Raw genomic sequence first — 56,074 nt, 5'->3', positions numbered from 1 at the left:
CCGTTATGGGATCCAAAGAACGAGAGGCTCAGAGCATGAAGACTGTCACCCTTACCGATGGCGGCATGGGCCAGGAGCTGGTCCGCCGTAGCAGTTCCGAGCCGACGCCGCTGTGGTCGGCCAGGGTGCTGATCGACGAACCGGATCTGGTGCGCGACCTGCATGCGGAATTCATCCGCGCCGGCGCCCGCGTCATCACCATCAACACCTATTCAGCCACGCCGGAGCGGCTGGCACGCGAAGGCGCGGAAGAGCTGTTCAAGCCGCTGCAGAAGCGCGGCATCGAACTGGCAAGGCAAGCCCGCGACCAGGCCGGCGACGCGGCGATCGCCGGCTGCCTGTCGCCGCTGTTCGGCAGCTATGCGCCGGCGCTGACGATATCCTTCCAGGATACGCTCGACATCTATCGCCGTATCGTTGCCGAGCAGGCGGACGGCGTCGATCTGTTTCTGTGCGAAACCATGGCGTCGGCCGAAGAGGCGCGCGCCGCCGTCACCGCGGCGTCGGAAAGCGGCAAGCCCGTATGGGTGTCGTGGACGCTTGCCGACCACGGCACGCCGCGCCTGCGCAGCGGCGAAGCCATTGCGGCGGCGTCGGGCGCTCTTGCCGGCCTCCCCGTCGCGGCCCGGCTGATCAATTGCTGCCGGCCCGAAGCGATCGCTGCAGCGCTGCCCGAACTGATCGCTCTCGGCGGTCCGGTCGGCGCTTATGCCAACGGCTTCACCTCGATTGAGGCGCTCAAGCATGGCGGTACCGTGGAAGTGCTGCACGCCCGCCACGACCTTGATCCGGATGCCTATGCCGGCCAGGCGATCGGCTGGGTCGAGGCTGGCGCCGGCATCGTCGGCGGCTGCTGCGAAGTCGGACCTGCCCACATCGCCGCGCTGCGCGACCGGCTCGAACAGGCCGGCTACGAAATTTCGGGAGTAGCATAATGCCCAGACCATCATCGCGCATTTCCGGCATCGTGCCTTCGGGCAAGGATGGCTGGGAGGTTCATTCCGCTGCCTGGGCGCGCAAGCAGGCTGGCGAGGACATCATCATGCTGTCGGTCGGCGACCATGATTTCGACACGCCGGGCGAGACGATCGAAGCCTGTGTGACGGCCGTCCGCGCCAGCAATCACCACTACACGCCGCTTGCCGGCGTTCCACGCCTGCGCAAGGCGATGGCGGCGGCCTCGACGCAGTGCACCGGGGTTGCGACCAGCCCCGACCAGGTCATCGCCACGCCGGGCGGGCAGGCCGCGCTTTACGCGGCCATTCAAGCGGTTCTCGACCAGGGCGACCATGCCATCGTCGTAGCGCCCTATTACGCCACCTATCCGAATACCTTCAGTGCGGCGGGCGCCGAGTTCAGCGTCGTCGAGACCCCCGCCGAAGACAGCTTTCAGCCGCGCGCCGCCGACATCCGCGCCGCCCTTCGGCCGAACACCCGCGCCATCCTGATCAACACGCCGAACAATCCCACGGGCGCCGTCTATTCGCGCGAGCGCCTGGAAGAGCTGGCGCAGATCTGCCGCGAGCATGACCTTTGGCTCCTGTCGGACGAGGTCTACTGGACGCTGGGCCGCGGCGAGCACGTCTCACCACGCTCGCTGCCTGGCATGACGGAACGCACGCTAGTCATCAATTCGATGTCCAAGAGCCACGGCATGACCGGCTGGCGCATGGGCTGGCTGACCGGGCCCGAGGAGATGATCTCGCTGCTGACCGACCTCAATCTGGTGATGACCTACGGCCTGCCCGCCTTCATCAGCCTCGCCTGCGCCGAGGCGCTCGAAAACGGCTACGGCGTCGAGGAGATCGCCGAGCGCTATGCCGCGAGGCGCGCCGTCGTTCTCGATGCCATGCGCGGTATGAACAACGTCACCGTGCGCGGCTCCGAAGGCGGCATGTATGTGATGCTCGACATATCGGCGATCGAGCCGGACGACGAAAAATTCGCCTGGGCTTTCCTCGACCAGGAAAAGGTCGGCGTCATGCCCGGCTCGAGCTTCGGCGCGGCCGCAGCAGGCCACATCCGCTTCAGCCTCTGCCAGCCTGAGCCGGTGCTGATGGAGGCTGCCACACGCCTGCGCCGCTTCGCATCCAGCTATCGCCGTGAGGCCGCATGAGCGCCCCGCCCACCAAAACCATTCCGACTAAGGCCATTCCTCCCAAAGCAAGGGCGGTCATCATCGGCGGCGGCGTCTCCGGTTGTTCGGTCGCCTATCATCTGGCCAAACTCGGCTGGACCGATATCGTGCTGCTCGAGCGCAAGCAGCTGACGTCAGGCACAACATGGCACGCTGCCGGCCTGATCGGCCAATTGCGCGGCTCGCAGAACATGACGCGGCTGGCGAAATATTCGGCCGACCTCTACGTCAAGCTCGAGGCCGAGACCGATGTCGGCACCGGCATGCGCCAGGTCGGCTCGATCACCGTGGCGCTGACCGAGGAGCGCAAGCACGAGATCTATCGGCAGGCGTCTCTCGCCCGCGCCTTCGATGTCGACGTGCGCGAGATTTCGCCACGTGAAGTCAAGCAGATGTACCCGCATCTCAATGTATCCGATGTGGTCGGCGCCGTGCATCTGCCGCTCGACGGCCAGTGCGACCCCGCCAACATCGCCATGGCCTTGGCCAAGGGCGCGCGCCAGCGTGGTGCGACGATCGTCGAGAATGTGAAGGTGACCAAGGTCCATACCAGGGCCGGCCGCGTCACCGGAGTGTCTTGGGCGCAGGGCGACGAGCAAGGCACGATCGATACCGACATCGTCGTCAACTGCGCCGGCATGTGGGCACGCGAGCTTGGCGCCCAGAATGGCGTCACCATCCCGTTGCACGCCTGCGAACATTTCTATCTCGTCACCGAACCGATCGCCGGGCTTTCCCGCCTGCCGGTGCTGCGCGTCCCGGACGAGTGCGCCTACTACAAGGAAGATGCCGGCAAGATGATGCTCGGCGCTTTCGAACCGGTAGCCAAGCCGTGGGGCATGAACGGCATAAGCGAGGATTTCTGCTTCGACCAGTTGCCCGCGGACATGGATCACTTCGAGCCGATCCTCGAAATGGGCGTCAACCGCATGCCGATGCTGGCCACCGCCGGCATCCACACCTTCTTCAACGGCCCCGAAAGCTTCACGCCCGACGATCGCTACTATCTCGGCGAGGCGCCGGAGCTTTCCGGCTACTGGATGGCGACCGGCTACAATTCGATCGGCATCGTCTCCTCCGGTGGCGCCGGCATGGCACTGGCGCAATGGATCAATGACGGCGAGGCGCCTTTCGATCTCTGGGAGGTCGACATCCGCCGCGCCCAGCCGTTCCAGAAGAACCGCCGTTATCTCAAGGAGCGCGTCTCCGAAACGCTCGGCCTGCTCTACGCCGATCATTTCCCCTACCGGCAGATGGCGACTTCGCGGAACATAAGGCGCTCGCCGCTGCATGAGCATCTGAAGGCGCGCTGTGCGGTGTTCGGCGAGGTCGCCGGCTGGGAGCGCGCCAACTGGTTCGCCAGGCCCGGCCAGGAGCGCGAATACCGCTATTCCTGGAAACGGCAGAATTGGTTCGACAACCAGCGCGAGGAGCATCTGGCGGTCAGGAACGGCGTCGGCCTGTTCGACATGACCTCGTTCGGCAAGATCCGCGTCGAAGGCCGCCACGCCTGCGCCTTCCTGCAAAGGCTCTGCGCCAACGACATGGATGTGGCGCCGGGCAAGATCGTCTATACCCAGATGCTCAACCAGCGCGGTGGCATCGAGAGCGACCTCACCGTCTCGCGGCTGTCTGAAACAGCCTTCTTCCTCGTCGTGCCCGGTGCGACGCTGCAGCGCGATCTGGCCTGGCTGCGAAAACACCTTGCCGACGAGTTCGTCGTCATCACCGATGTGACCGCTGCCGAAGCCGTGCTCTGCCTGATGGGCCCGGATGCGAGAAAGCTGATTCAAAGGGTGAGCCCCAACGATTTTTCAAACGAAAACAATCCGTTCGGGACGTTTCAGGAGATCGAAGTCGGCATGGGGCTGGCCCGCGCCCACCGCGTCACCTATGTCGGCGAGCTCGGCTGGGAGCTTTATGTCTCGACCGATCAGGCCGCCCACGTCTTCGAGGCTATAGAAGAAGCCGGCACCGACGTCGGCCTGAAGCTATGCGGCCTGCACACACTGGATTCCTGCCGCATCGAAAAGGCCTTCAGGCATTTCGGCCACGACATCACCGACGAAGACAATGTGCTGGAGGCCGGCCTCGGCTTTGCCGTGAAGACGGCCAAGGGAGACTTCCTCGGCCGCGATGCGGTGCTGAAGAAGAAAGAAACCGGCCTGTCGCGCCGGCTGGTGCAGTTTCGCCTGAACGACACCGAGCCGCTGCTCTTCCACAACGAGGCGATCCTGCGCGACGGCAAGATCGTCGGTCCGATCACCTCGGGCAATTACGGCCATCATCTCGGCGGCGCTATCGGGCTTGGTTACGTGCCTTGCAAGGGCGAGAGCGAGGCGGATGTCCTGTCGTCGTCCTACGAGATCGAGATCGCCGGCGAGCGCTTTGCCGCGGAGGCGTCGCTTAAGCCGATGTACGATCCGAAGGCGGAACGGGTGCGGATGTAGCGCACCTCATAACGCGTCCATCCTGGCCGCGACTTTCGCCACGAACCTGGTCCGACTGCCCTCGGTCGAGAGGTTCATCGAGTAATGCGCAAGGTAGGAAACCGACCCGCCGGGCTTGATCGTCGCACGTAGCACCCGATTGACCAGCTTGCGCGGCGGGTCACCCATCAGCATGGCTCGGAACCGGCTGCCGCCATAGGTTGTGACGGCGACCACCTTGCGAATATTGTGCAGTGACGGCTGCACCTTGCCGGCGACCAGCTTGAACGACACACCGGGCAGGAAGACGCGATCGAAAAAGCCTTTCAGAATGGCCGGATAGCCGAAGTTCCACACCGGAAACGACAGCACCAGCGCCTCGGCCCGCAGCAAGCGCTCGACATAAGGCGACGCCGGATCGCCGTCGCTGCGTTCGTCGTGATAGGACATCCGTTCGGCGCGCGTCAGCCTGGGATCGAAATTCTCGGCATAGAGGTCACAGTCGTCTACCACATGGCCGGCCGCCTTCAGGCGCTCGACGATGGTCCGGTGCAGGCCGGCATTGAAGCTGGTCTCCACCGGATGAGCGTAGAGGACGAGGATGTTCAACCCGCGTTCTCCAGCCCCTTGAACAGAAACGACTTGCCCGAGCGATAATCATAGTCCGGATTTTCCCAGGCGATCATCTTGCCCGGATTGAGCAGCCCTTGCGGGTCGGTTTCGCGCTTGAAGGCGAGCTGCACCTCGTCGGTGCGCTTCATGCCGCCTTCTTCCAGCGTGTAGCGGTGCGGGTTGAAGATCCAGCAGCCATTGTCCTCGTGGATGCGGATGATCTCGTCGAGCCGCTCCGCCGTGGTGAAACGCACCAGCGGCAGCCCTGCGATGCCGATGGCGCCGTCGAAGCGAATGAATTCGAGATGCGCCGGCACCTCGTCGCCGAAGCGATCGACCATCGCCTTGACGTGGCCGAGGTGGTCCGGCGAAGGGTAGCGGGTCTGCAGGTAGGTGATCGTCGGATCGACCCGGATGGCACGCAGCGTCGTGTGGTTCCAGGTCAGCTCATAGGCCGGCGGCAACCCTTTGAGATCGGCCTCCTTGTCGGCCCGGAAGACAATCTCGCCCTTGCTGCGCGCCGTGAAGGCAAGGAAGGCATCCATCGCATGCGGTGCGATCATCAGGACGACGATGCTTTGGCCGCGCCGGAAAAACCGCTGGTGGCGCTTGAAATAATCGTAGGGGATCGGTGCTGCGATCGGCGTGATCAGTTTCGCCAGTATGCCGTCCTGGATGGCGAGGTCGTTGCCGAACCCGGCCGCATCCATGAAATCGTCGAAGCCGACGATGACGTCGATCCAGTCATAGCTGGCGGTCAGCGGCATCTCGACTTCGGTGATGATGCCGTTGGTGCCGTAGGCATGCATCACCTTCAGCACGTCCTCGCCGGTGAGCTCCATGACACGCGGCTCAGCTTCCATCGTCACGGTCCTCAGTCGGATGACATTGCCGAGATCGCGCAGTCCGCCCCAGCGGATCGAGCCGATACCGCCGGAGCCGCCGGCTACGAAGCCGCCGATCGATGCCGTGTTGTAGGTCGACGGCGACATGCGGAGCTCCTGGCCGGAATGCGCCCGCGTCGCTCTGTCGATATCGGCGAGCACGGCGCCGGGACCAGTGACGACACGGCCGGGGGCGATCGTCTTGACCGCGTTCATCTCGGCGAGATTGAGCACGACGCCGCCGGACAAGGGCATCGCTTGGCCGTAGTTCCCGGTGCCGCTGCCGCGCGGCGTCACCGGCACGCCATGCCGGTGACAGGCGGCGAGAATGCGGACGACCTCGTCTTCGGTTTTCGGCGTCACGATCAGGTCGCCGGTGACGTGATCGAGCTGCTGCTTCAGCACCGGGCTGTACCAGTAGAAGTCGCGGCTCTTCTGCTGGACGATCGCCGGATGGTCGTCGATCTTCAAACCGTGCAGGTCGCGCTTGAGCGCCGCAATATCCATCATTCCACCATCAGATCATCGAGTTCGGCATAATCGGGCAACTGGCGCTCGATCGCCAGGCCGTCGCGTACAACGATGCGATCCGATTCGGGCCGTGACAGCAATTCCGTCCAGCTCCGCCCCTTGAAGACGACGAAATCGGCCGGCGCTCCGGCGGCAAGCGTGCCGAAACCGTCGAGCCGCATCACCTTGGCCGGCGTCGAAGTCACCGCTTGCGGCCAGTCGGCGACGGGATGGTCGAGATGCAGGATGCGCGTCGCCATCCGGTAAACCTCAAGCATGTCGAGATCGCCATAGGCGTAGAACGGGTCGCGCGTATTGTCGGAGGCGACGGCCACGGCAATGCCGCGCGCCTTCATCTCGTGCAGCAACGTCACCCCGCGCCAGCGCGGCGTGGTGTTGTCGCCGCGCCGGTCCTGCAGATAGAGATTGCACATCGGCAGCGACACCACCGCCAGGCCGGCCTTGGCGACCTTGTCCAGCGTGTCGAGCACGTCGAGATCGGGCTGGCGCGCCAGCGAGCAGCAATGGCCGACCAGGATGTTTCCCTCGAAACCGTTCCAAAGGGCGGCTTCGGCGATTTTCTTCAACGAGATCGCCGCGATATCGTCGGTCTCGTCGGCATGGAAATCGAGGTCGAGGCCGTGCTTGATCGCCTGCGCAAATACCTGGTCGAGCAGTTCTTCGAGATCCGGCACCATATAGGTGACGACGCCGAGCACGCCGTTGGCCGCAGCCACTCGCTTGGCCAGCCTCTCGAACCATTTCCTGTCGCGCACGCCCTCGATGCCGAGCAGGCAGGCCGCCTGCAGCTCGATGCGGCCGCGCCATTTATCCCGCATCGTCTCGAACACCGGCCAGGAGATCTCTTCTTGCGGCGCAACGCTGTCGAGATGCGTGCGCAGCGCCCTGGTACCATGCGCATAGGCCGAGCGCAGCGAAAAATCCATGCGGCGGGCAACGTCGTCGGCGCTCCAGCGCGCCGCCCGGTCGGCGCCCGTTGCGTTCAGCGCGCCCATGAAGGTGCCGTCCGGGTTGGGCGTTCGAGGCCAAATATGGCCCTTGTCGATATGGGTGTGGCAGTCGACGAAGCAGGGCAAGACGATCCGGCCGCCGAGGTCGATGGCGCCTGCCGGTGCATTGGATCGCTGATGTGCTGCAATGCTGGAGATTTTTCCGTTGGCGACGGCGATATCCGTAAGCGCAAAGCCGTCGGCATCGAATGCTGCGGCCAGTCTTGGCGTCAGCGACTGATGAACACGAACGTTTGCAAGATGATAAGGACCAGAGGCTGGTATCAAGCCGCACTCCCCTTTGTCCTGCCGGACATCTCCCCCTCAAGGGGGAAGATCGGCAGCTTCAACCGGGGCACACGCCTTGCCACGTCAGTAATTGGCGAAATCCGAAATGAGGTCCAATCTCCCCCCTTGAGGGGGAGATGTCCGGCAGGACAGAGGGGGGTAGCGGCGCCGACCATGCCTACCGCTCCTGCTTCAGCGCGCTCTCATGCCAGCGCCGCAAAATGAGATGCGATACCAGCGACAGCACCAGGAAGATCAGGATGCCGGTCAGCGAGATCAGGATCAGCGCCGCGAACAGCCTTGGCGCGTTGAGCCGGTAGCCGGCCTCGATGATGCGCGAGGCGAGGCCGGACGACTGGCCGGTGGCGCCGGCGACGAACTCGGCCACCACCGCGCCGATCAGCGACAGCCCACCGGCGATCTTCAGCCCACCGAGGAAATAAGGCATCGCCGCCGGCAGCCGCAGGTAGCGCAATTGCTGCCAGCGGGTCGCACCGTTGAGCTTGAACATGTCGCGCAGATTGCGGTCGACGGAATTGAGGCCGAGCGTGGTGTTGGAGAGGATTGGGAAGAAGGCGACGATCCAGGCGCAAAGCAAAAGCTTTGTCGTCTGGTTGTCGACATAGATGTTGATCAGCGGAAAGATCGCGACGATCGGCGTCACCTGCAGCACGATGGCGAACGGAAAGAACGACATCTCCACCCATTTCGACTGAGCGAACAGCACCGCCAGCCCGACGCCGCCGATGACGGCGAGAAGCAGGCTCAAGAAGGTGATCCTGAGTGTCACCAGCAGCGAGGAGAACAGCAGCCCGGCATCGTCATGCAACGTCTGCAGCACCACGCCGGGACGCGGCAGAATGTATTTCGGGATGTCGTTCCAGACGCAGACACGGTCCCACAGCCAGATCGCCAGGATCATGATGGCCAGCGGCAGCAGCCATCTGCCGATGCGCTCGAAGCGCTCCTGGCGGACGCGGCGCGCCTCCTCCGGGTCGAGCGCCAGGACTGGTTCTTCAATGGCCGTCATGATGCGGTCCGGCAGTTGAGTTGATGGCGCCGATCAGCACGTCCGATGCCTGGCGGCAGAGCGCGGCATAGTCGGGCGAGGTGCGAAACGCCTCGTCGCGCGGATAGGGCGCGTCGACGGCAAGCTCCGCGAACACTCGGCCCGGCCGCGCCGCCATGACGACGACACGGTTGGAGAGGAAAACGCTTTCGAAGACGCTGTGGGTGACGAAAACGACGGTGAAACGCTCATCCTGCCATAGCTCCAGAAGGTCATTGTTGAGCTTGAAGCGGGTGATCTCGTCGAGTGCCGCGAACGGCTCGTCCATCAACAGAATCCGCGGCTTGGTCACCATGGCGCGGGCGATCGAGACGCGCATCTTCATGCCGCCCGACAGTTCGCGCGGCACCGCCTTCTCGAAGCCGGTCAGGTGAACCCGCGCCAGCATCTCCATCACCGTCGGTGCCGCCTTGGCCCGCGACACGCCCTTCAGCCGCAGCGGCAGCCAGACATTGTCGAAGACGTCGGCCCAGGGCAGCAGCGTCGGCTCCTGGAAGACGAAGCCGATATTCGAGCGGTCGCCGATATTCGAACGATCGCGGGCGCCGCTGCCGCGCCAGTCGAGCAGGCCCGAGGTCGGCGTCGACAGGCCGGCAATCAGCCGCAGCGCCGTCGATTTGCCGCAGCCGGACGGGCCGAGCAGGCTGAGGAAGTCGCCTTCCCGGATCGTCAGCTCGACATTGCTGAGCGCGGTGACGCCGTTGGAAAAAACCTTGCCGACGCCACGCAGCGCCAACAGCGTCGGCCGCGGTACACTTCCTGGCTGTTGCGCCACTTTCTCCAGCTTCACGGTCTACTTCTTCAGGTCGAGCCCGACGCCCTTGTTGACGAAGGAAAGCGTGTAGGCCTTCTTGATGTCGATGCCCGCCAGCGCGACCTTCGCCTTGACCATCTTGTCGTAAAAACTCTGGATGCGCGCGTCGGTCATGGCGCCGATGCCGAGCTTTTCGCTGTCGCCGGAATCGACCACGCCGAACTTCTTCAACTGCTCGATCGAGAAGGCGATCTGCTCATCCGTCATGTCCGGATTTTCCTTCTTGATCATTTCGTTGGCGGCCTTGTTGTCGCCGTAGAGATAATTGTACCAGCCCTTGGCCGAACCATCGACGAAGCACTGGACCACCTCGGGCCGCTTGTCGATCGTCTCCTGCATGGTCTCGACCGTCGTTGCATATGTGTCCCAGCCATAGTCGGCCAGCAGGAACTGGTTCGGCGTGAAACCGCCCTGCTTCTGAACGGCGAATGGCTCCGAGGTGACGTAACCCTGCTGGATCGACTTCTTGTTGGCGATGAACGGCGCAGGGTTGAAGGTGTATGGCACGCGCTTGGCGGCATCGAAGCCAAGGTCGGTGACCATCCACTGGAAGAAGGTCTGCGCACCTTCGTCGCCGAGGATGTACTGGTCGGCGTTCTTCAGGTCTTCCCATTTGTCCAGCCCCTGGCCGGGATGGGACATGATGACCTGCGGGTCCTTCTGGAAGTCGGCGGCCACGACGCGCATCGGTATGCCTTGCTGCACGGCATCGAAGGCCGACAGCAAATTGCCGCCCATGTAGAAATCGATCTTGCCGGCCAGCAGCAGCGGCCGGCCGCTGACCTGTGGGCCGCCCTGCATGATCGTCACGTCGATGCCGCAGGCCGTATAGGTGCCATCCGCCACCGCCTGGTAGTAACCGCCATGCTCCGGCTCGGCCAGCCAGTTGGTGCCGAAGGTGACTTTTTCGTTCGCTGCCGCAGCAAGCGTGCCTGCGCCAAGCAGCACGATCGCGCCGGCCGAAATCTTCAGTTTTCCGTACATCCACACCACCCTTTGTTCGCTCCGGCGCGTCACGCGGCGGGCTCGACACCGTTGTTTCAAGAAGCAAGACACATGCCACCGGCGCGTTGCGCCGGGACCGCCCGCTTGTGCAATGCCCGCCTGTGCAATGGCGGCGCGAAGGCCGGACGGGTCATGCTGTACGAAAGGCATCGTGCCTATTTTTTGATCGCCTGTCCACAATCGCCCTCGTGACATGCACCGCCATCTTGATGCCCGTATCGATCCCGCATTAGAGCGACGTGCGTCCACTTGGACGCACAAAGTATGCTCTAAAACTTCGTATCCTGTCGCATCGTGCTTTCCGAAAATCGATCTCGATTTTCGGGCCGATGCGATAGGCTGCCGTGAACGGAGATTGCCATGTTCAAATTTCTCACGCCGAAGTCGATCAAGCCGCCCTTCGCCCGCTACAGCCACGGCGTCGAGCTGCCGCCCGGCAAGCGGCTGGTGCTGTGTTCGGGCCAGGTCGCGATCACCGCGGACGACCAGATCCCGGAAGAGGCCGGCGCACAGGCCGAGCTCTGTTTCCAGAACATATCGGCGATTCTCGGCGAGGCCGGGCTCAGCCTGTCCGACATCGTCCGCATCAACGCCTACGTCACCGACCGCGCCTTCCTGCGCCCCTATATGGAGGTTCGCGACCGGCTGTTCGCCAGCCCTGCGCCGGCCTCGACGCTGATGATCGTTTCAGGTTTTGCCCGGCCGGAATTCAAGGTCGAGATCGAGGTCATCGCGGCGGGTTGAGCAGCGCTGGCCAGCGGCTGGAATCGACAGGCCGATGATCTCAAGTTACACGACAAAGGTTGGCGCTGCCCCTCATCCACCTGCCGGCGCCTTCTCCCCGTGTAGTGACGGGGAGAAGAGCTAGCCGGAACGCTGGCGATCCCCCTCTCCCCCGTCCTTCACGGGGAGAGGCTAAGGGTGAGGGGCAGCGCCCATTCAGTCTCTTCGAGGTTCAAAATGGCCGGAACAAAAAAGCGCGTATGGTGGGGTGACTACCGGACCACCGAATACGCGACCATCGATCCTGAGGCGACCATTGCCGTTCTGCCGCTGGCAGCGATCGAGCAGCACGGGCCGCATCTGCCGGTTTCGACCGACACCTCGATCATGAACGGTATGCTGGAAACGGTGATCGCCCGCCTGCCCGGCGATCTCGACATCCGCATCCTGCCGGTGCAGGCGGTAGGCAAGTCGAACGAGCACCTGCATGCGCCCGGCACCCTCACCCTGCCGGCGACGACCTTGGTCGAGGCATGGACCGAACTCGGCCTGTCGGTCGCGCGCGCCGGCGTCCGAAAACTGATTGTCGTCAACTCGCATGGCGGCAATGAAGAGATCATGGGCATCGTCACCCGCGAATTGCGTGTGCGGGCAAAGATGCTGGCGGTAAAGACCAGCTGGCAGCGCTTTGGCCGGCCGGCCGGTATGTACACCGATCTCGAAGACCGCCACGGCATTCATGGCGGCGACGTCGAGACCTCGCTGATGCTGCATTTCCGGTCCGACCTCGTCGATATGGCCAAGGCCGACAATTTCGTGTCCAAGGTTGCCCGCGCCGAAAAGGAATTTTCGCTGCTGCGCCACACCGGAACGCACGCCTTCGCCTGGATCGCCAGCGATCTCAACCCGAATGGCGTGGTCGGCGACGCCAGCATTGCCACCGCCGAAAAAGGCCGGCTCACCGCCGAGCATCAGGCCGACGGCTTCATCGGCTTGGTTAGGGACATGCGCAAGGCCAAGCTGGCGGATTGGCTGGCGTAGGTGTTTGATCCCACCAGCTCGGGCCCCGCTCACGAGGGGCGATTCCATTCGCGCGCGAGGATCCTCACTTCCCCTCTTGAAGCGGCGACACCGTGTAGATTTCGTCCAGTATCTTCACCATCAAGGTGTTGGCGGTCGCCTGGCCGTCGAGCGCGAGAGTCAGGTTGGTCCATATGACCAGGGTGACGTCATTGGTCGGATCGTAGCCCATGAAGGACTGGTAACCGGGCATCTCGCCTTCGTGATAGAAGATTTCGTTAGGCCCGAAGGTCAGCGTTAGGATGCCATAGCCGTATTTTTGCATGGCGGGTTCGCCCGGCTCCGGCGCCACAGGGCTTGCAAGCCACTGCCGCTGGAAGTCGGCATTGAAGAGCTTGCCCCCGACCAGCGCGCGCATCCAGGTCGCGAGGTCATCGGCGGTGGAGATGACTCCGCCAGCCGCAAAGTAGGCGGACGGGTTCTGCCATGTGTCGTCGTTGGGCTTGAGCGTTCCGGCCCTGGCCGCAGCCTGGAGGTCGTCCGGATAGGGCGCATCAGCCAGGGCGTACGAAGTACTGCCGTAGAGGTAACCGTTTGAGTATGGCTCGGGGATGGCGTTCGACGTGCTCGGCGGCAACGCCGTGTTCTTCATGCCGAGCGGCCCAAAAAGGCGGTCCCGGAAGATGGTCGAGAGCGGCTTGCCGTCGATCTTCTCGGCAACAAGGCCGAGCAGGTAGTAGTTGGTGTTGTTGTACTCGAATTCGGCACCCGGCGCGAAGTCCGGCGGCCGTTTGAACGCCATGCCGAGGACTTCATCAGCGGTCCATACCCTGTAAGGATACTTGTCCAGGCTTTCGGCAAGTTCCGGCGCATTTGTGAAGTTAGGGAGGCCACTCCGCATTGTTATGAGCTGCCGAATGGTTATCTCGTCGCCGTTGGGAACGCGCTGGACGTATTTTGAGATCAGATCGGCAAAGCTCAGTTTCCCTTCCTGCACCAGTTGCACGATAACAGCGGCGGTCATCGTCTTGGTGTTCGAGGCCGCACGGAAGTGGGTATCGGCGCGCGGCGGGTTCGTGGCACCCAGTTCAGTCGTACCGTAGCCGAAGACGAGGTTGCCCCGCGGAGTCTTGAGCAAAACCATAGCACCGGGCAGCATAAGTTCCTTGGCCAAACCCTCGACAGTGGCTTGAAGCGCTGCCAGGTCGATCGACTTGAGAGCCGGCATGGAGGCGGCCACGGCGCTGCCTGTCGTGCAGACCACGCCAACAACGATGGCCAAAATTCTCCCGATCATCATTCGCCCCTTGGCCGTGTCCTAGAACTCCTGCGCACTTTCCCTGGAACTTGTTTTAAGGTTCAGATTTTCAATTCGAACGGTGTGCCTTCGAAAGCATCCGCGCCGCGCCCGATCGCCTGGATCGCTTCGATCATCCGGCCCCTGCGATCGAGCAGCGTGTCGGCGATCGCGATCAGCCGCGGATTGGGTGTCGCCGTCGGCGACAGCCTGCGCAGAGTCTCGGCCAACTCGGCCTCGTCGCGCTTCGGCGCCAGCGCTGCCGCGATGATATAGGCCGAGGCGGTCGAGCGGCTGATGCCGGCATAGCAATGCACCACCAGCGGCCGCGAGCGGTCCCATTGGCGGGCGAAATCGAGCAGGGTCACAACGTGCTCCTCGCCCGGCATGGTCATGCCCTCCTGCGCCACCGCAATATCGTGCATGACCAGATGCAGATGGTTTTCCCTGGTGATCGAGGCCGGTCGCACCACCTCCGTTCCGGCGGCGAGCAGCGAAAGCAGCCGCCCGGCGCCGGTCTTCGTTACCGTTTCCTCGACTTTGGACAGCGAGCAGACATGAATCATTGGGTCGTTTCTCCCTTGGCATCATCGTCGCGCCGCGAGGCCCAGCCGGCAAGCGCCGATTCGAGCCGCCGCCATTCTTCGTCGGCTCCCGGCAGGCCGGCGCGCAGCACATCCGGCCGGCCGGCGAAATGCCGAAGCAGGATGCCGCGCTGGCCAAGCGCCGAAAACAGGCCGGCAGCGTTCGCCAGCCTGAGATAGCGGAACAGCGTGGTGCCACCGGCGACAGGCACGCCGAAGCGGCCGAACAGCGTGTCGAGCCGTGCGGCGTCCTCGGCCAGACGGCGCCGCATCCCGACCTGCCAGCCGGTGTCGGCAAGCGCCCTTATGCCATATTCGAGCGCCGGCCCGGCAACCGCCCATGGCCCGAATTGCGCCTCCAGCCGCTCGACCATCAGCGCGTCGGCCAATGCAAACCCAAGCCGCAGGCCGGCCAGGCCGAAGAACTTGCCGAACGAGCGCAGCACGACGATGCCGCCCTGGTCGACATCGCCGGCCAGGCTCTCGCTACGCGGGCCGACATCCATGAAGGCCTCGTCGACGACCAGCAGCCCGCCTCTGGCGCGTAATGCCCCGGCAAGTCGAAGCAATCTTTCGCGCTCGACGACGCGCCCGTCCGGGTTGTTTGGATTGACGACGATCGCAAGGTTGGCCGCCGCCAGGGCTTCGAAATCATCGACTTCAGCCGCCGCGTGGCCGGCGATCGCTGCTGCCCGCCGATGCTCGGCATAAGTCGGCCCGAGCACCAGCGCCTTGCCCGGGCTGACCAGCGAAGCGACGCGCGGCAACAGGATCTGCGTGCCGGGCGCCGCCGCGACATTCGCCGCCGACGGCGCACCATAGGCGCTTGCCGCGACTTCAGCCAAGTCGCGGCTGCGCGCCGTTTCCGGCAATCGCGACAGGGCGGTGGCGGGCAAATCGAAAAGCGGGTAGGAGTGCGGATTAATCCCGGTCGAGAGGTCGACGAAAGGCAGCGGCGCGTGAGGGAAAAGCGCCCTCGCCCGGCCAAGGCTTCCGCCGTGGTCCACTGCCGCCGTCACCCCATCAAGAGACTTCATGTCGATCCTGATCACTTTCCTGTCGCTGGCCATCGAACTTGTACTCGGCTACCCGGCCCGGCTCTTCGATGCCATTGGCCATCCCGTCACCTGGTTCGGCAGGCTGATATCCTTTCTCGACCGCAGGCTCAACCGCGCCACTGATTCCGACGCCGACCGTCGCCGCTGGGGCGTCGTCGCGCTGCTGGTGATCGTGCTGGTGCCGGCCGCCCTCGCCTTCTGGATCGAAGCCATGCTTTGGAGCATTCCCCTCGGCTTGTTGATCACCGCAATCCTGGCGACGTCGCTGCTGTCGCAGAAGAGCCTGGCCGAGCATGTCGAAGCGGTGGCCGACGCACTCGACAGCGGCGGACTGGACATGGGCCGCATTGCCGTCTCCAGGATCGTCGGCCGCGATCCGGAAAAGCTCGACAGGGCCGCTGTCTGCCGCGCAGCGATCGAAAGTCTTGCCGAGAATTTCTCCGACGGCGTCGTCGCGCCGGCCTTCTGGATCGGTATCGGCGGGCTCGCCGGCGGCGTCGCCTACAAGGCCGCAAACACCGCCGATTCGATGATCGGCCACCGCACTCCGCGCCACGAAGCCTTCGGCTGGGCGGCTGCGCGCTTCGACGACTGGATCAACCTGCCGGCGTCGCGGCTGACGGCGCTGCTGATCGTGCTTGCGGCTTTCCTGGTAAAGGGCGCCGACGCCAAAGCCGCCTGGCACGCCGTGCGGCGCGATGCGAAAAGACACCGCTCGCCCAATGCCGGCTGGCCGGAAGCAGCGATGGCCGGCGCGCTCGGCCTGGCGCTCGCCGGTCCCCGTTCCTATGACGGCGTGATGGTCGAAGACGCGTTGATGGGCGAAGGCGGCCGCCGCGACGATGTCGAGAGCACCGACATCCGACGGGCTCTGAAACTCTACCGGGTCGCCGACTTGCTGCTGATCGGGCTGTTCGGGGTGGTCGCAGTGGTTGCTATCTTGGCGTGACCTGGGCTCGATATCGACGGAAACAAAAAACCCGCCAAGCGGCGGGTCGTTGGAGCCAATTGGCACCATAGCGAAATTAGTAGCATAGCTGCCGGCACAAAGCAAGAACAAAATTGCCGGCCTTCATTCCAGCTTGGGTTCCTCGCCCCCACGAGAGTGGGGAGAGGTGGCTCGGCGAAGCCGAGACGGAGAGGGGGACTGCGCCCTACGAAGGCCCCCTCTCCGGCCGCTTCGCGGCCACCTCTCCCCCGCTTCGCCGCGGGCGAGGAACCCAGGTCTTGAGAGGTCGAGGGCAACCTCGGCAAGCGTCATCCGAGTTGGATCTTCCTCTGAACGTTCTGCCCGATCTCCAAATCCCTCAGAACTCAATCCCCTGCTGCGCCTTCACGCCGGCGGAGAAGTGGTGCTTGGTCACGCCCATCTCGGTGACCAGGTCGGCCGCCTCGACCAGTGCCGGCTTGGCGTTGCGGCCGGTGACGACGATATGCAGGCCTTCGCGACGTGACTTCAGCGCCGCGACCACCTTTTCGAGGTCGAGATAGTCGTAACGCAGCGCGATGTTCAACTCGTCGAGCACCACCAGGCTGATCGACGGCTCGGCCATCAGCTCAAGCGCCTTCGCCCAGGCGGCCTCGGCCGCCGCGATGTCGCGTTTCAGGTCCTGCGTCTCCCAGGTAAAGCCCTCGCCCATGGCGTGCCAGAGGACACGGTCGCCGAAGGCGGCAAAGGCGTCCTTCTCGCCGGTGTGCCATTTGCCCTTGATGAACTGGACGACGCCGACACGCTTGCCGTAGCCGAGCATCCTGAGCGCCAGACCGAAGGCGGCCGTGGTCTTGCCCTTGCCCGGCCCGGTGTTGACGATCAACAGCCCCTTCTCCACCGTCTTGGCTGCAACCTCGGCGTCCTGCACCGCCTTGCGCTTGGCCATCTTGGCGCGGTGGCGTTCCTCGTCCCCCTGTTCAATGGTCTTGGGATCGATAGTATCAGCCATGTCATTTCACCTTGAGCGGCAGCCCCGCCACCATCAAAAGCACGGTGCCGGCGACCGCCGCGACGTCCTGGTTCAGCCGGCCGGCGGCATCGCGAAACCGTCTTGCCAGCGCATTGTCCGGCACGATGCCCTGGCCGACCTCGTTGGACACCACGAACCACGGGCCACGCGGCCGCGACAGCACATCGGCCAGCCTTTGGCATTCGGCCTCGACATCATGGTCGGCCAGCATATGGTTGGTCAGCCACAGCGTCAGGCAGTCGATCAGCACCGGCTGGCCGTCGGGCAGTGCCTCGATCGCGCCGGCAAGGTCGAGCGGCGCCTCGATGGTCGTCCAGCCATCGCCTCGCCGCGAGCGGTGCAGCGCGATGCGCTGACGCATCTCCTCGTCATAGGCTTGCGCTGTGGCGATATAGCTCCACGGCGCCGGACAGGCGCTCACCAGCCTCTCGGCATGCGCGCTCTTGCCGGAGCGCGCACCGCCGATAACCAGGGTCAGCGCCCCGGCAGCGCGGTCAGGCAAAGCTGTCGCGCAGGCTGGTTGCCGCGCCGGTGAAGCGTCCGCGCACCAGCCCGACGACCATACCGAGCACCAGCCAGAACACCAGATTGGTCAGCGTCACCGCCACCACGAACTGATGATGCAGGCCTTCCGGGATCGCCGTCTCGAAACTGTCGGGCTGCGGCGCGCCGACAATATGCGGCGCAACGATCAACGCCACGGCAAGGATCGCCAGCGGCAGCGATCTGCGGAAGGCGATAAGGCCGAGACCGGCCGCTGTCGCCACCACTGTTGCCCACCACCAGATCTGGCGTTGGACAAGGTCGGCCGCCGGCATCGCCGGCAGTTCCGGCGCCAGGCCGAGGCCGGGCGCCAGCGTGAACACGGCAAAGCCGGCCAGGCCCCAGAACAGGCCCTGGCGCCAATTGCCGATGCCGCCGGCGAATTCCGAAACCGCGACCAGGACCAGTGCGAAGCCAATGCCGGTGACGATATTGGCAACGACGCTGAAACCAAAGCGCTCGAAGCCGTCGGCCGGCGCCCAGCCTTCGTCTTCAGCCGGAGCCATTGCTTCAGCCGGTGCCGGCGCGGCGCTGCTCATAGCCATCGTGCCGGCGGCGTTTTCGGCCGGTGCCGCAGGTGCCGCGGCATGGTCATGGCCGCCGCCGGCCTGTTCGTAGACTTCCGCTTTCAGGATGAGCGGCACGGTGGCGTAGGCCTGCATGCAGGCGAGAACGACGCCGGCCACAAGCCCTGCGATCGCCGCGATGAAGACGACGTTGCGAAACAGTGTCATGATGTCAGCCCCTTGTCAGTGGCAGGGAAAGCCCATCGAGTGGCGATAGTCGTGCGCGGCATTGTGGACCGCATCGATATGCGAGAAGCCGACAAAGCCCATGACGAAAATGCCGAGGAATGCAGCAAGCGCCAGCTGCAGGAGACGCGACTGCGAGGAGGCGGAAGCGCCGAGCGAAACGGAAGCGGTATTCATGTCTTGTCCTTTCGCCCTCCACCCGAGGGCATAGAAGTCAGTTTCCTGTCGCCGGCAGGTCTCCTGGCTCGCGGATCAGCGCCCTTCCCCACCTTCCCGAAGGCGAACCTTCAGTGGCATATGGAGAGGACTACCGCACACAGTTGCGGGGGCAGCCACGGCATTGGGCAAACAATTTCGCCCGCACCGCATTCCCTCTTGGTTCCAAACGGAACCGACGACATCAGCGACTATAGGCAGAATCGCCGCGCCCGGCAAACCAAATTCCGCCGGATCGTGTGGCGAATGCGCCGCCTCGCCAAACCGGAGAACTGGCGCCGCAGACGTCGCGATCTGCGCGGTCAAACAGAACGGCCTGCGTTCGATGCGGCACTGCACCGCTTCCACAATTGGGTGCGCGAGCGCCATGCGGCGCTCGAACATCAAAGCGATTTGGGCAGATAGCGCCAGGTGACGAAGCCGCAGATCGCCGCCAGCAGGCCGAGGGTCGCGAAAACCGCGCCCAGGCGGAAGAACGCCAGCACCACGGAATAGACCAGCGGCGGCGTCAGTTCGGAAAAGTCGAGATAGGTGCGGTAGACCGCCGCCATCTGTGCCCGCTCATACGAGCGCACCGAGCGCATGAAGGCGGTCGAGCCCAGCGCATCCAGCGCGATGGTGAAGAAGGCACCGCAAAGCAGCAAGGCGCCGGTGATGAGCGGTGCGGCCTCGCCGACGGCGCCGGCCGCCAGCAGCGTTGCCGACATCGCGAAATAGGCGAACGTCATGGTGCGCCGGCCGCCGAAACGCTTTCCTGCCCTGCCCCAGAAGATGGCCATGAACAAAAGCGCATTGCCGGCCGAAACCAAGAGGCCGCCGGCGAGCTTGCCCTCGCCGGTGATCACCATGAACAGCGGCCCATAGACGAAGAACGTCGTCCAGAAGCAGGAGCGGCCGAAGGCGATCAGCCAGGCCAGCCTCAGCCTTGGCTGCGCGACGAAGCGGCCGATATTGGCCAGCGGATTGACCGGCCGCGTCTTGCCGGGGCGGATCGACGGGTTATCGCCAAGCCGGTAGGTCCAGAACAGCGCCAGCAAAGCCATGGCGAAGACGGCCACCGCGCCATGCGCGGCATAGATGCCGAAACGCGTGTAGAGGTAAATGCCGAGGGTCGGCCCGGCGGTCCAGGCAAGCATCGACCACGCCATGCGCAGCGACTCGGCCTGCATGAAATCGGTCTTGCGGATATGGTCCATGATGTAGAGGTTGAGCGTGATCGCCAGCGCGCCGGCGCCGACGACGCGGCAGAGCATGCCCACCACCTGGCCGGCCAGCGTATGGGTGACGAAGAACAGCGAGCCGGCGGCCAGCAGGCAGGCGCCGGCGGTATAGACCCAGCGCCGGGCAAAGCGGGCGATCAGCATCGGCATGAACAGCGTCGCCGACAGGCCGAGCATCGCCACGATCGTGTAGAGGATCGAAACAATCTGCTCGTTGTGCAGTATCTCATAGGCCTGGATCGGGATGACGCTGGACACGGTGGCGCGCGCGAAGGATTCGACCGCATAGAGCGAGGCGAAGGTGCGGGCATCCGCCGGCCGCAAGGCCGCAAGCCAGATCGGATGGCGCACATGGGTAGCCATTGTGTTCCCCGAAGCCGAATCGCCCGAAGCAGGGTTGGAGCACAAATCTGCCGCGGCGATTCCTGGCCGGGTAACAGGAAACCGACGCCTTCACGGCAAAAAGCGAAGCCGGCCAAAGGCTTTCCGGCTCTGGCCTAAAGCAGCCCTGACGCCGACCGTCACCAACGCGACGCAAGGCCCTGCTTCTTTTGACGGTGGCAACCGTGATAGTCGTCTTGCCGGGGCTGAACCAAGACAGCGAGACCAATGAGCATCGACACGCCGAGCGCAGCCGTTCAGGATCAACCGAAGTCGAAGCGCATCGCCGCTATCGACATTGCACGCGGCATCGCATTGCTTGCCATGGCGAGCTATCATTTCACCTGGGACCTCGAATTCTTCGGCTACACCGATCCCGGCCTCACCGCCTTCGGCTGGTGGAAAATCTACGCGCGCTGCATCGCCTCGAGCTTCCTGTTCCTGGTCGGCATCAGCCTCTATCTCGCCCATGGCAAAAAAATCCGCTGGACCGGCTTCTGGAAGCGCTTCGCCATGGTTGCCGGGGCAGCGCTCGCAATATCGCTGGTCACCCGCATCGCCACGCCCGACGGCTTCATCTTCTTCGGCATATTGCACGAGATCGCGCTCGCCAGCTTGCTCGGCCTGGCGTTCCTGCGGCTGCCGGCGCTGCTGACGCTTGCCGTGGCGGCCCTCGTTATCGCCGCGCCTTTCTACTTGCGATCCGAGCTTTTCGATCATCCGGCTTTGTGGTGGGTCGGCCTGTCGGCGACCAACCCGCGCTCCAATGACTACGTTCCGCTGCTGCCCTGGTTCGGCGCCGTACTTGCCGGCATCGCGGTTACCAAGCTCGCCGCCACCTCCGGCGCACTGACGCGGCTGTCGGCCTTGGCGCCCGGCCGCTGGGCAAACCCGCTGGTCTTCATCGGCCGGCACAGCCTTGCCTTCTATTTGATCCATCAGCCGGTGCTGATCGGCTCGGTCTGGCTGTTTTCGCAATTCATGCCGGCGCAGGCCGAAACCAGGGAGGTGAGTTTTCTGAAATCCTGCCAGATATCCTGCGAGCAGGCACGCGACACCGGGTTCTGCTCCAGCTATTGTGCCTGCATGCTGGACACTCTCCAGGGCGAAGCCTCGCTTAACCGGCTCTACAGCAACGATCAGTCCCCGGAGTGGAAGGCGCATATTGGCGAGCTCGCCGGCACCTGCACCGCCCAAACCGAGGCGGCGGAACCAGGAACGCGCTAATCGAGGGAGGACAATAATGAGCGACAGTCACCCGAAACCCGTGCAGCAAAATCCTGGGCAGCCGAAGCTGGGGCACATCCCATGGCCACCGCTGATCTATATCGCCGCCATCATCGTCAGCGTCGCACTAGGGCTGTTCTATCCGCTGCCGTGGATCGGCGATCTTCTCGGCGACATCCTGTTCGCCGCCGGCCTTGTGGGGTTGGTGGCGGTTGCGGCGCTCTGGTTCACGGCAATCCGCACCATGATCCGCGCCAAGACGACGCTCAACCCGAACGGCGTGCCTGACCATCTGGTGACCACCGGACCCTTCGCCGTCAGCCGCAACCCGATTTACCTCGCCAACACATTGCTGCTGGTCAGCCTCGCCTTTGTCACGGGGATCGCCTGGTTCCTGCCGCTGGCGGTCATCGCGGCGTTCCTGACGCAGAAGCTGACGATCGAGAGCGAGGAGAAGGTGCTGACCGCCAAATTTGGCAAAAAGTACCGGGACTACGCCAAAAGGGTGCGGCGCTGGATTTGAGCCGAGGCTGACACCGCGCCTATGTGGTGACGCCGAGTTCCACCAGCCGCTCGACGCAGGATTCCTCGGCCTGGTCGAGTTCGGCCAGGGTCTCTTCGAGGTCGCGGCGTTTCTGGCGCAAATGCTCGCGCTTTTCCTCGATTCGCTTGATCATCAATTTGAGTTGGCCGACCTCGCCGGGCGGCTCCCTGTACATCTGGATGATTTCGCGGATCTCGTTGATCGAGAAGCCGAGCCTCTTTCCCCGCATGATCTGGCGGATCAGATGCCGGTCCGATGGGCGGAACAGCCGGGTGCGGCCGCGCCGTACCGGCTGCACCAGCCCTTCGTCCTCGTAGAAGCGCAACGTCCGCGTCGACACGTCGAATTCGCGGGTCAGCTCCGTGATCGAATAATATTCCCGCATCGTCACTCCAATGCCCCGGCCACGCCGCGAGTTCCAACTGGCCGGCGCCGCCGGCGCCCAGGCGTTTACAGAATCGGCGGACAAGGCACCTTCCAAAGCCTCGCACGGCATTTACGTAAAAGTCAATTGAGGTGCCGTTCAGCGCACGCCGAACCACCATGTGGCGAGCCCGAGAAAGGCAAAGAAACCGACGACATCGGTGACCGTGGTGACGAAAACCGCCGAAGCCACAGCCGGGTCGATCTTGAAGCGGTCGAGCAGCAGCGGGATAAGGATGCCCGCCAGAGCCGCCACGAACATGTTGATGATCATCGCAGCAGCGATGATGCCGCCGAGATTGCGATCGTGGAACCAGGCAGCAGCCACGAGGCCGATCAGGATGGCGAAAATGATGCCGTTGATGAAGCCCACCCCGATTTCGCGGCGGATGATGCGGCCGGCATTGTAGATGTCGAGGTCCCTGGTCGCCAGCGCCCGCACCGTGACGGTCATGGTCTGCGAGCCGGCATTGCCGCCCATGCCGGCGACGATCGGCATCAGCACCGCCAGCGCCACGATATGCTCGATGGTGCGGTCGAACAGGCCGATCACCGAAGCCGCCAGGAAAGCCGTCAAAAGATTGACCAGCAGCCAGGGCACGCGCGAGCGCGAGGTCGAAAAGATGCTGTCCGAGAGTTCTTCGTCACCGACGCCGCCCATGCGCAGCAGATCTTCCTCGGCCTCCTGCTGGATGACGTCGACGACGTCGTCGATGGTCAGCACGCCGACCAGCCGCTCGTTCTCGTCGACGACGGCGGCGGACAGAAGATCGTATTGTTCGAATTCGCGCGCCGCCTCCTCCTGGTCCATGGTGGCCGGGATGGCATGCCTGGTCTCATGCATGACCTCTTCCACCTTGACCGAGCGCTTGGTGCGCAGGATCTGGTCGAGGTCGATGGCCCCGAGCAGTTTGAAGCTCGGATCGATGACGAAGATCTGGCTGAAACGGTCGGGAAGATTGTTGTCCTCGCGCATGTAGTCGATGGTCTGGCCGATCGTCCAGAAGGGCGGCACCGCGACGAACTCCGTCTGCATGCGGCGGCCGGCGGTCTCTTCGGGATAATCGAGCGAGCGCCGCAGCCTGATCCGCTCGGTGAACGGCAGTTGCGACAGGATCTCGTCCTGGTCCTCCTGGTCGAGGTCTTCGAGAATGTAGACGGCATCGTCGGAATCGAGATCCTGCACCGCCTGGGCGATCTGCGCATTGGGCAGACTGTCGACGATGTCGCGGCGGATCGCCTCGTCGACCTCGGTCAGCGCGGAAAAATCGAAATCCTTGCCCAGCAATTCGACCAGCGCGCGGCGCTGTTCCGGGTGCAGGGCCTCGAGCAGGTGGCCGAGTTCCGACTGGTGCAGATCGTCGACTTCACGCTTCAGCGTCAGCGTATCGCGATCGGCGATCGCGGCACCGATCTGGGCGAGGAACGACGACAGGATGACGCCGTCCTCGTCATAGATGTCGGCGCGGCGCTCCTCGGCCGCCCTGGCGCCGGTCATCTGTTCGTCCTGGCCTTCCACCAGCGCCTCCCGCCATCGGATTTCCGGATAAGGTGCCTGTCAGGTCTAACGCATGACCCTGACAATCGGAATCGATTTTGCGAAAGGACCATGCGCAACGGCAAATTGCTACAGCGCCGTTCGCGCGTCCAAACGACGCAACGCATACCGGAGGGTAGGAGGAGAAGACGTTCTACAAACCTGCGGCGCTGCAAACCTTCGCGGCGGCAGGTAAAGGGCAGCGTATCTCCCCGCCCCGGTCAACCAGATGGGCAGATCGACACTGATTCAAAACGGCGAGGCCGACAGTGCGAGGGCCTCGCTGTATTGGAATGGAAGGCTTCCCGATCAGGCGGCGTGGCGCTTCGCCTCAGCCGCATAGCGGTCCAGGAGACCGCTCCAGCCACCCTCGGATTCGAAGGCCTCGCGCATCGCCTCTGCGGTTTCGCCCATGTTCTCCAGAAGCCTGTGCTCGAGTTCCACACGCGTCGCGTTCTCGCCGAGCGCGACAAAGCGGATCTCGACTTCGGTCAGCAGTGCCGGATCGTAGCGCCAGCCGGCTCCAATGCGCCAGGCGAGCGTCAGCCTTGACGGCGGATCCCAGGCGAGAACCTCGCCCCAATCGCATTGTGACCCATCCTCGCCAATCTCGTACCAGCGGCCGCCGGCTTTCGGTTCGATCACCGCGGTCGTCAGGGCGGATTTGCCGATCGAGTGCGAAGCCGGCCACCAGCGCCCGAATCCTGTGGTGAACACATCGAATGCCTTGTCGAGCGGCACCTCCACGGTCACCGACTTCCTGACCGGCGCGGGCTTGATCATGGTCGTCATTTCCTCTTCTCCTTGCTGTTGTCGACTTCCCGTTTGAAGGCGTCGAGCGCATCGCCCCACATGCGGTCGAGCCAGGCGCGCATCTCGCCGAGCCCATGCGGGTCGAGATGATAGATGTTGCTGGCACCTTTCGGCTCTGCGCGGACCAGCCGGGCTTCCTTCAAAACCTTGAGGTGCTGCGATACCGCCGGCTGCGAGACCGGAAGCACTCGCGTCAGATCGATGACCGAGCGTGGCCGATCGGCGATGAGCTCGAACACCTTGCGGCGTGTCGGATCGGCCAAGGCCACCATGCCTGCGTAATCATAAATCATGACTTATGATAAGCTAAAACTTATGATACGTCAACAGGAGGCGGCAGGCCGCGTTAAGCACCGACCAGTTCGGTTTCCAGCCCCCGGGGCAATCCCTTCACGCAGGGGCTTGGACAGCAAATGCGGATGCAAGATTACAGGGAAACAATCCGTCGCATGCGAGCCGGCGGCAAATGTCGACCACCGGGGAAAAGTAAACCTGGCGGCAAGGTTTTTACCTTATCGGTATATGTGTCTCTCCGGCGAAACGTTAAGAACGGGTAAATTGGTTTGGCCCTAACCACGGAAGCCTCTCGCTACAGGCCCTCCGCCATATGGCAATTGCGCCTCTCATTGTTCATGGCGACATATGTTTTAGGCGCATCCGCACTATACCCAGAAGTATTCTATACGTCTGCCTCAATCTATTCTCACAAATTTCTTGTTGGGATCCCGGTGTTGTTTATCGGTGGCGTCTGCTGTGCCGCGCTAATCCATGGCCGGCGGCAACCGGTTCGCTACGCACTGGATTTGGCTCAAGGGCGCTGGCGTGGTTGTCTGCTGGTGCTGCTGTTCTTCTTTGCCAGCTTGACCGCGTTCTCTACCTACAAGATCGCCATCCCGTCCGTCGTCCCATACTATGCCGACAACTGGTTGGCCGACGCTGACGAATGGCTGCACGGGATGCCGCCATGGGAGATCGTCCATAAGCTCGACAGCAACGATTGGTCGTCCGTCGTCTTCAACAGCTATGAAGTCATTTGGTTTTACCAGTGGTTCGGCACCATCCTTTTCGTGTCGCTCTGGTCGGACGAGATTGCCCGCATCCGCTATCTCTGCGCAGCAGCGCTGACGTTGTCCGTCCTCGGAACGGTCTTGGCCCTGGCGCTGGCATCGGTCGGACCGGTTTACTACCACCACTTTGTCGGCGTGGATCGCTTCCACGGATTGAATGCGGCCCTGGACAGGCTGGACCATAGTTACATGGTGCGGGAACCCGCGGCATATCTCCTGAAGGCTTACCAGAGCGGCCGGCCAAGTCTTGGCGGCGGCATCTCGGCCATGCCAAGCATGCATGTCGCCTTTGCCGTATTGAACGCCTATTTGCTGTCATCGATCAATCGCTGGCTTGGCGTTCTGGGTTGGACCTTTGCAGCCCTGATCCTGTACGGATCGGTGTTCACTGGCTGGCACTATGCCGTGGACGGCTACGCATCGATCGTTGTTGTATCGGTGATCTGGTGGGCGACCGGACGCCTGGTGCGCGAATAGTTATGTGCGCTTGTCGATAGATGGCCATGCCCGCCGATGGCCACTTCGCATAAGCCAAACTCGCGACCGCAATCAGGCACAAAGCACGTGCCCCCCACAAGGACGCTCCCCGCAGTGCGAGAATTCAACGAGGAAGAGATTCCGCTTTCGAATTTAATGGTGCGGTCGAGATGCAGCGCGCCGCAACGCCGCCCGCGTTGATTTTGAAGCATTTTTCTACGATTCCGCGGCGATTTGTATTGAGGGTGGTTCGACAGCGGCAAAGCACGTAGTTCCAGCCAGCCACCATCGGCAGGCAGCTGGCAGCCTTGCCATCACATCCTCCTCCTGACGAACACCTAGTGCGGTCAACCCTTAGGCGCCGCGCCGCGCCGCTCGAGCGCGGTTTTGCGAATGATTTCTGCGATCTCTGGGCTGCTGCTGCACAGCATCTGGAAATCCGCCGAGTGTAGCGACAGGAGTGAGACCACCGTTGTGGCGCTGACGGTCGCCGAGCGCGGTTCGCCGGTGATCAGCGCCATCTCGCCGAAGAAGGCACCAGGGCCCAGCTCCACCGGGTTCGGCGTCGCGACGCTGACGCGCCCCTCCACGACGAAGAACATCTGATCACCGGTCTCGCCCTTGCGGCAGATCACAGCGCCTGCCGGCACGATGCGAGGTCGTAATGCGCGCACGATCTCGACTAGTGTGGCCGGGCCGAGCTTCTGAAACAACGGCACGGCGGCGACCAATTGCCAATTGCGGACGAAATCCTCGCGACGGACTTCTTGATAAAAGCCGGTGGCAAGAATGCCAGCCCAGAGCGCGAAGATGCCGATGCCACTCATCATGACCGCCCCGGCAAGGACGCGGCCGGCGAAGCTTTCCGGAATAGCGTCGCCATAGCCGGTGGTGGACAGCGTGACCACCGCCCACCACATTGCCTGGGGGATGCTGCCGAACTTTTGCGGTTGGACGTCGCGCTCGATCACATAGGCTGCGAGCGCAACACCGAACAGAACGATGCCGAAGACCGTGGCGACGCCGATCAGGTTGCGCGCTTCGTTGGTCAGGATTCTGCCCAGCAGCGGGAAGAAAGTTGAATCGCGCAGCGGTTTCAGCAGCCAGACAGCGCAGTAGAGGCTCCGGTCGGGCGTGCCGACGAGCAGAAATGCGGCGAGTGGAACCAAAACCGCGAGCACATCAATGGCGATTGCCGGCGTCCTGTCCCGAACGTCTCCCGCCCGGCGCCTGAGCAGTTTCTCGGCCAATTCCAGGAGATAGATGCCCCAAATGACCGCGAGCATGGCAGCCAAAGCCAGTCTGCTTCGCCCGGACATGTCCGGTGTCGTGAGCGCAGCCACCGCCACAAGCCCAGTCGCAGCCAGCACCGCGTTGAGCGGCGCGTAAATTCTTAAGGACGGCAGTACCGACATTCTATGCCCACGAGCGGATGCTATCCTCCAGAATAGGATGCCTTCAAGGCAAGCGCAAAGGTGCTTGCTTCGCTGCGATGCCCATCACCAACCGTGAACTCAGATGTCCGGGAAAGTGAACAGACGGCATAGAACGCGAATTAACAAATTACGGTGACAGTGCACTTTTTGCCGTATTTGCACGGCTGTGCGACAAGCCTGAAAAATCGCAATAACTTCCACAGCCAAAAGACTGATTGGTGCGGTCGAGAAGACTCGAACTTCCACGGGTTGCCCCACAGCGACCTCAACGCTGCGCGTCTACCAATTCCGCCACGACCGCACGTGGTAGGAGCCGGAACCAACCGGCCCGCGGCGTGTAGCAAATCGTTTCCGGTGAAACAAGTAGCGCGGCCAGCAATAATCGGCCGGACATCGGCATAACTCTTCAAGGGCCGAACGCGCCGGAACTGGACGTTTGTACCGATTGCCGCCATATGAGTGGCGAGACGAGATATCATGACGGACCGCAGCCAGATCGCCACGTCGTTCCTGCCCTTGCCCGGCTCGGCGCCGGTCGAATGGCGCATCGAGCCCGGGCTCACCGCCTATCCCGATGCGCTCGCCGTGATGGAGGCGCGCGCCGAGGCAATCCGCAGCGGCGCCGCCGGCGAGATGGTCTGGCTGGTCGAGCACCCGCCCCTCTACACCGCCGGCACCAGCGCCCGCGTCGAGGACCTGATCGAGCCGGACCGCTTCCCGGTCTTTGCCGCCGGGCGTGGCGGCGAATACACCTATCATGGGCCAGGCCAGCGGGTCGCCTACGTCATGCTCGACCTGAAGCGGCGGCGCGAGGATGTCCGCGCCTTCGTCGCCGCTCTCGAACAATGGATCATCGGCTCGCTGGCCGCCTTCAACGTACGCGGCGAACGCCGCGAGGACCGCGTCGGCGTCTGGGTGGTGCGGCCGGACCGCCCCGCTTTGCCCGACGGCTCGGCGGCCGAGGACAAGATCGCCGCCATCGGCATAAGGCTGAGGCGCTGGGTGAGCTTTCACGGCATCGCCATCAATGTCGAGCCGGACCTTAGCCATTTTAGCGGCATCGTGCCGTGCGGCGTCCAGGATCACGGCGTCACCAGCCTTGTCGACCTCGGCCTTCCCGTGACCATGGCCGACCTCGACCTGGCGCTGAAATCCGCTTTCGAGGACGTGTTCGGGCCCGCCGCCGTGTCGCCTGTCGAAGTGTCCCGCAAGGCCGGCTGAAACACTCGCCCAATGCCTGCGCCAATATGCGAAGGCGGCCTTCGCTCATCAGCATCGAGCCCGCCCTTGAGCTCAAGCCTCACATCGCGCCGATCCAGATTGCCATGGAAATGAGGAACGTGCTCATGCACACCAGCGAAACGACATCCTGAACAAGATCGGTCATAACTCTCTCCTGTTGTTAGTATGTTCGTATTTTGTTCTAATTTTGTTCGAATGTCAACGATCGCAGTCCGGGTGTCACCGGAATTGCGCTCGGTCATTTCGACAGGGTTAAGAAAGGGTTGAGAGGGAGATGCCAAGCGTTTCGGGCCAACAGGCGCGCGAAAGCGGCGGGACGGCGCACGGCAGCCCGCAGGCCGTCATCGCCTCAATTGCAGCGCACCCTAAAGCGGCACAACCTTGCCGTCGGCCAGCGTCACGCGGCGGTCCATGCGCGAGGCGAGCTCATGATTATGAGTGGCGATGAGCGCCGCCAGGCCCGATTGCCGGACCAGTGCTGCCAGCGCCTCGAACACATAGGAAGCGGTCACCGGGTCGAGATTGCCGGTCGGCTCGTCGGCCAAAAGCACCAGCGGCGCATTGGCGACGGCACGCGCAATGGCGACCCGCTGCTGCTCGCCGCCGGAGAGCTCGGAGGGGCGATGCTGTGCCCGCTTGCCGATCTGCATATAGTCGAGCAATTGCGCCGCCCGCTCGGCCGCCTCCTTGCGCGGCAGCCCTTTTATCAGCTGCGGCATCATGATGTTTTCCAGCGCCGAGAATTCAGGCAGCAAATGATGGAACTGATAGACGAAGCCGACGTCGTTGCGGCGGATCGCCGTGCGCTCGTCGTCGGAAAGCCGGCCGCAGGCGCGCCCCGCCAGGATCACGTCGCCGGCGTCCGGTCGCTCCAGCAGCCCGGCGGTGTGTAGCAGCGTCGACTTGCCGGTGCCCGACGGCGCCACAAGCGCCACCATCTCGCCACGCTTCAGCGAAAAATCGGCGCCGTTCAGGATGGTCAGCTTGCGCGGTCCCTGCACATAGTGCCGTTCGACGCTCTTCAGCTCGATAATGGCTTCGGCCATCACTCGTACCTCAGCGCTTCGACTGGATCGAGCCTGGCCGCGCGCCACGCCGGAAACAGCGTCGCCAGGAACGACAGCGCCAGCGCCATGAGAACGACGGAGATCGTCTCGCTGGCATCCATGCGGGCCGGCAATTGGCTCAGGAAATAAAGCTCGGGATTGAACAGCCGCTCGTTGGCCAGCCAGGAGAAGAACTGGCGGATGCGCTCGACGTTGAGGCAGATCACGATGCCGAGCAGCACGCCGGCAATGGTGCCGACAACGCCGATCGCCGCCCCGGTCATCAGGAAGATGCGCAGGATCGCACTGCGCGTCGCGCCCATGGTGCGCAGGATGGCGATGTCGTGGCCCTTGTCCTTCACCAGCATGATCAGGCCCGAAATGATGTTGAGCGCCGCCACCAGCACGATCAGGGTCAGGATCATGAACATGACGTTGCGCTCGACCTGCAGCGCGTCGAAGAACGTCTTGTTGCGTTGCCGCCAATCGACAAGGCTGATCGGCCGCTGCGCCGCCTCTTCGACCTTCGGCTTCAGCGCGTCGATATTGTCGGGATTGTCGGCGTAGATCTCGATCGTCTGCGCCCGGCCGTCCATGTTGAAGTAAAGCTGCGCTTCGGAGAACGGCATGTAGACGATGGAACTGTCATATTCCGACATGCCGACCTCGAAAATCGCGGTGACCGGATAGCCTTTCATGCGCGGCGTCGTGCCAAGCGGTGTGATGTCGCCCTCGGGCGAAATCAGCGTGATCGTATCGCCAAGCACCAGCCCGAGATTCTCGGCCATGCGGCTGCCGATGGCGACGCCTTCGCCGGTGTCGAAGCCGACGATCGAGCCCTCCTTGATATTGTTGGCGACGATGGTGATCTTGCCGAGATCCTCGCCGCGTATGCCGCGCACCAGCGCGCCGGTGCCGCCGCCGACATTGCCTTGCGCCAGCACCTGCCCGTCGATCAGCGGGATGGCGTATTTGACGCCGGGCACGCCGTTGATGCGGCCGGCGACCTGGGCATAGTCCTCCAACGGCATGTCGAGCGGCTGCACGATCAGATGCCCGTTGACGCCTAGGATGCGCGTCAGCAGTTCGGCGCGAAAGCCGTTCATCACCGCCATGACGACGATCAGCGTGGCGACGCCCAGCATGATGCCGAGGAAGGAGATTGAGGCGATGACCGAGATCACCGTCTCCTTGCGACGCGAGCGCAGATAGCGCCACGCCACCATGCGCTCGAAGCCGGAAAAAGGCCCGGCGCCCGATGGTCTTGCTGCCGCCGCTTTGTTCATGCGGCGGCACCGAAACGCTGCTTCACGTCCGCGATCGGCAGCGTCTCGCGCTCGCCGGTCCTGCGGTTCTTGATTTCGACCTCGCCGGCGGCGATGCCGCGCGGCCCGACGATCACCTGCCACGGCAGCCCGATCAGATCGGCGGTGGCGAACTTGCCGCCCGGCCGCTGGTCGGTGTCGTCGTAGAGCACCTCCTTGCCGGCGGCGACAAAGGCGGCGTGCAGCTCGCCGCAGACGCGGTCGCATTCGGCATCGCCGGCCTTCATGTTGATTAGGCCGACATCGAACGGCGCCACCGCCTCCGGCCAGATGATGCCGTTATCGTCATGGCTGGCTTCGATGATCGCCGCGACCAGCCTGGACGGGCCGATGCCATAGGAACCGCCAGAAACGAAATGATCCTTGCCGTCCGGGCCGGTCACCTTGGCGCCCATCGGCTTGGAATATTTGTCGCCGAAATGGAAGATATGCCCAACCTCGATGCCGCGCGCCGAGACCCGGTCGCTCGCGGGCACCTTCTCCCATGCCGCCTCGTCATGCATCTCGTCGGTGGTGGCATAGGGCGTCGTCCATGTCTTGACGATGGCGCCGATCTCGGCGTCGTTCGAAAAATCCGTGTCTGCGCCAGGCACTGCCAGCGAGAGATAATCGCGGTGGCAAAACACCTGGCTCTCGCCGGTGTCGGCCAGGATGATGAACTCATGGCTGAGGTCGCCGCCGATCGGCCCGGTGTCGGCGCGCATCGGGATAGCCTGCAGCCCCATGCGCGTAAACGTCCTGAGGTAGGACACGAACATGCGGTTATAGGCAGCCTTGGCGCCTTCATAATCGAGATCGAAGGAATAGGCGTCCTTCATCAGGAACTCGCGCGAACGCATGACACCGAAGCGCGGGCGCACCTCGTCGCGAAACTTCCACTGGATGTGATAGAGGTTGAGCGGCAGGTCCTTGTAGGACTTGACATAGGAGCGGAAGATCTCGGTGACCATCTCCTCGTTGGTCGGCCCGTAGAGCATATCGCGGTCTTGCCGGTCCTTGATGCGCAGCATCTCCTTGCCGTAATCTTCATAGCGGCCACTTTCGCGCCAGAGTTCGGCCGATTGGATGGTCGGCATCAGGATTTCGAGCGCGCCGGCGCGATTCTGCTCCTCGCGGATAATCCGGCAGACCTTGTCCAGCACCCGCTTGCCGAGCGGCAGCCAGGAAAAGCTGCCCTGCCCCTGCTGGCGGATCATGCCGGCACGCAGCATCAGCCGATGCGAGATGATCTCGGCCTCGCGCGGGTTTTCTTTGAGGATGGGCAGGAAATAGCGCGACAAACGCATGAATTGGTCCGTGAGAGAGGATGGCGGCCCCGGAATCGGCGCGGCACAGGCTTGCTTGCCCCGGCTTCATAGCCATTTCATGGCGGAATGGAAACCCGGCCCAGGCGCTGCACAGGCGCCGCAATTGCCGCACGCGGCTTGCTGGGCGTTTCGCAAGCAACGCCTGCCGTACTATTGTGCACTGCAGCACGAGATTGCCTGTTTCCGGGCAAAATTCTTCGTGACATTTTCACCCGCCTTAGGCTAGTGTGCCCACATAACCGAGAGGGTAGAGAAAAATCTGCCCTCCTACGCGGTCAAAGTCTTGGGAGGATGCGATCTAGGCGCGGTAACTCGCTGCCGCCGGACACCGGAAACAGATCGGACGCGTTTAAATTGCAAGGCCTCGCGCCTTGCATTTTTTTTGTGCAATCATTTGGTTAGCACGACAGATTACCAAACTACATGACGTTGCGTCAGCCCAAGCCCGCCCCGGGCTTTACTTGGGTTGACCTTGCTGGCTCAGCTTGATTTCAGGGGTCGGCTAGGCTGGGATAGCCGGACACGGTAGGTAGCCGGCTAATGCGCTGGGCTCTGGTTGAAATCCGGCACGATGTGCGGGATGTCGTCGATGCCGAGGCCAAGCCCTCTCGTGATGCCGTAGAAAATACCCATGAGGACCAGCGTGGCGATTGTCGTGCGCAGCGCCGCGCGCAGCATATGCGGTCCGCGCGGTGCGCTCGGAACCGTGCCAAGCGTCACGTCCCGGTCCTCGTCCTGTGTCCGCATGCTGAACGGCAGCACGGCGAACAACACCACCCACCATGTGGCGAAGAACAGGGCGACAAACGAAACCCAACTCATGCTTGCTCCAGTTCGACCAGCGTGCCGAAGAAATCCTTGGGGTGCAGAAACAATACCGGTTTGCCATGCGCGCCGGTCTTCGGCTTGCCGTCGCCCAGCACGCGCGCGCCGCTGGCCTTGAGACGGTCGCGTGCCGCAACAATGTCGTCCACGTCGTAGCAGAGATGGTGCATGCCGCCGGACGGATTCTTCTCGAGGAATGCGGCGATCGGCGAGGCTTCGCCTAGCGGCTCGAGCAACTCGATCCTGGTGTTGCCGACGTCGACGAACACCACCGTAACGCCATGCTCCGGCAGCGCCTGCGGCGCGGTTACGTGCGCGCCAAGCGTATCACGATAGACCGCCGCAGCCGCGGCCAGATCCGGCACCGCAAGCGCGACATGGTTGAGGCGTCCGAGCATAGGGTACTCCCGGGTTAGGGGGTAGGGGAGTAAGGCAGTAGGGGAGTAGGGAAAAAGGATCTAGAAGTGCAGACTGTTTGCGCTCCTACTTCCTACTTTCCCTACTCCCCTACTGCCTTACTCCCCTATTCCCTTGTTCGTCACCGCGTGACGAACACTGTCACCAGTGGCTTCTTGCCCCAGGCTTCGTTGGCCGCGCCGCGCACCGCGCGCCGCACCGCCTCCTGGACCAGGTCGAGGTCTTTTCGGCGCTGGCGGGGGATGGAGTCCACGGCGCCGATTGCCGCATCGATCATCAGGTCTTCCAGGCTCTCGCCGCTGCCGTCGGCCTCGGCGACGCCGATGGCGACGAGATCGGGATCGCCGGCAAGCTCGTATTTGTCGTCGAGCACGACGTTGACGGCGACATGGCCGGCAAAGGATAGCTTGCGGCGGTCGCGAATGCCCATCGCCTGATCGCTGCCGATCAGCCTTCCGTCCTTGTAGATGCGGCCGAACGGAACCTGGTCGATGATGGCGGCGGCACCCGGATACAGCCTGAGCATGTCGCCGTCGCGCACCTGCGCCACCTGGCCGATGCCGGACGTCGACATCAGCGAGCCCTGCGCCACCAGATGCGCCGCCTCGCCATGAACGGGAACGCCGATCTGCGGCCGCACCCATTCATACATCTTGCGCAATTCGCTGCGGCGTGGATGGCCGGAGACATGCACCAGCGCATCGCCGTCCTCGATGATCTTGATGCCGAGATCGATCAGGCGGTTCTTGATTTCGAGGATCGCCTTCTCGTTGCCGGGGATGGTGCGCGAGGAAAACACCACCGTGTCGCCGGCCGTCAGCGCCACCGACTTCATCTCGTCGCGCGACAGCTTGGCAAGTGCGGCAAGCGGCTCGCCCTGGCTTCCGGTGCAGATGATGACGAGGTTTTCGCGCGGGATGAAGCCGTAATCCTCCTCGGCGATGAATTCCGGCAACCCGTCCATGTAACCGAGTTCATCAGCCACATCGATGACGCGCTTCATCGAGCGGCCAAGCACCAGGCATTGGCGGCCGGCATCCCGCGCTGCCTTGGCGATCGAGACGATGCGGCCGACATTGGAGGAGAAGCTGCTGACGGCGACACGGCCCTTGGCATTCTGGATGACACCCTTGAGGCCCTCGCCCACCGCCACTTCCGACGGTGACTCCCCTTCCCGCAGCGCGTTGGTGGAATCGCAGATCAACGCCAGCACGCCCTTGTCGCCATAGGCACGGAAGCGTGCCTCGTCGGTCATCGGCCCCACCGTCGGCGCCGGATCGATCTTCCAGTCGCCGGTATGGATGACGACGCCGGCCGGCGTGGTGATCGCCAGCGACATCGGTTCGGGAATGGAGTGCGCGACGGGGATGGCCTCGATCTCGAACGGACCGACGGTGAATTTCTCGCCAGCCCGATAGATCGTCACCGGGATCTTCGGCGCCCCTTGCTCGCCCTGCCGCTTGGCTTCCAGCAGGCCGGCGCCGAACGGCGTCATCCAGACCGGCGCCTTGAGCTTCGGCCAGATGTCGTGCAGCGCCCCGTAGTGGTCCTCATGTGCATGGGTGATGACGATGCCGCGCAGATTGGCGACATTCTCCTCGATGAAGCGGGTGTCGGGCAGTACCAGGTCGACGCCGGGCAGGGTTGCATCGGGAAAAGTAACGCCGACGTCGACGACGATCCATTCGCGCGCATTGGCCGGCCCATAGCCGTAGAGGGCGAAGTTCATGCCGATCTCGCCGACACCGCCGAGCGGCACGAAGACAAGTTCGGCATTTTCCGCTGTCGCCATGGTCTTTCCTTCCTTGCCGGTCAAATTGTGGGCCGGTCAAATTGTGGGCCGGTCAAAATTGTCGGCCAATCAAAATTGTCGGCCGGTCAAATTCAAGCTGGTCAAATACCTGGCCAGTCAAACGTATTGGCCAGTCAACCGACGGCCGATGCGACCGCGCCGAAATGCACGTCGCCGGCGGCGATCGTCAGAACCGAGCCTTGATCGTCGCGGATCACGAAACGGCAGTCTTCGTCAATGGTCTCGAAGGTGCCGCGCACCACATTACCGTCAATTCTGACAGCAACCTGCCCGCCAAGCCCCGCCGCACGCGCCAGCCAGCGCCGCCTGACGGCGGCAAGCCCACGCCCTTCGTTCCACAGCCGGGCATTCTCGCTCCATGCATCCGACAGCGCCAGAAACAGCGTCTCGGCATCGCAAGCAGACCCCAGCGCGTTGAGCGACGTCGCTGGATAGGGCAAATCATTGGGATAAGCCACCACATTGACGCCGATGCCAACAGCCACCGTCGAACGGTCGCCATCCAGCATCGCCGATTCCAGCAGGATGCCGGCGAGCTTGGCGCCCGAGGCAAGCACGTCGTTCGGCCATTTCAACTCGAAGCGGTTCTTGCCCTGGCTCGCACCATCGAGGCCGATCGCAATCCTGCCTTTCGGCACGACGGCGTCGAGCGCGTCGGCCAGCGCCAGTCCGGCAACGAAGCCGAGCGTCGCGGCAAGTCGAAGCTCGGTGTTGGTGATCACCAGCAGCGTCGCCGCCAGGTTGCCTTCGGGCGTCGCCCAGGCGCGGCCGCGGCGGCCATGTCCCGCTTCCTGCTTTTTTGAGACGACCCAGAGTTTGCCCGGATCGCCGGCCCGCGCGTGCTCCAGCGCCAACGCATTGGTGGAGCCGACCGTATCGTGCGCCTCGAGCCGGAACCCTTCCGAAGCCGCGGTTGGAGCCAGCCTGAACGTCATTCCGTTAGAAGAAGGTCTTGGCCGCGGCGGCTGCGTAGGTTCCGATCGGGCCGCCGATCAGCACGTAGAACAGCACGAAAGCGCCGCAGGCGCCGAGCACGACGCGCAGTTCGGTCGCCATCGGCACGAAGCCGCCGACCGGTTCGTCGAACCACATGATCTTGATGATGCGCAAATAATAATAGGCGCCCACCACAGAGGCCAGCACGCCGATGATCGCCAGCGCGTAGAGGTCGGCATTGATGGCGGCGAGGAACACGTACCATTTCCCCCAGAAGCCGGCGAGCGGCGGGATACCGGCCAGCGAGAACATCATGATGGTGAGGATCGTCGCCATGATCGGGTTGGTCGCCGACAGGCCGGCGAGATCGCTGATCTGCTCGACATTGCCCTCCTTGCGCCGCATGGCCAGGATGAAGGCGAAGGTGCCGAGCGTCATCACCAGATAGATCAGCATGTAGATGGCGACGCCGCGCACGCCGTCCTGGCTGTTGGCGGCAAGGCCGACCAGAGCATAACCCATATGGCCGATGGAGGAATAGGCCATCAGCCGCTTGATGTTGGTCTGGCCGATGGCCGCGAATGCGCCGAGCGCCATCGAGGCGATCGAGATGAAGACGATGATCTGCTGCCAGTCGGCGGCGATCGGCTTGAAGGCGCCCATGGTGACGCGCACCATCAGCGCCATCGCCGCCATTTTGGGTGCCGCCGCCAGAAAGGCCGTCACCGGCGTCGGCGCGCCCTCATAGACGTCGGGCGTCCACATATGGAACGGCACCGCCGAGATCTTGAAGGCAAGGCCGGCCAGCACAAAGACCAGGCCGAAGACGAGGCCGAGCTGGCGCCCGCCGCCGCTCAGCGCCGCGGCGATCTCCTGGAAGCCGGTGTTGCCCGTGTAGCCGTAGACCAGCGAGATGCCGTAAAGCAGCATGCCCGACGACAGCGCGCCAAGGACGAAATACTTCAGCCCGGCCTCGGTCGAGCGCAGATTATCGCGGTTGATCGCCGCCAGCACGTAGATCGCCAGCGACTGCAGCTCGAGGCCGAGATAGAGCCCGATCATGCCGTTGGCCGAGATCATCAGCATCATGCCGAGCGTGCAGAGCAGGATCAGCACCGGATATTCGAACTTGTCGAAATGCTCCGCCTGGGCAAAGCGGACCGACATGACCAGCGTCACCGCCGAGCCGATCAGCGCCAACATCTTCATGAAGCGGGCGAATGGGTCCTGGATGAAGGCTTCGCCATAGGCGTTGCCCTGTCCCGGGGAAAAGATCAGCCAGGCGCCGGCGATCACCAGCACGGCAACAGCAAGGCCGCTCACCGTGACGGCGGTGTTGGCGCGCGAATAGGCGCCGAGCATCAACAGCGCCAAGGCGCCGATGGCGAGGATCAGCTCTGGCGTCGAGAGCGACAGGCTGGAGAGAAGGTCCGGCGTCATGGTTCGCAAACCCCCAGTCAGTTCGCCGCCGCGGTCTGCGCGGCGCCGATGGATGCGGTGACATTGGTAACGAGCGCCTTGACCGATTCGGCCGTCGCGTCGAAGATCGGCGCCGGATAGACGCCGAAGAAGATGACCAGCGCGACCAGCGGATAGATGATCACCTTTTCGCGCGTCGACAGGTCGAGCAAACCTTTCAGGCTTTCCTTGGTCAGTGCGCCGAAGATCACCTTGCGGTAGAGCCAGAGCGCATAGGCCGCCGACAGTATGACGCCGGTGGCGGCGAAGAACGCCACCCAGGTGTTGACCCGGAACACGCCGAGCATGGTCAGGAACTCGCCGACGAAGCCGCTGGTGCCGGGCAGGCCGACATTGGCCATGGTGAAGATCATGAACACGGTTGCATATTTCGGCATGTTGTTGACCAACCCGCCATAGGCGTCGATGTCACGCGTGTGCATGCGGTCGTAGACGACGCCGACGCAGAGGAACAGCGCGCCGGAGACCAGGCCGTGCGACAGCATCTGGAAGATCGAGCCCTGGACGCCTTCCTGGTTCATCGCGAAGATGCCCATGGTAACGAAGCCCATGTGAGCGACCGACGAATAGGCGATCAGCTTCTTCATGTCCTCCTGCATCAGCGCCACCAGCGAGGTGTAGATGATGGCGACAACGGAAAGCGTGAAGATCAGCGGCGCGAACATTTCGGATGCGATCGGAAACATCGGCAGCGAAAAACGCAGGAAGCCATACCCGCCCATCTTGAGCAGGATGGCGGCCAGAATCACCGAGCCGGCCGTCGGTGCTTCGACATGCGCGTCCGGCAGCCAGGTATGCACCGGCCACATCGGCATCTTCACCGCAAAGGACGCGAAGAAGGCAAGCCATAGCCAGGTTTGCATATTGGCCGGGAAATTATGCGTCAGCAGCGTCGGGATATCGGTGGTGCCGGACTGGAAGAACATCGCCATGATGGCGAGCAGCATCAGCACCGAGCCGGCCAGGGTGTAGAGGAAGAACTTGAACGAGGCATAGACGCGCCGCTTGCCGCCCCACACGCCGATGATGATGAACATCGGGATAAGGCCGGCTTCGAAGAAGACGTAGAACAAGACGATGTCGAGCGCACAGAACACGCCGATCATCAGCGTCTCGAGCAGCAGGAAGGCGATCATATAGGCTTTGACGCGCTTCTCGATCGATTCCCACGAGGCGAGAATGCAGAGCGGCATTAGGAAGGTGGTCAGGATGACGAACAGCATGGAGATGCCGTCTACGCCCATATGGTAGGAGATGCCGGAATCCAGCCAGGCAAACTTCTCGACAAACTGGAAGCCGGGTTGCGAATTATCGAAGCCGGTCCAGATAAACAGCGAAATCACAAACGTGAACGCAGTCGTGAACAGCGCGATGGCGCGGATGTTGCGGCGCGCGTTCTCGCTGTCATCACGCACGAAGAGGATGAGCAGCACACCAACCAGCGGCAGGAAGGTGACCAGCGATAGGATCGGCCAGGCGGTCATCAGAGCATCATCCAGGTGACGAGTGCGGCAACGCCGATCAGCATGGCGAAGGCATAGTGATAGAGATAGCCGGTCTGCAGCTTGACGACCCGGTTGGTGACGTCGACGACGCGCGCCGAAATGCCGTCCGGCCCGAGCCCGTCAATGACGGTGCCGTCGCCGGTCTTCCACAGGAAGCTGCCGAGGCGCTTTGCCGGCCGCACGAACAGGAAGTCGTAGAGCTCGTCAAAATACCATTTGTTGAGCAGGAAGGCGTAGAGCAGGCGATGGTTGGCGGCGACGCTCCGAGGCATTTCCGGCGCGCGAATATAGAACTGCCAGGCTATCGCAAAGCCGATCAGCATGGCGATGAACGGCGACAGCTCGACCCACAACGGCACTTCGTGGATTTCGTGCAGGATGTGGTTGTCCGGCAGCGTGAACAGCGACGCCTTCCAGAATTCGGCATAGCCCTCGCCGATGAAGGCGCCGTGGAAGATCACACCGGCGAGCAGCGCGCCAGCCGCCAGGATGAACAGCGGCACCAGCATGACCGGCGGCGATTCATGGACATGGTGCATGACCTCGTGGCTGGCCCGCGGCTCGCCGTGGAAGGTCATGAAGATCAGCCGCCAGGAGTAGAAGGAGGTGAAGCAGGCAGCAATGACCAGCAATATGAAGGCAAATGCGGCGACCGCATTGTGGCCGGCGAAGGCCGCTTCGATGATGGCGTCCTTGGAAAAGAAGCCGGCCGTGCCGATGATCGTTACCGGAATGCCGACACCGGTCAGCGCCAGCGTGCCGATCACCATCATCCAGTAAGTCGTCGGGATCAGCGTCCTTAGGCCACCCATTTTGCGCATGTCCTGCTCGTCGGAGACGGCGTGGATGACCGAGCCCGAGCCGAGGAACAGCAGCGCCTTGAAGAAGGCGTGGGTGAACAGATGGAAAATCGCCGCGCCATATGCGCCGACGCCGAGCGCCACGAACATGTAGCCGAGCTGCGAACAGGTCGAATAGGCGATGACGCGCTTGATGTCGTTCTGGACAAGACCGACTGTCGCCGCGAAGAAGGCGGTGAAGGCGCCGATGAAGGTGACCACCGTCAGTGCCGAATGCGACAGCTCGAACAGCGGCGACAGCCGCGCCAGCATGAACACGCCTGCCGTCACCATGGTGGCGGCATGGATCAGTGCCGAGACCGGCGTCGGGCCTTCCATGGCATCCGGCAGCCAGGTGTGCAGCGGCACCTGCGCCGACTTGCCCATCGCGCCCATGAACAGGAGCAGGCAGACGACCGTCATCGCGGCCTGCTTATCAAGCGCATAGCCGAGGAAGGTCAGTACGGCCGCGCCTTGCGGCGCGCCTTCCGCCGGAATGAACGTCGCCGCATTGGCGAAGATGGTGCCGAGATTGACCGAGCCGAACAGCACGAACACGCCGAATATGCCGAGCGCAAAGCCGAAATCGCCGACGCGGTTGACGACGAAGGCCTTGATCGCAGCCGCATTGGCCGACGGCTTCTTGTACCAGAAGCCGATCAGCAGATACGAGGCAAGGCCGACGCCTTCCCAGCCGAAGAACATCTGCACGAGGTTGTCGGCCGTCACCAGCATCAGCATGGCGAAGGTGAACAGCGACAGATAGGCGAAGAAGCGCGGCCGGTCCGGGTCGTGATGCATGTAGCCGATCGAGTAGACATGGACCAGCGCCGACACCGTATTGACGACGACCAGCATCACCACGGTCAGCGTATCGATCCGCAGCGCCCACGACGCTTCGAGGCCGCCTGACTGGATCCAGCGCAGCACCGGCACGGTGAACACCTCCCCGCCGCCGAAGCCGACCGAGAAGAAGGCAACCCACGACAGCACAGCCGCGATCACCAGGAAGCCGGAGGTGATGTATTCAGAAGCCTTGGCGCCGAGCGAAGTGCCGAACAGGCCGACGATCAGGAAGCCGAGCAGCGGAAGGAAGACGATGGCCTGATACATGGTGGTTCCGTCAACCCTTCATCATGTTCACGTCTTCGACCGCGATCGAGCCGCGGTTGCGGAAGAAGACGACGAGAATGGCAAGGCCGATCGCCGCTTCGGCCGCCGCGACCGTCAGCACGAACAGTGCGAAAACCTGGCCGACCAAATCGCCGAGCGCCGCCGAAAAGGCGACGAAATTGATGTTGACCGCAAGCAGGATCAGCTCGATCGACATCAAGATGACGATGACGTTCCTGCGGTTCAGGAAGATGCCGAACACGCCGAGCGTGAACAGGATCGCCGATACGGTCAGGTAGTGCGCGATGCCGACGACCATCTCAGACTCCTTCGCCCGTCTTGACCTTGCGGATTTCCACTCCGGTTGCCGCCGTGCGGCCGACCTGGGCGGCGATCGACTGCCGCTTGACGCCCGGCTTGTGGCGCAGCGTCAGCACGATGGCGCCGATCATGGCGACCAGCAGCACCAGGCCAGCTACCTGGAAGTAATAGAGGTAATCCGTATAGAGGATGTCGCCGAGCGCTGCCGTATTGGAGCGCGCGGCCAGGTCCGGAATGGGCTTGGCGACCGTCGCCGCCAGTTTCGGCGCGAATGTATAGCCGCCGAGCACCACGATCAGCTCCGCCGCCAGGATCAGCCCGACCAGCGCGCCGATCGGTGCATATTGCAGGGCGCCTTCCTTCATTTCGGCGAAGTCGACGTCGAGCATCATGACCACGAACAGGAACAGCACCAGCACCGCGCCGACATAGACGACGAGCAGGATCATCGCCAGGAACTCGGCGCCGGTCAGCATGAACAGGCCGGCGGCGTTGAAGAAGGTCAGGATCAGGAACAGCACCGAATGCACGGGATTGCGCGCCGAAATGACCATGAACGCCGATGCCACCGCGACAAAGGCGAAGAGGTAGAAAAAGGCCGCCTCTAGTCCACTCAGCATGGGCTCTCCCGGGTTTCCTGTCAGAACAGGACGTTCGTCCTGTTTTTTGCCACCGCCTCCGGTCGGCAAGTTGCGTGTTCCTATCGCATGTTCCGATCGGGTTGAAAGACCCGATCGAAAAGAAAACATGCGACACTCTTTCATTCCGGAGGATGATCTTGTCCGAAAAGTCTGCAGCTTTTCGGGATCATCCTCTGAACGAGGCCCTCGCCCCGTTCATGCATCAAATATCAGCGGTAAGGCGCATCCAGCGAGATGTTGCGCGCCAGCTCACGCTCCCAGCGGTCGCCATTGGCCAGAAGCCTGTCCTTGTCGTAATAAAGTTCCTCGCGCGTCTCCGTCGCGAACTCGAAATTCGGCCCCTCGACGATGGCGTCGACCGGGCAGGCTTCCTGGCAGAAGCCGCAATAAATGCATTTCACCATGTCGATGTCGTAGCGCACGGTGCGCCGCGTGCCGTCGTTGCGGCGCGGGCCGGCTTCGATGGTGATGGCCTGCGCCGGGCAGATCGCCTCGCACAATTTGCAGGCGATGCAGCGTTCCTCGCCGTTCGGGTAGCGGCGCAGCGCATGCTCGCCGCGGAAGCGCGGGCTGACCGGTCCCTTCTCATGCGGATAGTTGATCGTCTCCTTCGGCGCGAAGAACTGGCGCATCGACAGGAAGAAAGCGCTGACGAAATCCTGCAAAAGCAGTGACTTGGCGGCCTGGGATAGCGTACTCATTCAGCACCCCCGAAGATCTGTGTTGCAGCGATTGCGCCGATAAATCCGAAAAAGACAGGCATCAGGAAACGATATGCAAGTCTCGTCATCGACGCCATTATCTGCTTGTCCCAGCCAAACACCGGCACTCGGTAGTTTGCTGCCAACCTTTGGTCCTGTTGCCGCAAAACGTAGGGCAGCACAACGACGTTGCCAAAGAGCGCAACAAGCACGCCGACAGCTGCGCCTAGAAAACCAACGATCAGACTGCCCATCAGGCAAACCCCGTGATCTTTAGGAAAGCGGCGGTGGCGACCACCATGAACAGCGAGATCGGCAGGAAGACCTTCCAGCCGAGCCGCATCAGCTGGTCGTAGCGATAGCGCGGCACGAACGCCTTCACCATCGAGAACATGAAGAACACCAGGCAGACCTTGAGCACGAACCAGATCAGCCCCGGCACCCAGGTGAACGGCGCGAAATTGAAGGGCGGCAGCCAGCCGCCAAGGAACAGGATGGTGGCCAGCGCGCACATCAGGACGACGGCGACATATTCGCCGAGGAAGAACAGCAGGAACGGCGTCGAGGAATATTCGACCATATGGCCGGCGACGAGTTCCGATTCGGCTTCCACAAGGTCGAAGGGCGGCCGGTTGGTCTCGGCCAACGCCGAGATGAAGAAGACGATGAACATCGGGAACAGCGACAGCCAATGCCAGTCGAGGAAGGTGTTGGGCAGGCCGAGCCGCGTGCCCAGCCCGTCCTGCTGCGACAAGACGATGTCGGACAGGTTGAGCGAGCCGACGCAAAGCAGCACGGTGACGATGACGAAACCGATCGAGACTTCGTAGGACACCATCTGCGCCGCCGAGCGCAGCGCGCCAAGGAACGGGTATTTTGAGTTCGACGCCCAGCCGCCCATGATCACGCCATAGACCTCGAGCGAGGAGATGGCGAAGACATAGAGGATGCCGACATTGACGTTGGCGATCGCCCAGCCTTCATTGACCGGTATCACCGCCCATGCAGAGATCGCCAGCACCGCCGACACCAAGGGCGCCAGCAGGAAAACGCCCTTGTTGGCGCCGGACGGGATCACCGGCTCCTTGAACACGAATTTCAGCAGATCGGCGAAGGCCTGCAGCGTACCCCACGGGCCGACGACGTTCGGGCCGCGACGCAATTGCACCGCCGCCCAGATCTTGCGGTCGGCGTAAAGCACATAGGCGACGAAGATCAACAGAACGACGATCAGCACGACCGACTTCAAAAGGATCAGCAGCGCCGGCAGCACGTAGAAGGAGAAGAAGGTGTCCATGTCTACTCCGCCGCCTGCCTGAAGCCGTTTTTCGCCAAAGCCGAGCACTCGGCCATCACCGCGGAAGCCCGCGCGATCGGATTGGTCAGGTAGAAATCCTTGACCGGCGAGGTGAAGGTGCCCTTGTTCAGCCGACCGCCGAGCTTGGCCACCCTGGCGATGTCGGCCGGGTCGCCGGCCGCGACATGGTCGATGCGGGCAAGATGCGGGTATTGCGCATAGAGCTTTGCGCGCAATTGCTGCAGCGAATCGAACGGCAGCTTCTTGCCGAGCACATCCGACAGGGCCCGAAGAATCGCCCAGTCCTCGCGCGCTTCGCCGGGCGCGAAGCCGGCCCGGTTGGTCTGCTGCACGCGGCCCTCGGTGTTGACGAAGGTGCCCGACTTCTCGGTATAGGCGGCACCCGGCAGGATGACGTTGGCGCGATGCGCGCCCTTGTCGCCATGCGTGCCGATATAGACGACGAAAGCGCCGCCGATCTTTGCCATGTCGATCTCGTCGGCGCCGAGCAGGAACAGCACGTCGGTCTCGCCCAGCATGCCGGCGACATTCCTGCCGCCCTCGCCCGGCACGAAGCCGACATCGAGGCCGCCGACGCGTGCCGCGGCGGTGTGCAGCACGGCAAAGCCGTTCCAGTCGGCCCTAGCGGCGTTGACGGCGACGGCGAGCTTCGCCGCCTGGCCGAGCACGGCCGTCCCGTCCGGAAGCGCCAGCGCACCCTGTCCGACGATGATCAGCGGATGCGTCGCCTTCTTCAGCAGCTGGAAGAACTTGCCGTTGCCGTCGGCCAGATCCTTCAGCGATTCCGGCCCGGCGCCGAGCTGCTCGTAATCATAGCGCGTATCGCCGATATCGCCGATGACGCCGACCGGCAGATTGCCGGCCCGCCAGCGCTTGCGGATGCGGGCGTTGAGCAGGGATGCCTCGAAGCGCGGATTGGCGCCGATGATCAGCACTGCATCGACCTGTTCGATGCCTTCGATGGTCGGGTTGAAGACATAGCTCGCCCGGCCGAGCGACGGATCGAGTGCGGCACCGTCCTGGCGGCAGTCGGTGTTCCTCGAGCCGAGCGAAGCCATCAGAAGCTTCAGCGCGTAGATCTCCTCGACGGCTGCGAGATCGCCGGCAATGGCGCCGATCTTTTCGGGTGCGGCATTCGACACCGCTTCCTTGATCGCGGCAAAAGCCTCCGCCCAGCTTGCGGGGGCCAGTCTGCCGTCCTTGCGCACATAGGGCCGGTCGAGGCGCTGCGTGCGCAGGCCGTCCCAGATAAAGCGGGTCTTGTCGGAAATCCACTCCTCGTTCACCGCCTCGTTGGTACGCGGCAGGATGCGCATCACTTCGCGGCCCCGGCTATCGACGCGGATGGCCGAGCCGACGGCGTCCATCACGTCGATCGACTCTGTCTTGGTCAGTTCCCAAGGGCGTGCCTGGAAGGCGTAGGGTTTGGAGGTCAGCGCGCCGACGGGGCAAAGGTCGATGACATTGCCCTGCAGTTCCGAAGTCATCGCGCTTTCGAGATAGGTGGTGATCTCGGCATCCTCGCCGCGGCCGATCAGACCAAGCTCCGATATGCCGGCAATCTCGGTGGTAAAGCGGACGCAGCGCGTGCAATGGATGCAGCGGTTCATGATCGTCTTGACCAGCGGCCCGATATACTTGTCTTCGACCGCCCGCTTGTTCTCGTGGTAGCGCGAGGAATCGACGCCGAACGCCATCGCCTGGTCCTGCAGATCGCACTCGCCGCCCTGATCGCAGATCGGGCAGTCCAGCGGATGGTTGATCAGCAGGAATTCCATCACGCCTTCGCGGGCCTTCTTGACCATCGGCGTGTTGGTGAAGATTTCCGGCGGCTCGCCATTTGGACCGGGGCGCAGGTCGCGCACGCCCATGGCGCAGGACGCCTGCGGCTTGGGCGGGCCGCCCTTCACCTCGATCAGGCACATGCGGCAATTGCCGGCGATCGACAGCCGCTCATGGAAGCAGAAGCGCGGCACTTCAGCACCTGCGTCCTCGGCCGCCTGCAGCAGCGTGTAGTGGTCGGGTACAGTGATCTCTTTCCCGTCGACCTTGAGCTTTGCCATTTCGCCTCAAACCCCTGCGGACGTTCCGCAATCTTTCCTTCCGGGCGCAGCCGACGCCGCGCACGGTATTGAATTCAATTTTTGGCCTCGGCCAATGCGGCCGCCTGACCGATCCAGCCGTCACGGCCGATACGGCCCTTCAACGACAGGTAATCTTCGACCCAGGCGATCTCTTGTGGCGTCCACGCGGCAATCTGGTCGTATGTCCAGATGCCAAGGCCATTAAGCACCTTTTCCAGTTTCGGTCCGATGCCCGATATCGCCTTGAGGTCGACGGGCACGGCTGGCCGGTCCATCGGCTTGGGCTGCTTGAAATCCTCCGGCATCAGTCCGGCCGACGCGTCCGCTGCAACGGTGCTGGCATTCGCCACGCTCCGCGCCGCAGAGCTTGTTGCAATGTCGGTCACGTCATTAGCGAAGGACTGCGCCTCCGCAATCAGGATTTTGGTGGCTGCGCGCGCCTTGGTCGAGGAGCTTTTGCCGGTCGCGGAAACGCGTTCGGTCCGGGCCTCGAAATCCTCGGTGACCGGCTGCCAAAGCCGCTGCGAGGTCTCGGCCACGCCTGAAAGCACGCCCATCCAGACGCCAAAGGCGTGGTTGGCAAGCCCGATGCCGAGTGCCGTCATCGCCGCCGCGCCGGCGACAGGATGCGCCAGGAGATTGACGGCGCTGGCCATCTCCTTCGGCATTGTCCTGGTCAGGTCCTGGTTCATCTTCAAGAACGGGTCCCCATCGGGCGTCAAATCGTCGGGTATCGAAAACAGCGACATAGGTGGTCTCCTGGTCGTTTCCGTCTGCCCCGCGCTCGTTTCCTCGTTTCGGGCATTCGCCCGCATTTTTTGAATTCTTCTATTCCGCCGCCGCCAGCACCGGTTCGGCGCGGTGTGCGTTGCGCGAAAACTCGTCGATGCGCCGCTCCACCTCGCCGCGGAAATGCCGCATCAGGCCCTGGATCGGCCATGCCGCCGCATCGCCCAGAGCGCAGATCGTGTGGCCCTCGACCTGCTTGGTCACGTCGAGCAGCATGTCGATCTCGCGCTTCTGCGCCTCGCCGCGCACCAGCCGTTCCATCACCCGCCACATCCAGCCCGTGCCCTCTCGGCAGGGCGTGCACTGGCCGCAGCTCTCATGCTTGTAAAAGTAGGAAAGCCGCGCGATCGCCTTCACGACATCGGTCGATTTGTCCATGACGATGACAGCCGCGGTGCCTAGGCCCGATTTCAGGTCACGCAGCGCATCGAAATCCATCGGCGCGTCGATGATCTGCTCGGCCGGCACCAACGGCACCGAGGCGCCGCCCGGAATGACCGCCAGCAGATTGTCCCAGCCGCCGCGGATACCGCCGCAATGCGTCTCGATCAGTTCGCGGAACGGGATCGACATCGCCTCTTCAACGGTGCACGGATTGTTGACGTGGCCGGAGATGCAGAACAGCTTGGTGCCGGCATTGTTGGGCCGGCCGAAGGACGAGAACCAGGCCGCACCGCGGCGCAGAATGGTTGGCGCCACGGCGATGGACTCGACATTGTTGACCGTCGTCGGGCAGCCATAGAGGCCGACATTGGCCGGAAACGGTGGCTTCAGCCGCGGCTGGCCTTTCTTGCCTTCGAGGCTTTCGAGCAGCGCCGTTTCCTCGCCACAGATATAGGCGCCGGCGCCATGGTGCATGTAGATGTCGAAATCGTAGCCGGAGGTATTGTTCTTGCCGATCAGCTTGGCCGCATAGGCCTCATCGATGGCGCGTTGCAGCGCCTCGCGCTCGCGGATGAACTCACCGCGCACATAGATGTAGGCGGCGACCGCGCCCATGGCGAAGCCGGCGATCAGGCAGCCCTCGACCAGCGTATGCGGATCGTGGCGCAATATATCGCGGTCCTTGCAGGTGCCGGGTTCGGACTCGTCGGCATTGACGACGAGATAGCTCGGCCGACCGTCGCTTTGCTTGGGCATGAACGACCATTTCAGCCCGGTCGGGAAGCCGGCGCCGCCGCGGCCGCGCAGGCCCGATGCCTTCATCTCGTTGACGATCCACTCGCGCCCCTTGGCGATGATGCCGGGCGTGTTGTCCCAGGCGCCGCGCGCCATGGCGCCGGCCAGCGACTTGTCGAAGCGGCCGTAGATGTTGTTGAAGATGCGGTCTCTGTCCTGAAGCATTGCTCGTTCCTTCAGACCGGCTTCTTGCCGGTCGGCCGGCTCCCGTTTCCGGGCGACGGCTTGGCCGCTTCGGCGGCAGCCTTCGCCGGTTTAACCTTGGCCTCCGGCGCTTTGAAAGCAGACGCCGGCTCGGCCTTGTTCTTGGAGCCTTTGCGCTGTTTCGAGACGTCCTCGACCTGCGGCTCGGCCTTGTTGGCATTGGCGGCCGAATGCAGAGGCGCTGCAACGCTCGCCGCCTTCTCCGCCGCGGGCGCGACTTTTGTCGCCGACGGCGATTTCAGCGCGGGGCTGGTCTCGACCGCATCGGTCTTCGGCTTGCTGGCATTCGAGGGCGCAACTGGTGCCGGTGCAGGCGCGGCAGCAGGCGGAACCGGCGCTGCGGCGTCAGCTGCCGGCGCCGCTTCCTTGGCGGCCTTGGTCGCAGCCCTGGTTTCCCGGTCGCGGGTCGCCTTGAGGATCGCCTTTTCACTCTTAAGGGTCGTCAGGCCACTGGCCGGCTCGGAGGTGATGCGGCCGTTTTGCGGTCCCGGTTTCACCGCGGCGCCCTTGCCTGCGTCATAAAGGTCGATGATCTCGGCAAGCCGCTCCGGCGTCAAATCCTCATAGGTGTCCTTGAATATCATCACCATCGGCGCGTTGACGCAGGCGCCGAGGCACTCGACCTCCTCCCACGACAGCGTGCCTTTGTCGTTGGTATGGAACTGGTCGTGATGGATCTTCGAACGACACACATCCATCAGCGCTTCCGAGCCGCGCAGCATGCAGGGCGTGGTGCCGCAGACCTGGATATGCGCCCGGGTGCCGACCGGATTGAGCTGGTATTGCGTGTAGAAGGTAGCGACTTCCAGCCCGCGAATATAGGGCATGCCGAGCATGTCGGAGATCGCCTCGATCGCCGCCTTGGTCACCCAGCCTTCCTGCTCCTGCGCCAGCATCAGCAAGGGAATGATCGCGGATTGCTCGCGCCCCTTCGGATATTTCTTGATCCACTGCTTCGCCGCTGCCGCATTCGCCCGGTTGAAGGCGAAGGAGGCTGGCTGGAGGCTGGCTTCTGCGAGACGGCGGACTGACATTTAGCGATCGACCTCACCAAACACGATGTCGAGGGAGCCGAGAACGGCGGTGACGTCGGCCAACATGTGGCCGCGGCACAAAAAGTCCATGGCTTGCAGATGCGCAAAGCCCGGCGCGCGCAGCTTGCAGCGGTAGGGCTTGTTGGTGCCGTCGGAGACGAGATAGACGCCGAACTCGCCCTTCGGAGCCTCGACCGCGGCATAGACCTCGCCGGCCGGAACGCGGTAGCCTTCGGTGTAGAGCTTGAAGTGATGGATCAGCGCTTCCATCGAGCGCTTCATCGCCGCGCGCTTCGGCGGCACCACCTTGCCGTCGAGGTTCGACACCGGCCCGCCGCCCTCCTTGCCGAGCAACAGGTCGACGCACTGGCGCATGATTTTCGCCGACTGCCGCATCTCTTCCATGCGCACCAGATAACGGTCGAAACAGTCGCCGTTCTTGCCGACCGGAATGTCGAAATCCAGCTCGGCATAGCATTCGTAGGGTTGCGATTTGCGCAGGTCCCACGGCGCACCCGAGCCGCGCACCATGACGCCTGAAAAACCCCAGGCCCAGGCGTCCGCCAGGGAGACGGTGGCAATGTCGACATTTCGCTGCTTGAAGATGCGATTGCCGGTCAAAAGCGCGTCAAGGTCGTCGATCGACTTCAGGAACGGGTCGATCCACTTGCCGATGTCCTCGATCAGCTTCTTCGGCAGGTCCTGATGCACACCGCCCGGCCGGAAATAGGCCGCATGCATGCGCGAGCCACTGGCACGCTCATAGAACACCATCAGCTTTTCGCGCTCGACGAAGCCCCACAGCGGCGGCGTCAGCGCGCCGACATCCATCGCCTGCGTCGTCACATTGAGGATGTGCGACATGATGCGGCCGATCTCAGAGTAGAGAACTCGAATAAGCTGCCCGCGCTTCGGCACCTCGATGCCGAGCAGCCGCTCGGCTGCGAGCGCAAAGGCATGCTCCTGGTTCATCGGCGCGCAATAGTCGAGCCGGTCGAGATAAGGCACCGCCTGCAGATAAGTCTTGTGCTCGATCAGCTTTTCCGTGCCGCGATGCAACAGTCCGATATGCGGATCGACCCGGTCGACGACCTCGCCGTCGAGCTCCAGCACGAGGCGCAAAACGCCGTGCGCAGCCGGATGCTGCGGGCCGAAATTGATATTGAAGTTGCGGACGGAGGTTTCAGCCATGGAGGCGTCTCAATTCGTCTTGGCTTTTTCGTCGCCTGGAAGAACGTAATCCGTCCCCTCCCAAGGGCTGAGAAAATCGAAATTGCGGAATTCCTGCTTGAGCTCCACCGGCTCGTAGATGACGCGCTTGGCTTCGTCGTCGTAGCGCACCTCGACGAAGCCGGTCAGCGGAAAGTCCTTGCGCAGCGGATGGCCTTCGAAGCCGTAGTCGGTCAGAATCCGCCGCAGATCGGGATGACCCGAAAACAGCACGCCATAGAGATCGTAGGTTTCGCGTTCGAACCAGTCGGCGCCGGGATATATGCCCGTGATTGACGGCACCAGCGTCTCTTCGTCGGCCTGGACCTTGATGCGGATGCGGATATTCTGCATCGGCGACAGCAAATGATAGACGACGTCGAAGCGCTTTGCCCGCGACGGATAATCGGCGCCGCAGACATCGATGATCGAGATGAACTGGCATTTCGGGTCGTCGCGCAGGAAGGTCACCACCTCGATCAGGTCGCGCGGTTCGACCGAGATGGTGAGTTCGCCATAGGCAAACACCACCTCGCCGATCCGGCCGGTCAGCTTCTCGCCGAGATAGGTCGAGAGGTCATTCAACGCCTGGGTCATGCCGCTCACCGTTCGATCGTGCCGGTGCGGCGGATCTTCTTCTGCAGGAGAAGGATGCCGTAGAGCAGCGCTTCGGCGCTCGGCGGGCAGCCGGGCACGTAGATGTCGACCGGCACGATGCGGTCGCAGCCGCGCACCACCGAATAGGAATAATGATAATAGCCGCCGCCATTGGCGCAGGAGCCCATCGAGATGACGTAGCGCGGCTCCGGCATCTGATCGTAGACCTTGCGCAGCGCCGGCGCCATCTTGTTGGTCAGCGTGCCGGCAACGATCATGATGTCGGACTGACGCGGAGACGCGCGCGGCGCGACACCGAACCTCTCGGAGTCATAGCGCGGCATCGAGGTATGGATCATCTCGACCGCGCAGCAGGCGAGACCGAAGGTCATGAACATCAGCGAGCCGCTGCGCGCCCAGGTGATCAGCGCCTCGGTCGAGGTGACGAGAAAGCCCTTGTCGGCGAGCTCGTTGTTGATCTCCAGGAAGAACGGATCATCCTCCCCCACCGGCCTGCCGGTGTTGGGGTCGATGAGGCCCTTGGGCTTCGGCGCGACGAGCGTGCCGGAACTGTCGTTCAATCCCATTCCAGCGCTCCTTTTTTCCATTCATAGGCAAAGCCGATGGTCAGCACCGCCAAAAACACCATCATCGACCAAAAACCGAGCATGCCGATCTGGCTGAACGACACCGCCCAAGGAAACAGGAAGGCTACCTCCAGATCGAAGATGATGAACAGGATCGACACCAGGTAGAAGCGGATGTCGAACTTCATGCGCGCATCGTCGAACGAGTTGAAGCCGCATTCATAGGCCGAAAGCTTTTCCGGATCGGGGTTGCGGTAGGCCACCAGGAAGGGTGCGGCAAGCAGCGCCAGCCCGACCACCAGCGCCACGCCGATGAACAGGACGATGGGCAGGTACGAACCTAAAAGTGCGTTCATGCTGCAGTTTCCGTTGGCGGCCAATCCACTCTGATTACAGCACCGGACCCACTTGCGGAAGCGTGACAGTTTAACCACTGAACCGTTTTAAGGGGGCTCTATGCTGCAACGCGGCGAGGGTTAGCGCAGCGCTTTCGGCGAAGCAAGTCAAACCTTGTTCAAATCGCGGTACTGGGCGGCATATCCGGGAAAACTGGTCAGATCCGCTCCTGTTTGATTTCTTTCACTTTTCACTCCACTTTTCTCTCCTGACATGGATGACGCCAAAACCCTGCTAGCATGGCGCGGAATCACAGATTCTCTGCTCTGTCCGGCATCATCAGGATACCGCCTTGATGAAGGAAAAAATCTCACTTCGCATGGCCCGCCGCATCGCGCTGGCGGCACAGGGATTCAATGACCCCCGCCCCGCCGGTACGCCCGACCGCCGGCATCTGGCCCGCGTGCTTGCCCGTACCGGCCTGCTGCAGATCGATTCCGTCAGCGCCGTGGTGCGCGCCCACTACATGCCGCTCTATTCGCGGCTTGGCCCCTACAAGCTGGCGCTGCTCGACGACGCCGCCATAACGCGCAAGCGCATGGTCTTTGAATATTGGGCGCACGAAGCCTCCTTCCTGCCGGTCGAGACCTATCCGCTGATGCGCTGGCGCATGCAGCGGGCCGAGCGCGGCGAGGAAATGTACAGCGGACTGGCCAAATGGGGCCGCGAGCACGCCGCCTATATCGAAGACATCTATCGCGAGGTCGCCGAACGAGGCCCGATCGCGGCGTCGGCTTTCGAAGGCCAGAAGGGTTCGGGCGGCTGGTGGGGCTGGAGCCATGCCAAGCACGCCTTCGAATGGCTGTTCTGGGCCGGCCGCATCACCACCGCGCATCGCCGCGGCTTCGAACGGTTCTACGATCTGCCGGAGCGCGTACTGCCGCCCGCGATACTCGCTCTACCGGTTCCCTGCCCCGAGGACGCCCACCGCGAATTGCTGCGCATCTCCGCCCGCGCCCATGGCGTCGCCACGGCAGGCGACCTGCGCGACTATTTCCGCCTCTCGCCCGCCGATATTAAGGGCCGCATCGAGGAGCTGGTCGAGGCTGGCGAGCTGTTGCCGGTGAGCGTCGACGGCTGGAGCAAAACAGCCTATCTCCACAAGAACGTCCGTTTGCCGCGCAGGATCGAGGCGCGCGCCTTGCTTGCGCCGTTCGATCCCGTAGTCTTCGAGCGGTCGCGCACCGAGCGATTGTTCGACTTCCACTACCGCATCGAGATCTACACGCCGGCCGAAAAGCGCCGGTATGGCTATTATGTGCTGCCGTTCCTGCTCGGCGACAGCATCGTCGGGCGCGTCGACCTCAGGGCCGACCGTCCGGCCGGCGTATTGCGCGTCCATGCCGCCTATGCGGAGCCCGGCGCCCCGCCACAAACCGCTGCCGAACTCTTCGAGGAATTGAAGCAGATGCAGGGCTGGCTCGGGCTTGAGCGCATCGAGGTGACGGCTGCCGGCGACCTTGGCCGGCCGCTCGCAGATATCGCCGCGTCATAGACGTGCGTTGACACGACTGCCTCCACAAGCCTAAATCCGTTCCAGACGGTCCCCTGCCCGCAACGGCAGGGGCCAAGAGGGAATGCGGTGCGAAATCTCGATTTCAAATCCGCGGCTGTCCCCGCAACTGTAAGCGACGAGCCAAGGCCGAAAACCACTGGGATATTCCCGGGAAGGCGGCACCAAGGCGATGACCCGCGAGCCAGGAGACCTGCCGTCTAGGACATAAGAATCCGATCGCCTGGCGGGTTTTCCGGGCAAGGAGCCTGATTTGGAACGCGACAGCAGTTTTTCGGCTGAGACAGCGGATTTATTGTCCGGCCCTGACGATTCCCCGGCCGGCGTTACCGTCATCGTCTGCTCTTCCTGCCGTGACGAGACCTGTTCGGACGCTCATCCCCGCGCCGGCGAACTGCTCGCCGAGGACACGCGCCGCGCCGCTTCCGGCGAAAACATCAAAATCCGCACCGTCGAATGCCTCGGCAATTGCAAGCGCCGGCTCAGCGCCGCCATGCTGCGCGACGGCTGCTGGAGTTACGTCTTCGGCGACCTGACCGCGACCAGCGGCGCCGATCTCGTGACCGGCGCAAAGCTGTTCGCCACCTCGACGGATGGGCTCATTCCGTGGCGCGGCCGTCCCGATTGCCTGAAGCGCGGTCTGGTTGCCCGCATCCCTCCCCTCGACCTTTTGAAGGACTTGATATGACCGCTGCCCCCCTTTCGCGCGTCCCCTGCACCGTCGTTACCGGATTTCTCGGCGCCGGCAAGACGACATTGATCCGCCATTTGCTCGAAAACGCCAAAGGCAAGCGGCTGGCCATCATCGTCAACGAGTTCGGCGACATCGGCATCGACGGCGAGATCCTGAAGGGCTGCGGCATCGACACCTGCCCCGAGGAAAACATTGTCGAGCTGGCCAATGGCTGCATCTGCTGCACTGTCGCCGACGATTTCGTCCCGGCACTCGACCAGATCCTGTCGCTGATGCCGAGGGTCGACCATATCCTGATCGAGACATCCGGGCTGGCCCTGCCCAAGCCGCTGGTCCAGGCCTTCCAGTGGCCGTCGGTCAAGAGCCGGGTGACCGTCGATGGCGTCATCGCCGTCGTCGACGGACCGGCGCTGGCGGATGGCCGCGTCGCCAACGACATGGACGCCCTGCAGGCGCAGCGCGCGCAAGACGAGACGCTCGAACACGACGATCCGGTCGAGGAAGTATTCGAGGACCAGCTCGCTTGCGCCGACCTGATCATCCTGTCGAAGCGCGACCTGATGGACGCAGCCGGCTCGGCCCGTGCCAATGCCGTCATCGGCAAGCATGTTGCGCGGGCGGTGAAGATCGTGCCGACTTCGCAAGGAAAGCTCGATCCGTCGGTGCTGCTCGGCCTCGGCCTCGCCGTCGAGAACGACATCGAGAACCGCAAGACCCATCACGACGACGAGCTCGACCACGAGCATGACGATTTTGACTCATTCGTCATCGACATCGCGTCCGTGTCCAACCCGGACGAGCTCGCACAACGCGTCGCCACGGCGGCGGCGGAGGAAAACGTGTTGCGCGTCAAGGGCTTCGTCGAGGTTGGCGGCAAGCCGATGCGGCTCCTGCTGCAGGCCGTCGGCCCGCGCGTCAACCAT

At 63.2% G+C, this 56,074-nt stretch carries 56 protein-coding genes, 1 tRNA gene and 2 riboswitches (2 of these 59 running past the window's edge); of the genes, 14 read left to right on the top strand and 43 right to left on the bottom strand.

Features of this window, described 5'->3' with window-relative positions:
* The 4 genes in view from NKH50_RS01335 to NKH50_RS01320 are tightly spaced (each overlapping or abutting the next) and all read left to right on the top strand, a layout consistent with a single transcriptional unit that may run on beyond the window.
* Window positions 1–39, top strand: partial view of a GcvT family protein gene (locus NKH50_RS01335; RefSeq protein ID WP_352876175.1) — the 3' portion only. It extends 2,415 nt beyond the left edge of the window; only the last 39 of its 2,454 coding nucleotides appear in the window; its start codon lies beyond the left edge, outside the window; its stop codon occupies window positions 37–39.
* On the top strand, window positions 36–935 hold the full coding sequence (locus NKH50_RS01330) for a homocysteine S-methyltransferase family protein (protein ID WP_352876172.1): 900 nt from the start codon (window positions 36–38) through the stop codon (window positions 933–935). The genes NKH50_RS01335 and NKH50_RS01330 overlap by 4 nt, the downstream gene beginning before the upstream one ends.
* On the top strand, window positions 935–2,116 hold the full coding sequence (locus NKH50_RS01325; RefSeq protein ID WP_352477581.1) for a pyridoxal phosphate-dependent aminotransferase: 1,182 nt from the start codon (window positions 935–937) through the stop codon (window positions 2,114–2,116). Before NKH50_RS01330 ends, NKH50_RS01325 begins: the two co-directional genes overlap by 1 nt.
* Window positions 2,113–4,587, top strand: coding sequence for a GcvT family protein (locus NKH50_RS01320; RefSeq protein WP_352876169.1), 2,475 nt, complete (start codon window positions 2,113–2,115; stop codon window positions 4,585–4,587). The genes NKH50_RS01325 and NKH50_RS01320 overlap by 4 nt, the downstream gene beginning before the upstream one ends.
* Before the next feature lie 6 nt (window positions 4,588–4,593).
* Here NKH50_RS01320 and NKH50_RS01315 read toward each other — a convergent pair whose 3' ends face one another.
* The 6 genes from NKH50_RS01315 to NKH50_RS01290 form a co-directional block, all read right to left on the bottom strand.
* On the bottom strand, window positions 4,594–5,175 hold the full coding sequence (locus NKH50_RS01315) for an NAD(P)H-dependent oxidoreductase (protein ID WP_352876166.1): 582 nt from the start codon (window positions 5,173–5,175) through the stop codon (window positions 4,594–4,596).
* Window positions 5,172–6,572: an FAD-binding oxidoreductase gene (locus NKH50_RS01310; RefSeq protein ID WP_502894201.1), complete on the bottom strand. Its 1,401-nt coding sequence runs from the start codon at window positions 6,570–6,572 to the stop codon at window positions 5,172–5,174. Before NKH50_RS01310 ends, NKH50_RS01315 begins: the two co-directional genes overlap by 4 nt.
* The gene (locus NKH50_RS01305) at window positions 6,569–7,870 is read right to left on the bottom strand and encodes a cytosine deaminase (RefSeq protein ID WP_352876163.1); all 1,302 of its coding nucleotides are present in this window, start codon (window positions 7,868–7,870) and stop codon (window positions 6,569–6,571) included. The genes NKH50_RS01310 and NKH50_RS01305 overlap by 4 nt, the downstream gene beginning before the upstream one ends.
* Window positions 7,871–8,048: 178 nt before the next feature.
* Entirely contained in the window at window positions 8,049–8,900 is an 852-nt protein-coding gene (locus NKH50_RS01300) for an ABC transporter permease (RefSeq protein ID WP_352876160.1), read from the bottom strand.
* On the bottom strand, window positions 8,887–9,729 hold the full coding sequence (locus NKH50_RS01295) for an ABC transporter ATP-binding protein (RefSeq protein WP_352876157.1): 843 nt from the start codon (window positions 9,727–9,729) through the stop codon (window positions 8,887–8,889). The genes NKH50_RS01300 and NKH50_RS01295 overlap by 14 nt, the downstream gene beginning before the upstream one ends.
* Before the next feature lie 3 nt (window positions 9,730–9,732).
* Entirely contained in the window at window positions 9,733–10,737 is a 1,005-nt protein-coding gene (locus tag NKH50_RS01290; protein ID WP_352876154.1) for an ABC transporter substrate-binding protein, read from the bottom strand.
* 381 nt (window positions 10,738–11,118) lie between these two features.
* Here NKH50_RS01290 and NKH50_RS01285 point away from each other — a divergent pair, with 381 nt between their 5' ends.
* Both NKH50_RS01285 and NKH50_RS01280 read left to right on the top strand, forming a co-directional pair.
* Window positions 11,119–11,502, top strand: a complete 384-nt coding sequence (locus NKH50_RS01285) for a RidA family protein (protein WP_352876151.1) — start codon at window positions 11,119–11,121, stop codon at window positions 11,500–11,502.
* 216 nt (window positions 11,503–11,718) lie between these two features.
* Window positions 11,719–12,522, top strand: coding sequence for a creatininase family protein (locus NKH50_RS01280; RefSeq protein WP_352688141.1), 804 nt, complete (start codon window positions 11,719–11,721; stop codon window positions 12,520–12,522).
* A 64-nt stretch (window positions 12,523–12,586) separates the two neighbouring features.
* Here the strand turns inward: NKH50_RS01280 and NKH50_RS01275 are convergent, their stop codons facing one another.
* From NKH50_RS01275 to cobD, 3 genes are all read right to left on the bottom strand, one after another.
* Complete coding sequence (locus NKH50_RS01275; RefSeq protein ID WP_352876148.1) at window positions 12,587–13,798, bottom strand: serine hydrolase domain-containing protein; 1,212 nt, start codon at window positions 13,796–13,798, stop codon at window positions 12,587–12,589.
* A gap of 62 nt (window positions 13,799–13,860) precedes the next feature.
* Entirely contained in the window at window positions 13,861–14,364 is a 504-nt protein-coding gene (locus NKH50_RS01270) for a tyrosine phosphatase family protein (protein ID WP_352646973.1), read from the bottom strand.
* On the bottom strand, window positions 14,361–15,419 hold the full coding sequence (gene cobD / locus NKH50_RS01265; protein WP_352876144.1) for a threonine-phosphate decarboxylase CobD: 1,059 nt from the start codon (window positions 15,417–15,419) through the stop codon (window positions 14,361–14,363). Before cobD ends, NKH50_RS01270 begins: the two co-directional genes overlap by 4 nt.
* Between cobD and cbiB the strand changes: the two genes are divergently transcribed.
* Entirely contained in the window at window positions 15,418–16,389 is a 972-nt protein-coding gene (cbiB, locus tag NKH50_RS01260) for an adenosylcobinamide-phosphate synthase CbiB (RefSeq protein WP_352876141.1), read from the top strand. The genes cobD and cbiB overlap by 2 nt on opposite strands.
* A 358-nt stretch (window positions 16,390–16,747) precedes the next feature.
* On the opposite strand, the gene cobO is transcribed toward cbiB, so the two are convergent.
* The 5 genes from cobO to NKH50_RS01235 form a co-directional block, all read right to left on the bottom strand.
* The gene (cobO, locus tag NKH50_RS01255; RefSeq protein WP_352876137.1) at window positions 16,748–17,380 is read right to left on the bottom strand and encodes a cob(I)yrinic acid a,c-diamide adenosyltransferase; all 633 of its coding nucleotides are present in this window, start codon (window positions 17,378–17,380) and stop codon (window positions 16,748–16,750) included.
* A gap of 1 nt (window position 17,381) precedes the next feature.
* On the bottom strand, window positions 17,382–17,903 hold the full coding sequence (cobU, locus tag NKH50_RS01250) for a bifunctional adenosylcobinamide kinase/adenosylcobinamide-phosphate guanylyltransferase (protein WP_352505717.1): 522 nt from the start codon (window positions 17,901–17,903) through the stop codon (window positions 17,382–17,384).
* Window positions 17,896–18,678, bottom strand: coding sequence for a CbtA family protein (locus NKH50_RS01245; protein WP_352505716.1), 783 nt, complete (start codon window positions 18,676–18,678; stop codon window positions 17,896–17,898). Before NKH50_RS01245 ends, cobU begins: the two co-directional genes overlap by 8 nt.
* A gap of 15 nt (window positions 18,679–18,693) precedes the next feature.
* Window positions 18,694–18,873 carry a CbtB domain-containing protein gene (locus tag NKH50_RS01240; protein WP_352505715.1) on the bottom strand — a complete coding sequence of 60 codons (180 nt, stop codon included), beginning with the start codon at window positions 18,871–18,873 and terminating at the stop codon, window positions 18,694–18,696.
* 36 nt (window positions 18,874–18,909) lie between these two features.
* Window positions 18,910–19,107, bottom strand: a riboswitch (cobalamin riboswitch).
* A gap of 188 nt (window positions 19,108–19,295) precedes the next feature.
* On the bottom strand, window positions 19,296–20,495 hold the full coding sequence (locus NKH50_RS01235) for an MFS transporter (RefSeq protein ID WP_352821481.1): 1,200 nt from the start codon (window positions 20,493–20,495) through the stop codon (window positions 19,296–19,298).
* 246 nt (window positions 20,496–20,741) lie between these two features.
* Here NKH50_RS01235 and NKH50_RS01230 point away from each other — a divergent pair, with 246 nt between their 5' ends.
* The gene (locus NKH50_RS01230; protein WP_352876132.1) at window positions 20,742–21,740 is read left to right on the top strand and encodes a heparan-alpha-glucosaminide N-acetyltransferase; all 999 of its coding nucleotides are present in this window, start codon (window positions 20,742–20,744) and stop codon (window positions 21,738–21,740) included.
* 16 nt (window positions 21,741–21,756) lie between these two features.
* Entirely contained in the window at window positions 21,757–22,263 is a 507-nt protein-coding gene (locus NKH50_RS01225; RefSeq protein ID WP_352454650.1) for a methyltransferase family protein, read from the top strand.
* A gap of 19 nt (window positions 22,264–22,282) precedes the next feature.
* Here NKH50_RS01225 and NKH50_RS01220 read toward each other — a convergent pair whose 3' ends face one another.
* From NKH50_RS01220 to NKH50_RS01205, 4 genes are all read right to left on the bottom strand, one after another.
* On the bottom strand, window positions 22,283–22,669 hold the full coding sequence (locus NKH50_RS01220) for a MerR family transcriptional regulator (RefSeq protein WP_254818129.1): 387 nt from the start codon (window positions 22,667–22,669) through the stop codon (window positions 22,283–22,285).
* A gap of 138 nt (window positions 22,670–22,807) precedes the next feature.
* A complete protein-coding gene (gene mgtE / locus NKH50_RS01215; RefSeq protein WP_502894205.1) occupies window positions 22,808–24,205 on the bottom strand; it encodes a magnesium transporter in 1,398 nt (465 codons plus the stop codon).
* A 348-nt stretch (window positions 24,206–24,553) separates the two neighbouring features.
* Window positions 24,554–25,036, bottom strand: coding sequence for an SRPBCC family protein (locus NKH50_RS01210; protein WP_254818127.1), 483 nt, complete (start codon window positions 25,034–25,036; stop codon window positions 24,554–24,556).
* Complete coding sequence (locus NKH50_RS01205; RefSeq protein ID WP_023676569.1) at window positions 25,033–25,350, bottom strand: ArsR/SmtB family transcription factor; 318 nt, start codon at window positions 25,348–25,350, stop codon at window positions 25,033–25,035. The genes NKH50_RS01210 and NKH50_RS01205 overlap by 4 nt, the downstream gene beginning before the upstream one ends.
* 435 nt (window positions 25,351–25,785) lie before the next feature.
* Between NKH50_RS01205 and NKH50_RS01200 the strand changes: the two genes are divergently transcribed.
* Window positions 25,786–26,601 (top strand): phosphatase PAP2 family protein, encoded by an 816-nt coding sequence (locus tag NKH50_RS01200; RefSeq protein WP_352876881.1) that lies wholly within the window; start codon window positions 25,786–25,788, stop codon window positions 26,599–26,601.
* A 347-nt stretch (window positions 26,602–26,948) separates the two neighbouring features.
* On the opposite strand, the gene NKH50_RS01195 is transcribed toward NKH50_RS01200, so the two are convergent.
* Together NKH50_RS01195 and NKH50_RS01190 are read right to left on the bottom strand one after the other, a co-directional pair.
* Complete coding sequence (locus NKH50_RS01195) at window positions 26,949–28,016, bottom strand: cyclic nucleotide-gated potassium channel (RefSeq protein WP_352876129.1); 1,068 nt, start codon at window positions 28,014–28,016, stop codon at window positions 26,949–26,951.
* A 237-nt stretch (window positions 28,017–28,253) separates the two neighbouring features.
* Window positions 28,254–28,338 (bottom strand) — tRNA-Leu (locus tag NKH50_RS01190).
* 176 nt (window positions 28,339–28,514) lie between these two features.
* Between NKH50_RS01190 and lipB the strand changes: the two genes are divergently transcribed.
* A complete protein-coding gene (gene lipB / locus NKH50_RS01185) occupies window positions 28,515–29,258 on the top strand; it encodes a lipoyl(octanoyl) transferase LipB (protein WP_352876126.1) in 744 nt (247 codons plus the stop codon).
* 386 nt (window positions 29,259–29,644) lie between these two features.
* On the opposite strand, the gene NKH50_RS01180 is transcribed toward lipB, so the two are convergent.
* From NKH50_RS01180 to NKH50_RS01070, 23 genes are all read right to left on the bottom strand, one after another.
* On the bottom strand, window positions 29,645–30,328 hold the full coding sequence (locus NKH50_RS01180) for an ABC transporter ATP-binding protein (RefSeq protein ID WP_254818120.1): 684 nt from the start codon (window positions 30,326–30,328) through the stop codon (window positions 29,645–29,647).
* On the bottom strand, window positions 30,325–31,611 hold the full coding sequence (locus NKH50_RS01175) for a lipoprotein-releasing ABC transporter permease subunit (RefSeq protein WP_352477560.1): 1,287 nt from the start codon (window positions 31,609–31,611) through the stop codon (window positions 30,325–30,327). The genes NKH50_RS01180 and NKH50_RS01175 overlap by 4 nt, the downstream gene beginning before the upstream one ends.
* Complete coding sequence (gene proS / locus NKH50_RS01170) at window positions 31,608–32,936, bottom strand: proline--tRNA ligase (RefSeq protein WP_352876122.1); 1,329 nt, start codon at window positions 32,934–32,936, stop codon at window positions 31,608–31,610. Before proS ends, NKH50_RS01175 begins: the two co-directional genes overlap by 4 nt.
* Before the next feature lie 558 nt (window positions 32,937–33,494).
* Window positions 33,495–33,779 (bottom strand): DUF1467 family protein, encoded by a 285-nt coding sequence (locus tag NKH50_RS01165; protein WP_254818117.1) that lies wholly within the window; start codon window positions 33,777–33,779, stop codon window positions 33,495–33,497.
* Entirely contained in the window at window positions 33,776–34,180 is a 405-nt protein-coding gene (gene mce, locus NKH50_RS01160) for a methylmalonyl-CoA epimerase (protein ID WP_352876120.1), read from the bottom strand. Before mce ends, NKH50_RS01165 begins: the two co-directional genes overlap by 4 nt.
* Before the next feature lie 140 nt (window positions 34,181–34,320).
* A complete protein-coding gene (locus NKH50_RS01155; protein ID WP_352703652.1) occupies window positions 34,321–35,991 on the bottom strand; it encodes a ribonuclease J in 1,671 nt (556 codons plus the stop codon).
* A 134-nt stretch (window positions 35,992–36,125) separates the two neighbouring features.
* On the bottom strand, window positions 36,126–36,947 hold the full coding sequence (locus tag NKH50_RS01150) for a biotin--[acetyl-CoA-carboxylase] ligase (protein ID WP_352876117.1): 822 nt from the start codon (window positions 36,945–36,947) through the stop codon (window positions 36,126–36,128).
* A 4-nt stretch (window positions 36,948–36,951) separates the two neighbouring features.
* Window positions 36,952–38,388, bottom strand: coding sequence for an NADH-quinone oxidoreductase subunit NuoN (nuoN, locus tag NKH50_RS01145; protein WP_352876115.1), 1,437 nt, complete (start codon window positions 38,386–38,388; stop codon window positions 36,952–36,954).
* Between the two features lie 17 nt (window positions 38,389–38,405).
* On the bottom strand, window positions 38,406–39,911 hold the full coding sequence (locus NKH50_RS01140) for an NADH-quinone oxidoreductase subunit M (protein ID WP_352450009.1): 1,506 nt from the start codon (window positions 39,909–39,911) through the stop codon (window positions 38,406–38,408).
* A complete protein-coding gene (nuoL, locus tag NKH50_RS01135; protein WP_352876113.1) occupies window positions 39,911–41,884 on the bottom strand; it encodes an NADH-quinone oxidoreductase subunit L in 1,974 nt (657 codons plus the stop codon). The genes NKH50_RS01140 and nuoL overlap by 1 nt, the downstream gene beginning before the upstream one ends.
* Window positions 41,885–41,894: 10 nt before the next feature.
* Window positions 41,895–42,203 (bottom strand): NADH-quinone oxidoreductase subunit NuoK, encoded by a 309-nt coding sequence (nuoK, locus tag NKH50_RS01130; RefSeq protein WP_023676620.1) that lies wholly within the window; start codon window positions 42,201–42,203, stop codon window positions 41,895–41,897.
* Between the two features lies 1 nt (window position 42,204).
* Window positions 42,205–42,825, bottom strand: coding sequence for an NADH-quinone oxidoreductase subunit J (locus NKH50_RS01125; protein WP_023676621.1), 621 nt, complete (start codon window positions 42,823–42,825; stop codon window positions 42,205–42,207).
* A 230-nt stretch (window positions 42,826–43,055) separates the two neighbouring features.
* Entirely contained in the window at window positions 43,056–43,547 is a 492-nt protein-coding gene (gene nuoI, locus NKH50_RS01120) for an NADH-quinone oxidoreductase subunit NuoI (protein ID WP_352745068.1), read from the bottom strand.
* Window positions 43,544–43,801: a hypothetical protein gene (locus tag NKH50_RS01115; protein WP_352876110.1), complete on the bottom strand. Its 258-nt coding sequence runs from the start codon at window positions 43,799–43,801 to the stop codon at window positions 43,544–43,546. The genes nuoI and NKH50_RS01115 overlap by 4 nt, the downstream gene beginning before the upstream one ends.
* Entirely contained in the window at window positions 43,801–44,844 is a 1,044-nt protein-coding gene (nuoH, locus tag NKH50_RS01110) for an NADH-quinone oxidoreductase subunit NuoH (protein WP_292663045.1), read from the bottom strand. The genes NKH50_RS01115 and nuoH overlap by 1 nt, the downstream gene beginning before the upstream one ends.
* A gap of 2 nt (window positions 44,845–44,846) precedes the next feature.
* Window positions 44,847–46,928, bottom strand: coding sequence for an NADH-quinone oxidoreductase subunit NuoG (gene nuoG / locus NKH50_RS01105; protein WP_352876108.1), 2,082 nt, complete (start codon window positions 46,926–46,928; stop codon window positions 44,847–44,849).
* 74 nt (window positions 46,929–47,002) lie between these two features.
* Window positions 47,003–47,698: a helix-hairpin-helix domain-containing protein gene (locus NKH50_RS01100; RefSeq protein ID WP_352876106.1), complete on the bottom strand. Its 696-nt coding sequence runs from the start codon at window positions 47,696–47,698 to the stop codon at window positions 47,003–47,005.
* Window positions 47,699–47,777: 79 nt separating this feature from the next.
* Window positions 47,778–49,082, bottom strand: coding sequence for an NADH-quinone oxidoreductase subunit NuoF (gene nuoF / locus NKH50_RS01095; RefSeq protein ID WP_254818105.1), 1,305 nt, complete (start codon window positions 49,080–49,082; stop codon window positions 47,778–47,780).
* Window positions 49,083–49,093: 11 nt separating this feature from the next.
* Window positions 49,094–50,155, bottom strand: a complete 1,062-nt coding sequence (gene nuoE / locus NKH50_RS01090; RefSeq protein WP_352876102.1) for an NADH-quinone oxidoreductase subunit NuoE — start codon at window positions 50,153–50,155, stop codon at window positions 49,094–49,096.
* Entirely contained in the window at window positions 50,156–51,346 is a 1,191-nt protein-coding gene (locus NKH50_RS01085) for an NADH-quinone oxidoreductase subunit D (protein WP_352738727.1), read from the bottom strand.
* Between the two features lie 9 nt (window positions 51,347–51,355).
* The gene (locus NKH50_RS01080; protein WP_352876100.1) at window positions 51,356–51,961 is read right to left on the bottom strand and encodes an NADH-quinone oxidoreductase subunit C; all 606 of its coding nucleotides are present in this window, start codon (window positions 51,959–51,961) and stop codon (window positions 51,356–51,358) included.
* A gap of 5 nt (window positions 51,962–51,966) precedes the next feature.
* Window positions 51,967–52,548, bottom strand: coding sequence for a NuoB/complex I 20 kDa subunit family protein (locus NKH50_RS01075; protein ID WP_023720749.1), 582 nt, complete (start codon window positions 52,546–52,548; stop codon window positions 51,967–51,969).
* On the bottom strand, window positions 52,539–52,904 hold the full coding sequence (locus NKH50_RS01070) for an NADH-quinone oxidoreductase subunit A (protein WP_023720750.1): 366 nt from the start codon (window positions 52,902–52,904) through the stop codon (window positions 52,539–52,541). The genes NKH50_RS01075 and NKH50_RS01070 overlap by 10 nt, the downstream gene beginning before the upstream one ends.
* A gap of 335 nt (window positions 52,905–53,239) precedes the next feature.
* Between NKH50_RS01070 and NKH50_RS01065 the strand changes: the two genes are divergently transcribed.
* The 3 genes from NKH50_RS01065 to cobW form a co-directional block, all read left to right on the top strand.
* Window positions 53,240–54,439, top strand: a complete 1,200-nt coding sequence (locus NKH50_RS01065; protein ID WP_352821506.1) for a winged helix-turn-helix domain-containing protein — start codon at window positions 53,240–53,242, stop codon at window positions 54,437–54,439.
* A gap of 29 nt (window positions 54,440–54,468) precedes the next feature.
* A riboswitch (cobalamin riboswitch) is annotated at window positions 54,469–54,672 on the top strand.
* A gap of 38 nt (window positions 54,673–54,710) precedes the next feature.
* Window positions 54,711–55,145, top strand: coding sequence for a DUF1636 family protein (locus NKH50_RS01060; protein ID WP_352876098.1), 435 nt, complete (start codon window positions 54,711–54,713; stop codon window positions 55,143–55,145).
* Window positions 55,142–56,074, top strand: partial view of a cobalamin biosynthesis protein CobW gene (cobW, locus tag NKH50_RS01055; protein ID WP_352876095.1) — the 5' portion only. The gene runs 108 nt beyond the window's last position; the window shows 933 of its 1,041 coding nt (coding positions 1–933); the start codon lies at window positions 55,142–55,144; the stop codon falls past the right edge of the window. Before NKH50_RS01060 ends, cobW begins: the two co-directional genes overlap by 4 nt.

This window comes from Mesorhizobium sp. M1027 (genome assembly GCF_040318745.1).
Lineage (GTDB): Bacteria > Pseudomonadota > Alphaproteobacteria > Rhizobiales > Rhizobiaceae > Mesorhizobium.
This window is presented reverse-complemented; position numbering and strand designations above follow the sequence as displayed.

Coding starts and splice junctions, on each gene's coding strand:
- NKH50_RS01320 (WP_352876169.1), top strand. CDS start 2,113: ATGAGCGCCCCGCCCACCAAAACCATTCCGACTAAGGCCATTCCTCCC.
- NKH50_RS01140 (WP_352450009.1), bottom strand. CDS start 39,911: ATGACCGCCTGGCCGATCCTATCGCTGGTCACCTTCCTGCCGCTGGTT.
- nuoF (WP_254818105.1), bottom strand. CDS start 49,082: ATGCTTCAGGACAGAGACCGCATCTTCAACAACATCTACGGCCGCTTC.
- nuoL (WP_352876113.1), bottom strand. CDS start 41,884: ATGTATCAGGCCATCGTCTTCCTTCCGCTGCTCGGCTTCCTGATCGTC.
- NKH50_RS01085 (WP_352738727.1), bottom strand. CDS start 51,346: ATGGCTGAAACCTCCGTCCGCAACTTCAATATCAATTTCGGCCCGCAG.
- NKH50_RS01155 (WP_352703652.1), bottom strand. CDS start 35,991: ATGGCGACAGCGGAAAATGCCGAACTTGTCTTCGTGCCGCTCGGCGGT.
- nuoK (WP_023676620.1), bottom strand. CDS start 42,203: ATGGTCGTCGGCATCGCGCACTACCTGACCGTATCGGCGATCCTGTTC.
- mgtE (WP_502894205.1), bottom strand. CDS start 24,205: ATGACCGGCGCCAGGGCGGCCGAGGAGCGCCGCGCCGACATCTATGAC.
- proS (WP_352876122.1), bottom strand. CDS start 32,936: ATGCGTTTGTCGCGCTATTTCCTGCCCATCCTCAAAGAAAACCCGCGC.
- nuoE (WP_352876102.1), bottom strand. CDS start 50,155: ATGTCAGTCCGCCGTCTCGCAGAAGCCAGCCTCCAGCCAGCCTCCTTC.
- nuoH (WP_292663045.1), bottom strand. CDS start 44,844: ATGGACACCTTCTTCTCCTTCTACGTGCTGCCGGCGCTGCTGATCCTT.
- nuoG (WP_352876108.1), bottom strand. CDS start 46,928: ATGGCAAAGCTCAAGGTCGACGGGAAAGAGATCACTGTACCCGACCAC.
- NKH50_RS01225 (WP_352454650.1), top strand. CDS start 21,757: ATGAGCGACAGTCACCCGAAACCCGTGCAGCAAAATCCTGGGCAGCCG.
- NKH50_RS01310 (WP_502894201.1), bottom strand. CDS start 6,572: ATGATGGATATTGCGGCGCTCAAGCGCGACCTGCACGGTTTGAAGATC.
- cobO (WP_352876137.1), bottom strand. CDS start 17,380: ATGGCTGATACTATCGATCCCAAGACCATTGAACAGGGGGACGAGGAA.
- NKH50_RS01195 (WP_352876129.1), bottom strand. CDS start 28,016: ATGTCGGTACTGCCGTCCTTAAGAATTTACGCGCCGCTCAACGCGGTG.
- NKH50_RS01290 (WP_352876154.1), bottom strand. CDS start 10,737: ATGTACGGAAAACTGAAGATTTCGGCCGGCGCGATCGTGCTGCTTGGC.
- NKH50_RS01100 (WP_352876106.1), bottom strand. CDS start 47,698: ATGTCGCTGTTTTCGATACCCGACGATTTGACGCCCGATGGGGACCCG.
- mce (WP_352876120.1), bottom strand. CDS start 34,180: ATGCTCGGACGCCTCAACCATGTCGCGCTTGCGGTGCCGGATCTGGCC.
- NKH50_RS01300 (WP_352876160.1), bottom strand. CDS start 8,900: ATGACGGCCATTGAAGAACCAGTCCTGGCGCTCGACCCGGAGGAGGCG.
- NKH50_RS01275 (WP_352876148.1), bottom strand. CDS start 13,798: ATGATCGGGAGAATTTTGGCCATCGTTGTTGGCGTGGTCTGCACGACA.
- NKH50_RS01330 (WP_352876172.1), top strand. CDS start 36: ATGAAGACTGTCACCCTTACCGATGGCGGCATGGGCCAGGAGCTGGTC.
- NKH50_RS01240 (WP_352505715.1), bottom strand. CDS start 18,873: ATGAATACCGCTTCCGTTTCGCTCGGCGCTTCCGCCTCCTCGCAGTCG.
- NKH50_RS01070 (WP_023720750.1), bottom strand. CDS start 52,904: ATGAACGCACTTTTAGGTTCGTACCTGCCCATCGTCCTGTTCATCGGC.
- NKH50_RS01115 (WP_352876110.1), bottom strand. CDS start 43,801: ATGGGCAGTCTGATCGTTGGTTTTCTAGGCGCAGCTGTCGGCGTGCTT.
- NKH50_RS01325 (WP_352477581.1), top strand. CDS start 935: ATGCCCAGACCATCATCGCGCATTTCCGGCATCGTGCCTTCGGGCAAG.
- NKH50_RS01125 (WP_023676621.1), bottom strand. CDS start 42,825: ATGCTGAGTGGACTAGAGGCGGCCTTTTTCTACCTCTTCGCCTTTGTC.
- NKH50_RS01245 (WP_352505716.1), bottom strand. CDS start 18,678: ATGACACTGTTTCGCAACGTCGTCTTCATCGCGGCGATCGCAGGGCTT.
- NKH50_RS01230 (WP_352876132.1), top strand. CDS start 20,742: ATGAGCATCGACACGCCGAGCGCAGCCGTTCAGGATCAACCGAAGTCG.
- cobD (WP_352876144.1), bottom strand. CDS start 15,419: ATGAAGTCTCTTGATGGGGTGACGGCGGCAGTGGACCACGGCGGAAGC.
- nuoN (WP_352876115.1), bottom strand. CDS start 38,388: ATGACGCCGGACCTTCTCTCCAGCCTGTCGCTCTCGACGCCAGAGCTG.
- NKH50_RS01080 (WP_352876100.1), bottom strand. CDS start 51,961: ATGACCCAGGCGTTGAATGACCTCTCGACCTATCTCGGCGAGAAGCTG.
- NKH50_RS01150 (WP_352876117.1), bottom strand. CDS start 36,947: ATGACGTTCAGGCTGGCTCCAACCGCGGCTTCGGAAGGGTTCCGGCTC.
- nuoI (WP_352745068.1), bottom strand. CDS start 43,547: ATGAGTACGCTATCCCAGGCCGCCAAGTCACTGCTTTTGCAGGATTTC.
- NKH50_RS01205 (WP_023676569.1), bottom strand. CDS start 25,350: ATGATTTATGATTACGCAGGCATGGTGGCCTTGGCCGATCCGACACGC.
- lipB (WP_352876126.1), top strand. CDS start 28,515: ATGACGGACCGCAGCCAGATCGCCACGTCGTTCCTGCCCTTGCCCGGC.
- NKH50_RS01210 (WP_254818127.1), bottom strand. CDS start 25,036: ATGACGACCATGATCAAGCCCGCGCCGGTCAGGAAGTCGGTGACCGTG.
- NKH50_RS01235 (WP_352821481.1), bottom strand. CDS start 20,495: ATGGCTACCCATGTGCGCCATCCGATCTGGCTTGCGGCCTTGCGGCCG.
- NKH50_RS01280 (WP_352688141.1), top strand. CDS start 11,719: ATGGCCGGAACAAAAAAGCGCGTATGGTGGGGTGACTACCGGACCACC.
- NKH50_RS01270 (WP_352646973.1), bottom strand. CDS start 14,364: ATGATTCATGTCTGCTCGCTGTCCAAAGTCGAGGAAACGGTAACGAAG.
- NKH50_RS01065 (WP_352821506.1), top strand. CDS start 53,240: ATGAAGGAAAAAATCTCACTTCGCATGGCCCGCCGCATCGCGCTGGCG.
- NKH50_RS01285 (WP_352876151.1), top strand. CDS start 11,119: ATGTTCAAATTTCTCACGCCGAAGTCGATCAAGCCGCCCTTCGCCCGC.
- NKH50_RS01075 (WP_023720749.1), bottom strand. CDS start 52,548: ATGGGATTGAACGACAGTTCCGGCACGCTCGTCGCGCCGAAGCCCAAG.
- NKH50_RS01165 (WP_254818117.1), bottom strand. CDS start 33,779: ATGAGTTGGGTTTCGTTTGTCGCCCTGTTCTTCGCCACATGGTGGGTG.
- NKH50_RS01220 (WP_254818129.1), bottom strand. CDS start 22,669: ATGCGGGAATATTATTCGATCACGGAGCTGACCCGCGAATTCGACGTG.
- NKH50_RS01175 (WP_352477560.1), bottom strand. CDS start 31,611: ATGAACAAAGCGGCGGCAGCAAGACCATCGGGCGCCGGGCCTTTTTCC.
- cbiB (WP_352876141.1), top strand. CDS start 15,418: ATGTCGATCCTGATCACTTTCCTGTCGCTGGCCATCGAACTTGTACTC.